Source organism: Chryseobacterium sp. FG46 (assembly GCF_057809135.1).
Map to the genome: position 1 here is coordinate 1 of NZ_JBMDJJ010000012.1, position 57,671 is coordinate 57,671.

The 57,671-nt window shown below is 32.6% G+C and carries 46 protein-coding genes and 15 tRNA genes; 50 read left to right on the top strand and 11 right to left on the bottom strand.

The window, feature by feature from the left end:
• The first annotated feature begins 287 nt into the window (after positions 1–287).
• The 7 genes from ACODR7_RS10590 to ACODR7_RS10620 all read left to right on the top strand — a co-directional run bounded on the left by ACODR7_RS10590 (position 288) and on the right by ACODR7_RS10620 (position 9,009).
• Positions 288–1,445 carry a tyrosine-type recombinase/integrase gene (locus ACODR7_RS10590; protein WP_488838989.1) on the top strand — a complete coding sequence of 386 codons (1,158 nt, stop codon included), beginning with the start codon at positions 288–290 and terminating at the stop codon, positions 1,443–1,445.
• 246 nt (positions 1,446–1,691) lie between these two features.
• Positions 1,692–2,627: a TM2 domain-containing protein gene (locus ACODR7_RS10595; RefSeq protein WP_488838990.1), complete on the top strand. Its 936-nt coding sequence runs from the start codon at positions 1,692–1,694 to the stop codon at positions 2,625–2,627.
• A 2-nt stretch (positions 2,628–2,629) separates the two neighbouring features.
• On the top strand, positions 2,630–3,244 hold the full coding sequence (locus ACODR7_RS10600) for a hypothetical protein (RefSeq protein ID WP_488838991.1): 615 nt from the start codon (positions 2,630–2,632) through the stop codon (positions 3,242–3,244).
• 514 nt (positions 3,245–3,758) lie between these two features.
• Positions 3,759–5,648: a hypothetical protein gene (locus tag ACODR7_RS10605; protein ID WP_488838992.1), complete on the top strand. Its 1,890-nt coding sequence runs from the start codon at positions 3,759–3,761 to the stop codon at positions 5,646–5,648.
• Entirely contained in the window at positions 5,638–7,464 is a 1,827-nt protein-coding gene (locus ACODR7_RS10610; RefSeq protein WP_488838993.1) for a phosphotransferase family protein, read from the top strand. Before ACODR7_RS10605 ends, ACODR7_RS10610 begins: the two co-directional genes overlap by 11 nt.
• Positions 7,465–7,662: 198 nt before the next feature.
• Positions 7,663–7,920 carry a helix-turn-helix domain-containing protein gene (locus tag ACODR7_RS10615; RefSeq protein ID WP_488838994.1) on the top strand — a complete coding sequence of 86 codons (258 nt, stop codon included), beginning with the start codon at positions 7,663–7,665 and terminating at the stop codon, positions 7,918–7,920.
• A gap of 3 nt (positions 7,921–7,923) precedes the next feature.
• A complete protein-coding gene (locus ACODR7_RS10620) occupies positions 7,924–9,009 on the top strand; it encodes a hypothetical protein (protein WP_488838995.1) in 1,086 nt (361 codons plus the stop codon).
• Positions 9,010–9,419: 410 nt separating this feature from the next.
• Here the strand turns inward: ACODR7_RS10620 and ACODR7_RS10625 are convergent, their stop codons facing one another.
• From ACODR7_RS10625 to ACODR7_RS10665, 9 genes are all read right to left on the bottom strand, one after another.
• Positions 9,420–10,940 (bottom strand): hypothetical protein, encoded by a 1,521-nt coding sequence (locus tag ACODR7_RS10625; protein ID WP_488838996.1) that lies wholly within the window; start codon positions 10,938–10,940, stop codon positions 9,420–9,422.
• Between the two features lie 102 nt (positions 10,941–11,042).
• The gene (locus tag ACODR7_RS10630) at positions 11,043–12,905 is read right to left on the bottom strand and encodes a DUF262 domain-containing protein (protein ID WP_488838997.1); all 1,863 of its coding nucleotides are present in this window, start codon (positions 12,903–12,905) and stop codon (positions 11,043–11,045) included.
• Between the two features lie 35 nt (positions 12,906–12,940).
• Positions 12,941–14,137 carry a hypothetical protein gene (locus ACODR7_RS10635; RefSeq protein ID WP_488838998.1) on the bottom strand — a complete coding sequence of 399 codons (1,197 nt, stop codon included), beginning with the start codon at positions 14,135–14,137 and terminating at the stop codon, positions 12,941–12,943.
• Positions 14,130–15,194 (bottom strand): nucleoid-associated protein, encoded by a 1,065-nt coding sequence (locus ACODR7_RS10640; protein ID WP_488838999.1) that lies wholly within the window; start codon positions 15,192–15,194, stop codon positions 14,130–14,132. The genes ACODR7_RS10635 and ACODR7_RS10640 overlap by 8 nt, the downstream gene beginning before the upstream one ends.
• A gap of 296 nt (positions 15,195–15,490) precedes the next feature.
• The gene (locus tag ACODR7_RS10645) at positions 15,491–16,342 is read right to left on the bottom strand and encodes a thiopeptide-type bacteriocin biosynthesis protein (protein WP_488839000.1); all 852 of its coding nucleotides are present in this window, start codon (positions 16,340–16,342) and stop codon (positions 15,491–15,493) included.
• Between the two features lie 5 nt (positions 16,343–16,347).
• Positions 16,348–18,543, bottom strand: coding sequence for a lantibiotic dehydratase family protein (locus ACODR7_RS10650; protein ID WP_488839001.1), 2,196 nt, complete (start codon positions 18,541–18,543; stop codon positions 16,348–16,350).
• Complete coding sequence (locus ACODR7_RS10655) at positions 18,543–20,768, bottom strand: CocE/NonD family hydrolase (RefSeq protein WP_488839002.1); 2,226 nt, start codon at positions 20,766–20,768, stop codon at positions 18,543–18,545. The genes ACODR7_RS10650 and ACODR7_RS10655 overlap by 1 nt, the downstream gene beginning before the upstream one ends.
• Before the next feature lie 57 nt (positions 20,769–20,825).
• Positions 20,826–20,996, bottom strand: coding sequence for a hypothetical protein (locus tag ACODR7_RS10660; protein ID WP_488839003.1), 171 nt, complete (start codon positions 20,994–20,996; stop codon positions 20,826–20,828).
• Between the two features lie 148 nt (positions 20,997–21,144).
• A complete protein-coding gene (locus ACODR7_RS10665; protein WP_488839004.1) occupies positions 21,145–22,875 on the bottom strand; it encodes a helix-turn-helix domain-containing protein in 1,731 nt (576 codons plus the stop codon).
• Positions 22,876–23,085: 210 nt separating this feature from the next.
• Between ACODR7_RS10665 and ACODR7_RS10670 the strand changes: the two genes are divergently transcribed.
• The 8 genes from ACODR7_RS10670 (at position 23,086) to ACODR7_RS10705 (ending at position 34,511) form a co-directional block, all read left to right on the top strand.
• On the top strand, positions 23,086–25,212 hold the full coding sequence (locus tag ACODR7_RS10670) for an outer membrane beta-barrel family protein (RefSeq protein WP_488839005.1): 2,127 nt from the start codon (positions 23,086–23,088) through the stop codon (positions 25,210–25,212).
• Between the two features lie 881 nt (positions 25,213–26,093).
• Positions 26,094–26,294, top strand: a complete 201-nt coding sequence (locus ACODR7_RS10675; protein ID WP_002983500.1) for a hypothetical protein — start codon at positions 26,094–26,096, stop codon at positions 26,292–26,294.
• 91 nt (positions 26,295–26,385) lie between these two features.
• Positions 26,386–26,586: a hypothetical protein gene (locus tag ACODR7_RS10680; RefSeq protein ID WP_002983498.1), complete on the top strand. Its 201-nt coding sequence runs from the start codon at positions 26,386–26,388 to the stop codon at positions 26,584–26,586.
• Positions 26,587–26,642: 56 nt separating this feature from the next.
• Positions 26,643–27,998: a radical SAM protein gene (locus ACODR7_RS10685; RefSeq protein WP_488839006.1), complete on the top strand. Its 1,356-nt coding sequence runs from the start codon at positions 26,643–26,645 to the stop codon at positions 27,996–27,998.
• A 10-nt stretch (positions 27,999–28,008) separates the two neighbouring features.
• The gene (locus ACODR7_RS10690; protein WP_488839007.1) at positions 28,009–28,926 is read left to right on the top strand and encodes a hypothetical protein; all 918 of its coding nucleotides are present in this window, start codon (positions 28,009–28,011) and stop codon (positions 28,924–28,926) included.
• Between the two features lie 9 nt (positions 28,927–28,935).
• On the top strand, positions 28,936–31,122 hold the full coding sequence (locus tag ACODR7_RS10695; protein WP_488839008.1) for a peptidase domain-containing ABC transporter: 2,187 nt from the start codon (positions 28,936–28,938) through the stop codon (positions 31,120–31,122).
• A 237-nt stretch (positions 31,123–31,359) separates the two neighbouring features.
• A complete protein-coding gene (locus ACODR7_RS10700; RefSeq protein WP_488839009.1) occupies positions 31,360–33,111 on the top strand; it encodes an alkaline phosphatase D family protein in 1,752 nt (583 codons plus the stop codon).
• 350 nt (positions 33,112–33,461) lie between these two features.
• The gene (locus tag ACODR7_RS10705; RefSeq protein ID WP_488839010.1) at positions 33,462–34,511 is read left to right on the top strand and encodes an MBL fold metallo-hydrolase; all 1,050 of its coding nucleotides are present in this window, start codon (positions 33,462–33,464) and stop codon (positions 34,509–34,511) included.
• 260 nt (positions 34,512–34,771) lie between these two features.
• Here the strand turns inward: ACODR7_RS10705 and ACODR7_RS10710 are convergent, their stop codons facing one another.
• Entirely contained in the window at positions 34,772–35,611 is an 840-nt protein-coding gene (locus tag ACODR7_RS10710; RefSeq protein ID WP_488839011.1) for a DUF4822 domain-containing protein, read from the bottom strand.
• A gap of 268 nt (positions 35,612–35,879) precedes the next feature.
• Here ACODR7_RS10710 and ACODR7_RS10715 point away from each other — a divergent pair, with 268 nt between their 5' ends.
• From ACODR7_RS10715 to ACODR7_RS10725, 3 genes are all read left to right on the top strand, one after another.
• Positions 35,880–36,593 (top strand): DUF434 domain-containing protein, encoded by a 714-nt coding sequence (locus ACODR7_RS10715; protein WP_488839012.1) that lies wholly within the window; start codon positions 35,880–35,882, stop codon positions 36,591–36,593.
• Between the two features lie 2 nt (positions 36,594–36,595).
• Positions 36,596–37,246, top strand: coding sequence for a hypothetical protein (locus ACODR7_RS10720; protein WP_488839013.1), 651 nt, complete (start codon positions 36,596–36,598; stop codon positions 37,244–37,246).
• Between the two features lie 248 nt (positions 37,247–37,494).
• Positions 37,495–38,280, top strand: a complete 786-nt coding sequence (locus tag ACODR7_RS10725) for a TatD family hydrolase (protein WP_488839014.1) — start codon at positions 37,495–37,497, stop codon at positions 38,278–38,280.
• A 59-nt stretch (positions 38,281–38,339) separates the two neighbouring features.
• Here ACODR7_RS10725 and deoD read toward each other — a convergent pair whose 3' ends face one another.
• Positions 38,340–39,050 (bottom strand): purine-nucleoside phosphorylase, encoded by a 711-nt coding sequence (deoD, locus tag ACODR7_RS10730; RefSeq protein ID WP_110368238.1) that lies wholly within the window; start codon positions 39,048–39,050, stop codon positions 38,340–38,342.
• A 264-nt stretch (positions 39,051–39,314) separates the two neighbouring features.
• Between deoD and ACODR7_RS10735 the strand changes: the two genes are divergently transcribed.
• The 32 genes from ACODR7_RS10735 (at position 39,315) to ACODR7_RS10890 (ending at position 57,284) form a co-directional block, all read left to right on the top strand.
• Positions 39,315–39,707 carry a VOC family protein gene (locus ACODR7_RS10735; RefSeq protein ID WP_488839015.1) on the top strand — a complete coding sequence of 131 codons (393 nt, stop codon included), beginning with the start codon at positions 39,315–39,317 and terminating at the stop codon, positions 39,705–39,707.
• Positions 39,708–39,985: 278 nt separating this feature from the next.
• Entirely contained in the window at positions 39,986–40,642 is a 657-nt protein-coding gene (locus ACODR7_RS10740; RefSeq protein ID WP_488839016.1) for a hypothetical protein, read from the top strand.
• Positions 40,629–41,210, top strand: coding sequence for a hypothetical protein (locus tag ACODR7_RS10745; RefSeq protein WP_488839017.1), 582 nt, complete (start codon positions 40,629–40,631; stop codon positions 41,208–41,210). The genes ACODR7_RS10740 and ACODR7_RS10745 overlap by 14 nt, the downstream gene beginning before the upstream one ends.
• A gap of 12 nt (positions 41,211–41,222) precedes the next feature.
• Positions 41,223–42,356, top strand: coding sequence for an AAA family ATPase (locus ACODR7_RS10750; protein ID WP_488839018.1), 1,134 nt, complete (start codon positions 41,223–41,225; stop codon positions 42,354–42,356).
• On the top strand, positions 42,329–43,072 hold the full coding sequence (locus ACODR7_RS10755) for a hypothetical protein (RefSeq protein ID WP_488839019.1): 744 nt from the start codon (positions 42,329–42,331) through the stop codon (positions 43,070–43,072). Before ACODR7_RS10750 ends, ACODR7_RS10755 begins: the two co-directional genes overlap by 28 nt.
• Positions 43,063–45,441 (top strand): hypothetical protein, encoded by a 2,379-nt coding sequence (locus tag ACODR7_RS10760; RefSeq protein ID WP_488839020.1) that lies wholly within the window; start codon positions 43,063–43,065, stop codon positions 45,439–45,441. Before ACODR7_RS10755 ends, ACODR7_RS10760 begins: the two co-directional genes overlap by 10 nt.
• Positions 45,431–47,128, top strand: coding sequence for an APC family permease (locus ACODR7_RS10765; RefSeq protein WP_488839021.1), 1,698 nt, complete (start codon positions 45,431–45,433; stop codon positions 47,126–47,128). Before ACODR7_RS10760 ends, ACODR7_RS10765 begins: the two co-directional genes overlap by 11 nt.
• Complete coding sequence (locus ACODR7_RS10770) at positions 47,121–48,143, top strand: soluble NSF attachment family protein (RefSeq protein ID WP_488839022.1); 1,023 nt, start codon at positions 47,121–47,123, stop codon at positions 48,141–48,143. The genes ACODR7_RS10765 and ACODR7_RS10770 overlap by 8 nt, the downstream gene beginning before the upstream one ends.
• Positions 48,144–48,549: 406 nt before the next feature.
• On the top strand, positions 48,550–48,678 hold the full coding sequence (locus ACODR7_RS10775) for a penicillin-binding protein (protein WP_488839023.1): 129 nt from the start codon (positions 48,550–48,552) through the stop codon (positions 48,676–48,678).
• A 575-nt stretch (positions 48,679–49,253) separates the two neighbouring features.
• Positions 49,254–49,321 (top strand) — tRNA-His (locus ACODR7_RS10780).
• A gap of 8 nt (positions 49,322–49,329) precedes the next feature.
• A tRNA-Arg gene (locus ACODR7_RS10785) sits at positions 49,330–49,403 on the top strand.
• 75 nt (positions 49,404–49,478) lie between these two features.
• A tRNA-Lys gene (locus ACODR7_RS10790) sits at positions 49,479–49,555 on the top strand.
• A gap of 6 nt (positions 49,556–49,561) precedes the next feature.
• Positions 49,562–49,635, top strand: a tRNA-Arg gene (locus tag ACODR7_RS10795).
• A 69-nt stretch (positions 49,636–49,704) separates the two neighbouring features.
• Positions 49,705–49,776: transfer RNA gene (locus ACODR7_RS10800), tRNA-Pro, on the top strand.
• Positions 49,777–49,782: 6 nt separating this feature from the next.
• Positions 49,783–49,857 (top strand) — tRNA-Glu (locus ACODR7_RS10805).
• A 2-nt stretch (positions 49,858–49,859) separates the two neighbouring features.
• Positions 49,860–49,933 (top strand) — tRNA-Ile (locus ACODR7_RS10810).
• 4 nt (positions 49,934–49,937) lie between these two features.
• Positions 49,938–50,009, top strand: a tRNA-Asn gene (locus ACODR7_RS10815).
• Between the two features lie 219 nt (positions 50,010–50,228).
• Positions 50,229–50,310, top strand: a tRNA-Cys gene (locus ACODR7_RS10820).
• Positions 50,311–50,507: 197 nt separating this feature from the next.
• Positions 50,508–50,647: transfer RNA gene (locus tag ACODR7_RS10825), tRNA-OTHER, on the top strand.
• A gap of 77 nt (positions 50,648–50,724) precedes the next feature.
• A tRNA-Glu gene (locus ACODR7_RS10830) sits at positions 50,725–50,796 on the top strand.
• A gap of 346 nt (positions 50,797–51,142) precedes the next feature.
• Positions 51,143–51,216: transfer RNA gene (locus ACODR7_RS10835), tRNA-Leu, on the top strand.
• A 77-nt stretch (positions 51,217–51,293) separates the two neighbouring features.
• Positions 51,294–51,369 (top strand) — tRNA-Leu (locus ACODR7_RS10840).
• Between the two features lie 85 nt (positions 51,370–51,454).
• Positions 51,455–51,525: transfer RNA gene (locus tag ACODR7_RS10845), tRNA-Gln, on the top strand.
• Positions 51,526–51,533: 8 nt separating this feature from the next.
• Positions 51,534–51,604 (top strand) — tRNA-Trp (locus ACODR7_RS10850).
• 101 nt (positions 51,605–51,705) lie between these two features.
• A complete protein-coding gene (locus ACODR7_RS10855; RefSeq protein ID WP_488839024.1) occupies positions 51,706–52,191 on the top strand; it encodes a ribonuclease H-like YkuK family protein in 486 nt (161 codons plus the stop codon).
• A 17-nt stretch (positions 52,192–52,208) separates the two neighbouring features.
• A complete protein-coding gene (locus ACODR7_RS10860) occupies positions 52,209–53,021 on the top strand; it encodes an ATP-grasp domain-containing protein (protein WP_488839025.1) in 813 nt (270 codons plus the stop codon).
• A 25-nt stretch (positions 53,022–53,046) separates the two neighbouring features.
• Complete coding sequence (locus ACODR7_RS10865; protein ID WP_488839026.1) at positions 53,047–53,823, top strand: ATP-grasp domain-containing protein; 777 nt, start codon at positions 53,047–53,049, stop codon at positions 53,821–53,823.
• A gap of 7 nt (positions 53,824–53,830) precedes the next feature.
• Entirely contained in the window at positions 53,831–54,202 is a 372-nt protein-coding gene (locus ACODR7_RS10870; protein ID WP_488839027.1) for a cyclic-phosphate processing receiver domain-containing protein, read from the top strand.
• 13 nt (positions 54,203–54,215) lie between these two features.
• Positions 54,216–55,232, top strand: a complete 1,017-nt coding sequence (locus ACODR7_RS10875; RefSeq protein ID WP_488839028.1) for an RNA ligase, Rnl2 family — start codon at positions 54,216–54,218, stop codon at positions 55,230–55,232.
• Between the two features lie 194 nt (positions 55,233–55,426).
• A complete protein-coding gene (locus tag ACODR7_RS10880) occupies positions 55,427–55,990 on the top strand; it encodes a metallophosphoesterase family protein (RefSeq protein ID WP_488839029.1) in 564 nt (187 codons plus the stop codon).
• An 87-nt stretch (positions 55,991–56,077) separates the two neighbouring features.
• Positions 56,078–56,620 carry a 3'-5' exonuclease gene (locus ACODR7_RS10885; RefSeq protein WP_488839030.1) on the top strand — a complete coding sequence of 181 codons (543 nt, stop codon included), beginning with the start codon at positions 56,078–56,080 and terminating at the stop codon, positions 56,618–56,620.
• Positions 56,621–56,732: 112 nt separating this feature from the next.
• Positions 56,733–57,284, top strand: coding sequence for a 3'-5' exonuclease (locus ACODR7_RS10890; protein WP_488839031.1), 552 nt, complete (start codon positions 56,733–56,735; stop codon positions 57,282–57,284).
• The last annotated feature ends 387 nt before the right edge of the window (positions 57,285–57,671 follow it).

Below are 57,671 nucleotides of genomic sequence, written 5' to 3' on the forward strand. Positions count from 1 at the left end.
GTTCAATTAAAAATTCTGGAAGTAATAATTTAAGAAGGTCGTGATCGCTTAGCATTAGGCAAAGATAAACCTATTAAATATTCCCCCCAACTTTTGAGACTGATCCATTCTGGTATAATATGACTTAGGGTGAATTTAGACTGTGAAATGAAAATAAAATATAAAATATTGATTATCAATAAATTAAATTTTATTATTTGAAATATTATACCTAAATTAGCTGATTTTTTCTTCTTCAAAATCTCTACTATAGTTATTGAAAATATAAACAAACAAATATTTTCGTTATGAATAACTATTCAATTAAAATTGTCAGAAGAACTGATAAACAAAATGCTAAAGGAGAAAACCCACTGATTTTACAAATCATCATTAATTCTCGTTCAAAGAAGATAGGCTTAAAAGAATCTATTGATCCTAAGTTCTGGGATGATAAAAACTCCAAAGCTATTGGTAAAGGATTTAAAAGTTTAAATGTTAAGTTGAATAAAATAAAATCAGACTTAGAAGCGCATTGTAGCTTAAAAGAAGCTGGAGGAGTATCTATTACGTTTGATTTAATTGATCGGTATTTCAAAGGAAAAAGTGACAATGATTTCTATCAACTTTTTGATGAAATTGTCAAAGCTAAAGGGCTTAAAGAAGCTACATCTTATAAATATTCGTTACTAAGAAAAAGACTTAAAAGTTATAAGTCGAATATTTATACTTCAGATATTGACTATAATTTTGTGAAAGGCTTTGACACATATTTGAAAAAATTGGATCTGAAAGAAGGAGGTGCTGTTTATAATATGCACAAGTGTCTGAAATCTATTATTCATCAAATTTACTTAATGGAGAAAATTAGTTTTTCTCCGTATAATAACTTTAAGTTTAAGGGGCCAAAAGTGAATGATGAGTTTTTACATGAGGAAGAGGTGGTACGTTTAAGAAATCTAGAATTGGATGAAGAACAAATTAAAAAGTATAAATTAACAAAAGATATGTTTCTATTCTCTTGTTATACTGGATTGAGATTTAGTGATTGTGATCAATTATTAGTTAAAAATGTTGATTTAAATAATTCGGTAATTTCAATCGTTCAAAAGAAAACGGATGATATTTTAAAAGTTCCTTTTAGCGCACAAGCTAAAAAGGTCTTATGTAAATATATAATCGGTAAAAAGAAAGATGAGAAGATTTTCCCCAGTATTACTAATCAGACTATTAATAATAAATTAAAGGATTTGGCTGGTTTAGCTAAGATTAATAAAAGAGTTCATTTTCATCTCGCCAGACATACGTTTGGGAGTAGCTTAGTGAATTCGTACAATATTCCTTTACCTTTAGTGAGTAAATTATTAGGTCATAAAAATATTTCCAATACTTTAATATATACTAATTCTAATTTTTCCATCCTTAGAGATGCTATGAAAAACTTTAGTTACGGTAAAAAATCGTAATTTCGTAGAAGATAAAAATATAATTAACATAAAAGCGTAAGCTATCGCATTGGTACAAGAAAACCGCTAAACTTCTTAGATAACCAAATTCGATAGGCTTACGCCCGTGTCATCTATTGGCGTGGGCGATAAGTCATATCTGGTTATCGGGTTCTTAGCGGTACCTCTTGTACGGATTGGCTTAAAGTTCCACGCTTTTTCTATGAATAAAACTACCGTTTTGGAACTGAATGGTTACTAATAATCATGGGAAACTTTTCTTATCTGATTCAGAAAAAATTTCGAGAGCTGAATTCAGAGCAACAACGAATCTTCATCAGCGAATTTGAAAGGCAAAAGAAATCTGTAGGAATATCTTACCTGCTTTGGTTTCTTTTAGGATGGCATTACGCCTACCTTAAAAAATGGGGTTGGCTGATACTGTATATTCTTACTGTGGGAGGATTTTTTATCTGGGCAATTATTGACCTCTTCAGGATTCCTAAAATCGTTGAACAATACAATAATGATCTTGCCTTAGAGATATTACGGGATATTTCGATCATGTTTCCTGATGAGGTTCGGGATTCAGGTGATAAAGACGTTAATAGAAAGGCTGTAAATGACCTTTACATAACTCAGAAAATGCAATCGGGAGAAGGTTATTCATTTTATATAATCGTTGGTATAATCATCCTGTTTAGCGTTTCTGCTTTCTTCTTAAAGCCTGATCGGGCTAAAATGCAGAATACGATTGTTGATGAAATTATGATTTCGCAACCTCAACTCATAAAAACGTTTAAAAATATTTTTATTGGAGAAGAGTTTAGTATAAAGGGTTCTGAAAATTTTATTGTGAATAGTATTTCAAAAAAAGGATATAAAAATATAGGTGTTTATGAGGAGGATTTTGTAATTCTACGGAAATTGGTATTCAGAGATGAAAATTCAAAAGAAAACCTCATCACGGCATACGGAATATTTGGATTAACAAAGGTTGTATTTGAAGATGAAAGTCTGAAATATGAGGAAATCTTTAAAGAAAGAAAGCAATCAGCCAGACTTAATGAATCCTATCAACCTGCATATAAAAATACACATAACAATTCCGATGTTAAGTATAATTCAGACGAAATTTACCGTAATGAATTCCACAATAGGAAAAATGAAAAATTGGAAGAAGACTCAATACAAATCAATTAACCATGAAAAAATTAATCATACTTATCAATCTGTGCATTTTCTCAGTTTTTTATTCCCAAAACTCTTATGAAAATGAACTTAAGCAGACTAAATTGTTTGTGAAAGGAGTTTTAAAAAATCAGACGTCAAAAGTTATAGAATACGTTAAACTGACCGACGGTAGACTAAAGCAAAGTAAAACTGATAACCCTGTTGAAGAATTTGAGCTTCAATGGGATATGTTCTATAAAATCATAAGAAAAAATAATAAAATAATCTATATCAGTAAATCTGATGATTTATGGGGACATATTGGAGATAGCAAAACATCTTATGATTATTACTTCAACGGAGAAGGAATTTTGATTGGAGCTGAGAAAAGCCTTGATTTCTTTTTGTTAGATACAACCTGTGCGAATCAGGTCAAGTATTATGTTTCCTATCTCAATGTAAAATCTGAAAAACTAGAAAAGGTCGAAACATACAAAGATGATAATGGTAATGTTATTGATTTTACTTCCAGAAAATGCAAAAATAGCAAGATGTATATTCAGAGTATTACCCATAGTTTAGATAAGATCACTTTTAGAAATTTGGAGGGGTTTATGAAAGCTGAGAAAATCAAATATTACAAATAAGAATTTTGTAAGGAAAATAAAGCAAGTCGAGAGCAAGTAAAAGCATGATATGTTTTACTAAATAGTCAAGTAAAATAGAAGTGATAATATTGCTCAAATACAAGAAGAAGCAAGTAATGGATACCTGAAAAGGCTCTATGAAGCCCGAAAGGGAAAAAGTCCTACTATTCAGTGAAAATACGTTTTTAATCTTGTTGGAGATTGAGTAATACAAGTGAGAAATTTTAAAAATGCTGAAATCCAATTTAAAATTATTTGTATAAAAATATCCTTATTCTATTTTCGGAAAATAAATTTATGTTGTCACATCAATAAAACAAAAAAGTATAGTGAGCAATTTACTGAATAATAAAGTAAATTATAAGATTTAATGTAAGAAGAAATAAGCCCTATAAAGTTTGTATAAATTTGAAACAAGAGAATAATATTGTTTTTTTATAAAAAATACGGGAAACCACATGGAAATATCATTTAGTTTTTTAACTTTTACAAAATAAATTTAAAAGACTAAAACATGAAAAGTATTAAATCTATTGAGATTAAAAATTCTCCTTTCTTTGAAGATTTAAAGATTCAATTTAATGAAAAAATGAATTGTATCATGGGGGGGAGAGGTACTGGTAAATCTACTATTCTATTTTTTTTAAAATCTGCATTATGTCCAGATATTCAAATAGGTAAAATTAATGACATATTAAAAAGTAATTTAGGGAACGGAGAAATTATTGTAGAAATGCAATCTAATGATGGTTCTCTCTACCGTATTGTGAAAATATTTAATGAAGAGCCTCAACCATATAAATTACCAAATCAAGATTTTATCTCTCTTTTAAGGATTTTTGAAGATATTGAGTGTGACTTTTATGAAACTAATCAGATAGAAGAAATAGGCAGATCCCCAATTGATAGATTAAAGCTTATTGATAAGAAAAATAAGGCACAATTATATATTATATTTAAAGAATTATATAAAGTACAATTTTCTTTAGATGAAAATGCACAAAATATCAAAAGCACTACTTTCAGAATAAATCAAATAAAAGACTCTTTATTGCAATATGGAAATATTGAAGAAGAGTTTCAAGAATTTAAGAGTAGCGAGCCTATAAACATAGAAGCATCTGAAAAGGATGAATTTGAAAATGCTGATATAAATGAGAAAAAAAGAACTGATGAAAAGCGTTTTTTCAATAAAACATCCTCACTTTATTTAGATTTACATCATCAATTAAAATCATTTCAGGACTATCTTAAAGATAATTTTGAGAGCGCAATTTTGAATAAGGAAAATTATTTAAATAAAGATAAATTACATGCTTACATTGAGCAACTTTCAAACAATAATAATTTAATAAATAGTAAATTAATTGAAATTGAAACTTTAATAGATGATAGTAGAAAATTTCTAAATTCACACCATGCAGAAATAATTAAGACTCATGAATCTCAACAAGCTGATTTTGTGAGTTTAAAACAAAAGTTTGAGAAAAATAGAGATTATTTTACAAAATATAATATTCTTACTAACAGGCTAAAAGAAAAAGAAACCTTACAGCAGGAAATTGTTGAAATAGAATTAAAAAGGAGTAAACAAATTCAGGAAAGAATTCTTCTTATTGATAAACTTAATAAATTCAAAAATGAAATTTTTTCTATAAGGCTATCTGCTGTTCAGGAAATTAACGAAATCTTGGGAGGAGATGTGAAAATAACCTTGAAATTCTCAGGTATAGTAACTGAATTTGAAAATAGACTTAGAGATGCATTAAAAGGGTCGGGATTAAAATATAATGATTTGATAAATAAAATTGTAACAACATTTAAACCTGATCAATTTGCTAAAACGATACAAGATAAAAATATCGAATCATTAAAATTAGTTTCTGGGATAGATGAACAAAGAGCTAATGCTATAATAAATAATCTATTTGATTCAGATTCTATTTATAAAATTGAAAGTACCTATTGTGATGACCTACCAGATTTTAAATTGAAAATTGAAGGAGATACTCAAAGAGATAGTTACAAGAATTCTGATGAGCTTTCAATGGGGCAAAGATGTACTACTGTTTTACCAATAATATTTGCTGTATCTCAAAATCCTCTAATAATTGACCAACCAGAGGATAACCTTGATAACAAATATATTAGCGAAAAGATTCATAATATAATAAAAGAGCAAAAAGATAATAGACAATTAATCTTTATAACACATAATCCTAATATTCCAGTTTTAGCGGATTCCGAGTATAACTTATTTTTAAATTATGAAAATAAAGAGTCTAAAAAATTAAAGGAAGGAACTGTAGATACAGTAAAAGATGATATTTTAAAAATTTTAGAAGGAGGAGAAAAAGCATTCAAGATAAGAAAAGAAAAATACAATATAGATTATGAGTTATAATGAAACTGAAAAATTAGCATTATTAAACTCATTAAAAGAAGAAGCTTTTTCTGATAAAGTAGATACTCAAAAAGCTGAACAAATCTCGCTTGAACTTAAAACGATTCCCGATTCAGAGAAGAGTAAATTTCTAGATTTTGTTAATGAGTTTTTAGAACTTGGATTTTCAAAAGGTTATGAAAGTGATATTAACCCGTCTGATTTTTTAATTTTAACCGAAACTGAAGAAATTGCTGAAGTTTTAGAAGAATTACATGAAGACAAAAAGGCTGTAAGCAGGGCTATTGTAAACTTTAAAGATTTATTTGATAAGGTAAAAATTGAGCTACAAGACTATTTTATTAACTATAAAGGGTATTTTATTACAGAATTAATCAATTCAAGAACTGAATTAGGGTATAAGTTAGTTTTCTTTTATGAATCAACTTATCATATTGCACCTTTAAAGGGAAGAGTTGGAAATCAATTAAAAGATTATGAATGTATCTTTAATGAATTTAATCCATCGGAAGAGTTAAAGTTGGATATGAATAGTAATTATTTATGTATTTTTCTATTAATGTCTAAAATGAATAATAAGGATGCTCTTGATAGCCTTAAAAGCAAGATACATAAATTTGTTAGTGAATTTGAGGAATTTTATTATTATTCAATTTCTGGAGAAAATTGTGAAAATACTAATAGAAAAGATGATTTTATTGATGAAATAGATATAGTATTATCTACTTATATGTCCAATGGGAAAATAAATTTTGAAGAAGAGAAGATTATAAAAAAATTATGCACAGATTTTAAATCACCATTGATTTTTTATAAAATTTTAAGTGGAGGATTTAGTGGTTCAAAAGTGCTGGAAATTAGGCCTAAAAAAACTAATAATTTTGAAAATGATAAAATCTATATTGTTAAGTATGGATATATAAGTGATGGTAAGATCAAGAAAGAAAAAGATAACTTTAGTGCTTTTATAAAAGGAAGGAAAGGTTTCTCAAGCTATACAGATGCTAGCTATGTTAAAACATTACATTATGAAGGAATATTATATAATTATGCAATTTCAGATAATAGTAAATCATCAGTGCCATTTAATGACATTGTAAAAAGTACTAAGGAACCATATAAGGATATAGAGAAAAAACGAAATATAATTACAAAACTATTTAGTCAAAATGAAGCTTTCGATAAATGGCGGGAAGATTATAATGAAATTAAGAATACAAAGGTAAAGGATTTGTATATTGATTACGTTAGTAAAAGTAAAATTAAAGAATCAATTAAAATAATACTTAATGATGACTCTAAAAGTAAGGAAATGCTAGATATATTTGATAAAATATCTAGTTATGAGCTAAAGTATAAAGAAACGGTGTGTCATGGTGACTTACATACAGATAATTTTTTTATTGACGATGAAGAGAATGTATATCTAATTGATTTTGGATTTACTAATAAAAGACATGCTGTTTTGGATTATACATCTTTGGAATCTTCGTTAAAATTTAAACATTTTCCTCGTTATTTGGAAAGGGAAGAAATTGAGGCAATTGAAGAAGAATTACTTTCACATAATACATTTGATTTTAGTTATAATTTTGCTAGCACAACGAGAAAAGAAATCATTGAGTTATTGCTTATGATTAATACAATAAGAAATAATGCAATTAAAGATTTGACCGATGGTAATAAAATGGAATATTATATTTCACTTTATTTATTATCTATTAGACAAATTAGATACCCTAATATGAATCAATTGTATGCTTGCCATTCTGCAAAAATACTAGGAAATTATATAACAAGAAATTTAGGGCTATAGTCACAAAAAGGAATAAAACCTAATTTAGGTATAATATGACAAAGCGATCATTTGGTCGCTTTTTTTAATATGGAATTTTTATTATTGAAAATCAGTACTTTCTGTTTTTGGTATCAAATGACTCTATGAAATAATCTATGCATTTAATGTTACTGCAGTTAATTAAATAAAAATTGTTTAACAAATAAAATTAAAGCAATGGATAAAAAATTAGTATTGTATGTATTCAAACAAAACCGAAAATTAAAGAAAGAAATTAAACAACTCAGAAATCTTATCAATGAAAAATGTAATTTTAAGGAATTATTGACGGTTAAAGAAGCCTGTGAGTATTTTGGGTTTAGTGAAAAAACGTTTTACCGATACAAAGATATGGGACTAAAGACCATTCAGAAAAAAACTAATGCGAAAATTTATGTAAAAAAAATCGATGTTGAAAAATTCTTAAATAAATAAAAAATGGTTGATAGAATAAAATTTGTTGTAGATAATGCAGGATTAAGCGAGGAAATTCTTAGTAAGAAATTCTTTAAAAATAAACCAAATAAAAACGGTGATATTGTTTATACTTATCGGAATAATTATATTCAAGATGATGATATTAATGAAGATGAATCGAATGATGATATGGGAACCTTGCCTAGTAAGTATAGCAAATATTTATATATTCAGTATGTTCAATATAAAATCTCGAAGAGATTACCAAATGTTGATTATAATGTTAAAAATAAATTAATTATTCATAGAAATATCAGAAAGGATTGGTATGGAATTGGAGTATTGGGCGATTTAGCTTCTAAATCGTTTGAGAGAATAATTAATAGATATGGCAAAGAATTTCAAATAGATAATAAATTATTATGGAAAGCTAGAATTACCCAAATTGAACTAGGTGTAACTCTTCGCTTACCAGTAAAAATGAAAGGTATATTAAGTTGTTTTCAAAGTTTTGAGGGACTGACCGAAAAAAATATATATAGTGAAAACGGAGTAAGTTTTATTGGAAGTAATTTTTCAGTTTCGTTCTATGATAAAATAGTAAAAATGGAAAATAATAATGAATTGTTCGTTAAATCCAAAAACAAGAAAAAATTAAAAGATAAGGTAACTAAGAAAAATTATTTCTTAAGATTTGAGTTAAAAGTTGATAAGGTAAGTGGGTTTTACAATAAAAATTTTGATGATAAGATTAACAATCTATTTAAAATAAAAGATAATTGGAATCATCTTTTGTATTCGATAGCACACTTATATGAAAAGGTGAAATTTATTGATGTTGTATCTCCAGAAGTTATGGATCTGATTAAAGGCGAAGAAAAAAAGCCGATGGATAATCTATTGAAATTTCAAGGAATTAAAAGTATTACACCAGATGTTTTTTTCGAGGAATTGTTGCCTCAGATGAAGAAGGAAAAGCAATCAAAGTTTAAAAAAGAATACAGAGACTTTTATAATGATTATGAGCGAAAATTCAGACATGGTTTCAAGGAAGAATTTCGAGCTAAATTAGACGAGAAAATTGACTCATTACTCAGGAACGCTTAGTATAAAGAGTAATATAATACCTAAATTAAGTATAAATATATATGAGGTAAAGGTATATGAAGCAGGGAAACTTTCTTGTTTAATTAAATGAAATAATATTAGGCTGTCGTGTAAAGCATAAGATAGAGAATTTGCAATAGCTCATTAAGTGGTTTACTTTTCAAGCTGTATTCAAATTAATAACCATGAGGAAGTTAATTAATAAGGCAAATTTCAATGTTCTTTTTTTAATAATATATTTTCCTACCATGGTACTTAAAAGAGGAGTTTGATCCCTTAAAAAACGTCTTTGAGAATGAGAATTAACGTCATAATCAGTTTTGATTATGACGTTTTTATTTTTACGAATTACCAAATACTTTTATGCTAAAGAATTGGAAGTATGGTAGTGATACAAGCTGTAAATGTTCTTATTTTTTACCATATTTTCGGAATGAAGCTATAAATTGATAGATAAAGAATCCTGTAATAATTTTATTAAAATAGTCTATAAAAAGACTTAGACCATTAAGTTGATTTTTGTTAACTAAAAAATCAGTCCTGTGTGTTATATCTAGAAATGAAAAGTAATAACCAATAAGATTCCAGTCTATTGAAGAACAAATAAAAATTTTATCAAGTGTCCAAAGATAGCAAATGTAAAAAATTATTGAAACTATAATAAGCCATATAAAGGGTCTGCCGATCGAAAGTCCATGATTATTAGAGAAGCTATTAACCCACAGTATAAACTTATCTTGTGCAGGAATGGATTCTACCTGTTTTAAGGCTTCATTAGAAACCATTTGAAGCTTTTGTGATTCATAAAAATTTCCTGAATTTTCTACTATCTTTTTTAGTTGTAAAAAAACTTCATATCTGTTTTTGTAATAATTATCATCCTTTTTTTCAGGATAATGTATATTTTCAATAGTTTTTATTTTTTCGAATTCTGCGAAGTTATTTGGAAAATCACAAGATATAAATGATGTGCTTTGCCCAAATTTATTTCTATATAATGAAATTTCAGTATATTTTGCTAATGAGAAGTTATCAAAAATAACATTATCTAAATTTGATTTGTGAAGTTCTAGTTTTGTATTAATATTATTAGAAATAGTGCGAGGTTTTATATCAAAGAAAATTGCACTTTTATCTGTTGAGAAATTATGTAAATAAAAATTGTTGATGCTTGAATTTTCTACTTGAACTTCTCCTTCAAAATTACCTTTAATAGTTAAACTATTAAGTATAGAATTATGTATTTTTGATATTCTATGTCCATTGGCAGCAGAACTGCTTAGACTTAGGTTAATATTAAGCTTTTTTTTATCTTCTTTTGTTAGATAATAATGAAGGCTTTTTTCACCAATAGTATGTTTGTTTGATAATTTTAATCCAGTTTTATCATCCTCATTGTTTTCATTAAATCGGAAAGTTAATTCTTTACAGTCATTAATGAAAAAAGAGTTTTTCTTTAGTAGTATTCGCTCAAAAGTTGTGTTTACTGATTTAAATAGACGAATCCATCTTCTTGCAAAAATATTCTCTTCTGTATAGCTGATGTCTAACTTGTTGATGTTTTGAAAAAAAATAGTGCTTTCAATAATACAATTGTTAATTCCAACAGAATTAATATTTGAATTATTTATATTTCCACTTATTATAGAGCTGCTAAAATGTAATGATATATTTGTTGATGTTATTTCTGTTATTTTTATATCTCCTATATAACAATTTAAAAAGCTTATACTAACATCTTTAAATTCAATATCTTCTTGATTTTCTATTTGTAATGTACTAAATCTGCAATTTGAATATGTTATAGCGAATTTACCATCTTGATAATCAACATGCTCAAATTTTGATGCTTCAAGAAGAATTGTAGTCTTGCCTATAAAATCTTCATTTTCAATAGCGTTATACGGTACAGGAGATAATATTGTTGTCATGTTAAAATAAGTTATTTATTAGTCCTTCAAATCTCAAATTGGGTTTAAATATGTTCATTATAACTTCAAAAAGTTAATACTTTCTGTAAATTAATATTTTGTTTATACCCATAATCGTTTTGTTAATTCATAAAGTAAAATATGTCGCTCTTCAATTTCTTTTTTCCCATAAGTCTCATACGATTTAAAATTTAAGTTATTTTCCTTGATAAATTTTGAAAAAGTTACTTTCTTATGATACATATCAGGAAGTAGTGTTCTTGCGTAGTAAGTACCTACAACATTGTAAGTTTTTAATTTTTCTGAATAAAGTTCATCTCCTGAAGATTGATTATCCTTTCCATTTAATAATAAAAGCCCTCCAAGTCTATTTCTTTGGAAATTGAATTCCTCTTCATCTTCAAATAACTTTAAGTTTTCTTCATGATTAGTAATGATGTGTTCTATATGATAAACATTTGCACCCTTAGATTGTGAAACTAGTTGATAATAACTTCCATACTCGTTTTCATTTGAAAAGTCACTTATATAATGATCGATTCTTGCAAAATAATATCTTAAAAACGTTTTTCCAAAATCATTGTAGCCTACATTTTTAAAAAACTCATATTTAAAAGCTTCATCTAAAGTTTCTCTATCATGCTTTTTCTTAACTGCTGTGAGTAGTTGATGATCGAAGTTTATCTTTGCTAAATCTATTGATACATTTCTAATCCCAATGGATAAAGTAATAACATTCGTATTAAACTCATTCGATTTATAGCTATTAGTTAAGTTTAGTAGACTAAAAAATTTATCAAAATATTTTGGAATTAATTTTAATTTTTCATTCCGCATTTTGTCATCAAATTCAATAGAAGATAATGTCAAAACAAATTGTCCATCCATATCATTTAGCTTGTTGAAGTAAATAAATTCAAAATCTTTATAATAGTCATGGTAATATTTTAACATTTCTACATAGACATCTGAAAAATAAGGTAGAATCTTTGCAACAAAATATCTTGCATTTTCTTCATTGTTTTTCAAACCAATTTTTAGATCATATTCATCCAGAAAAATAGTTTTGTGATATCTCGTTTTATCAAGTTTGCTATATTGTTCTGCATTATCTGAAAATTTACTTCGAAAATAAAATCCAAAAAATTCGTCGATTTCATTTTCTCCATTTTTTTCAATTTTCTCAATCTGAGATTCCCAAATTTCAATATATTTTTCTCGATCAGCAATATCGATCTGGCTTAAAATTTTACCTTTTAATATCTCATAAGGTTTTAGAGGAACTCCCCTGTCATTAATAACTTCAAAAACCATTGCCACATCTTTATCTTTGTCTATTTCAATTTCTATAAGATAAACTCTATGTCTGAAATAAGAAATGAAGGTTTGTAACTTATGTGGCGTTTCGAACTTTGTATCTAAACTATTTAATATTACTAAATAGTTCTTATATATATTTCTTTCAGAAATAATATTTTCATCATTTCTTCTTTTAAAATCAATGTTATTGTCTAAAATATCTTCAAGTGCATTTTTTCTATCTTTGAAGCCCATCCAAAATGTTTTACCAAACTCAGTAACTCCTACAATGGAGTTTTTCAAAGCGTCTATTATATGTTGTTCAAGATTATGCTTTATTGCTAAATGATATAATCCTATTGAAACTAATGTTAAAGTTGTTAGTCTTTGTTGACCATCAACAATATATTTTTTTCCTTTAATAAGATTTGTCATAAAAGTATTAAGATAGTACCACTCTAATTTATCAGTACTTTCCTGATTGATTTCTTGATGTGGGTTGTATTTTTCAAGGTCGAACCTGTAGAAAATATCTTTAAGCAAAGATGAAACGGGCTTATATTCAAGTTCATCATTCCACTTATATTCTCTTTGATAAAAATCAACATCATATTGAATATTATTAAAAATTTGGCTTATTTTTCTATCATATGGTTTAAGTCCCATTTTTATATATTTTTTATTTATATTTTTTCAGAATATTATCTTTTAAACAGAAAAGTAAGGTAAATGGCTAATGAGCATATAATATAAATAACCATAACAAGTATCGTTGTTAATTTATAGGTATTCAAAAATAAGACTATTGCAATGGCTATTATGGGTAATAGCCACAGGAAAAGTTGCATTAGAAGTATTCTATTACTTTGTTTTATTTTTTCCTTTTCAACCTTACTAAACGATTTTTCTAGTTCTATAATTTTATTCTGTTCAAAAGTTGATTTATATTGAAGAATATTGTCACTAATGAAGCCTATAGAAGATTTTTGGTTATTAATAAAGATTTGAATAAATACACAAAATATTATCAATCCTATTAGTAACAAATAATTTTTAAAAGAATTTATATTTTCATAGTCCAAAGTAGATAAAGTGAATACTAGGGCGGTTGGAATTGCAATTAGTTTTGTTTGCGAATCATTTATAACAGACTGTAATTTTTGATTAAATTCCAACGCTTTTGAATCAAGTTCGACTTTCAGCTTGTTATATGAAAAATTTCGTAAATAATAGTTATAACTAGATTCCGCTTTATCGTCGTAATCATAAAAATTTTGGATTAAAAATGAAAAACGGATATCTTCTTCTTTTGGAATTAGGTATTCAACTAAAAAGTTCAAATAAACATTTTTCTTATCTGCAAAAGCATTAGTTTGGAGAAGTGAAACAAACTGTTCTATTCTCTTTGCTACATCAACATTCAAAGATTTTAAATCTTCATAGGAATATTTTAATGGTAGAAATAAAGAAATTTCCTCTCTTAAAATAATTGCGTTCAAAACTTCTGCATCTTCATAAGTATGTTTTGAAAAATTGGATATTTCGGATATTAAATTAACAATTAGGGAATAATTTTGCTGAAAAGGTAAATCATCCGATAAATAAGAGCTTCTTTCAAAAATATAAATTTCATCACTAGGAATATTGTAATAATTTTTTCTTAAAAATGATTCTCTAGTTTCAAAAAAACCAATACTAGAAATTCTTGGGAGAGAAAATTCTAAAGTTATAGAATCTCCTACTGAATAATCATCAATATCAGAATTTTCAATTAATTCTGAATTGTATAGTGTATCTAAAAATGATTTATCGTCAATTACATTTTGGCAAAATAAAACATTATCCTCAATGCTTTTTGAGGATGAAGTATTAATTATATCAACTATTTGATTAAGCATTTTTGTTGCTCAATTCTTTAATTTTATCTCTTAATATAGGAGAAATATTTTTGATAGTTAATTTGTTCCCACTACTATCTAAGACAATTGTATTATCTAAAATTAGTTTGGTATCAAACTCAATTTTAAATTCTTTATCAGAATAAGTAATTGTCTTCAGGAACTTCATACGTGCTTTATCTCCGCTTATGATTTCACTAACTCTATAAGCTTCTTCAGTAGCAAAATCTTGAAAATGCTCAGGATTATCAGGATTTAGAATACTTGAAATTGTCGATAAAAGAATTTCTTTTTTATTATCTATACAATCGTGGCAATAAGTAAATACTTTATTTTTTTTATTAATTTTTGTATTTCTATCCCACTGTTCAATATCAGCGTATGCTTCAATGGCAGTAATTAACCGTTTTGTAGATTCTGTACTCGTATTTTTATTATCAACATCAATAAATGACATAAAATAATAACTGACTTCTTTCATTCCTTTAACGAAGGATAGATATGTCTTTCTCTCTGAAGGAAGATTATTTTCTATATTTACCCATTCTGTTAGATTGATTAAGCAAGCAACATCAACTTTACTTAAATCTAAGTTTTTAATATTATCTAATGTTAAGCTTTTTTCATCAATAACAAATCCTTCCTTGTTGTTAATCATTAAAATTAAAAGTAGATCATTGGATGTTATTATATTTCTATATTCGCATATAATCATATAACCGCCAGTTGCAGCTACGGTATTTTCTAATACAATTTTATAATGATTCATCACATTAATGGAAAAATCATAAAATTGGCAGTCATTATTAATGTAATCAATTAAACAATCTCTAAACTTGGGGTTTTCTTCCGCAAAAATCCCATAAATTGGACTAGATTTTTTATGATAAGACTTATCAAGATTTCCAAGAAATGTTTTTTCCTTTTCTCCAATTGTTAATAAGTTATCAGCAGCCTTAGGATTAACAAGTCTATTTCCAGCATCTTTTAATAGCTGATGGATTACTATGTTTTTGACTTCTAAATTTTCTCCAATTTTCTCGAATTTTTTTGCCATATTTAAATTGTTTACATTCGATTAGTTTTTCAAATATACAAACATTAGTAAATGTAGCATTTACGGTTTACCATAATTTATTTTTTAGTCTTCGAAAATAATTATAGAAACTCTAAATGTATTTTTACATGATTTAAAGAAAAATTTCCCCTATACTTTCCCCTTTGTAATCACAATCGCTATAAAACCCCATAAATAAAGAGAAAAATAAAAAATATTCGAGCCCAGGTGGGACCACAGAAAATCAACCGCTTACATCATGTGAGCGGTTTTTTTATTTTTTACAAAATTCATATTTATTTTTTCAGAGAATGGGCTCTGTTTGTTTTATAAAGACGGAATAAATGATCATAAACCACCATCTCAAATAATCTTTGATGGGAAATAAACAACCTGTTGATATGCATATGAAAAATGCTTTTGAAGAAATCTTTTGGTTTTATTTTTAATATATTGTCACTTTCCAATTTTGAAAGTTCTTCAGGCTTTAATACAATTTCACCGATATTACTTTTTATTAAATCTCTGATTTCTTCATATTCCTCAGAGGTAATAAATTCAAAGTAATGAGGATAAAACTCATTATACTTTTTCTTTAACTGATTGTTTAAGTTCTTATCTGCATTGAATTCTGACTTGAAAGCATTTTCAGAATGCCTTGCAAACTCTGTTTTCTCTTCAAGAGATAGGTTGAATGCTGATAAAATTTGATCTATATAAAATAAAGAAGTAATGATCTTTTCTTCATCACTGTATTCCAGGAAGTTTAAAATCAATTGGCTGCTTTTAAAAAAGAGGTGCTCCGCGTATTCTATCGTGTTTTCACCATAACGCTCAAGTTCTCTTGAGTAGCTATCCATAATGATAGAAGAGACTTCTCCTGATTCCAGATAGTCCTTAAATAAGGAATTGATCATTCCCAAGATAATGCTATGGTCAGTTATATTTTTAAGGTTTAATCTTATCCTCAGGTGGGATTGAGGATCGTTATATCGTATAAAAAACCATTGATTAATAAGATTTTGAATTTGTAATTGTTCAACTAATGGTTCTATAACTTCCTGTAAAATACTATCTGAAGTTTTGATCCCGGTGTAAACTTTGAAATAAAGCCATTCACTTCCCGGATGAAATTTTCTGGTTATCATGTTATTTATAGATCTTTATAAAGAGAGAAAACGAATTGATGAATATAATCTGACTGATCATTATAAAGGAACTCCTCAATAAAAATTAGTTTCTCATTTTTTACGGATGATAAAAACATTTGAATTAAGTCGTAATTTTTCAGATTGACCGCCAGTGTATTATCTCCTTTTACCCACTGTATCCATTGTGGAATTTGTTTTAATTTTCTCCACTCTTCAATATTTTGAAACAGAAGATCTCTTTTACCAGATTGAAGAATGGAATCAAAATAATGAATTTGTTCAGGATCAATTTTCCACTGTGCTTTAGACAGAATGATATTTTGATATTCAACTCTTGGCAGGAAGTCATAGATTTGGGATAAACCACCCCAGCTAAATGATAAATAAGGTTTTACATTCTGATTATTATAATCGCATAAAAAATGGTAGACAGGTAAAGAGTTATTTAAATAATTATGGGCATTCGTAAGATGAGGAATAATTTCTTTATTGTGCTTCTTTGACCTTAGAAATAATTGGCTATTCTTTATGGACAGGTACAAGTCTTCCACAAAAATTTGATTGTCTTTTTCTAATGCAGAGCTTGCCAGATAAGGAATTTCATATTCTCTTAGCGAAGGTCTTCTGATTACATTTCCAATTCTGGATTCTGGTAAGTGTACAATTTCTGCTAAAATTTTGTCCGGATTAAGTTCCTGTTCTTTTTCAGCAATGGTTTTCACCAAATCTTTTATAGATGATTTTTCTGAACAGAATCTGCCCAATAATTTTCCCGCATTTCCACCGGCAGATTTTAAAAATAATTTTTCCTGCTGATTTTCTGAAATGATTTCAGCCATAACGGACAATGTATCTGGCAGTTGATTCCATTGTTCCTCAAAACCATTAAAATCATCATCAGTTAAATGTATTATATGATCTTTATTCCAATAAGCTTTTTGTAATTTCTGGTTGAGAATAATTTGTACCGGATTAAGATTTACCTGAATTTCTTTTTTCTGATTAGAATACGGTAGGATTAAATCTTCAATATAAGGATGAACTCCTTTGGCCGGAATATCTTGTAAATAGCCAATTCCTATTTCCGGATCTAAAGCATAAGATAAAGGAACTTCTTCGTTGTCAAATCTTTCATGAAAAGCTTTTTTGAATTTTTCTAAAGCAGATTCTTTGTAAGGAACAGCAATTTTATTCAGAAAAGAGATTCCTTTCTTCAGTTCTTTTTTCCATTGATAGGATAAATTTGTTTCATCTTCAAAATAAAGATCTGTCTGAAAAAGATATTTCTTTTCATATTGTACATTCAGCTTTTTGATGAGTCCCTCGATTTCAGTATATGCTTCTGCCGTATTTCCAAAATGTAAATCAAGTTCACTGATCTTGTTTTTAATAGCCACTAAAATATCTTTTTCCTTATGTCTGCCAATTTTGTTTAGCATGTAAATTAATCGTTCCAGAAAATCCCCTCCCGAAACTGTAGGATTAATTTCACTTATTAAAACCTGATTTCCAATAAGCTCATCAATAAATTCCCGGGCTTCTTCAAAAGATATATCTTCATGAACGAGAAAGGTGGCAAGCTGGTCAATTGTTTTATCTGTTTCTGAAAATTGTAGTATAAGTTCTAACTCTTTGGAAAATGGGGCGGAAGAAATAATGTAATCTCTTTTTCCTCCGGTATTTTCATATTCTACAAAACGAATTTTATTCCCAACCTTATGAATACTGTTGTTAGGAAAAAAAGAGATGTTATTTTTAATGGACGGAATTAAAAGAATCTGCTCTGATAGGGCCACTAAAAAATGCATATCCAGCTTTGTATCCCTTACTTTTGTATGCTCTGAGAATATCGGAAATAGAGTTTCTTTTTCAAATTTTCCTATACTTACTCCTGAGAATAAACCAAATGGGGTACAGCGGGTACTTGAGCGGTTATAATATTTTAATAATGATTTTTTTGTTCTTTCGTTTAGGGTTTGATAGTCTATTAGACCATTGTCTTTAGATTTTTCTATCTCCTGATACAAAGAAAGAGAAGCTAAATAAATGGCTTCTCTGAAAATAGGATTATTATAATATTTTTCTAAATTTCCGTGGGTTTTATTTTCACCGGAAAAATTATTCTGAAAATCTCTGTATGAAAAAAGCGGTGATCTGACAACAAAACTGTCAAAAAACTGGAAAGGAAAACGTGGCATTAATTAAGGTAAATTGGGATTTCTATAAAGCTGTTGTTGTAAAATTTTATTTCCAGAGGAGCTCCGGCATCTTTAATGGTTTCTTCACTTACATCTTTTCCAGTTCCATAATTTATCTGCATAAGTGGATTTTTTATAGCTCCTAATACTAAAACCAGTTTACTTCCTTTTTCCATTTTTTTACTTACAAATTCATTGTTGGTAACAGTTATGCTTGTTTCTTTATTCTCACGCAGCAATTTTCTTTTTTCTGAACTTTTTGCATAGCTTGCTCTTCCATAATAGGTAGATAAAAGAAAATATTTGCCTTCTGTATTTTGCTCATACAGCTTCATGTATACATCAACATCTTTTTTATTGACAGATAATTTCAGATTACCCACAAAATTTCCTGTAAATTCCACAGGTTTTTCAAATGGATCTGATGAAAATACAACGGCGTTTGGACTGTAAATTTTACTATCCAGCACGTTATCTTTTTGCTTAAAAAGCTCATCTGCATTGGTACGGTCTTTTAAATCTACCGTAAGCGGTGTGAAGTCTTTATCTCTATCTTTTGCTAGAGAAAGCTGATGCTGGCTTGTGATATAGAATTTTAATTTATTTTTTTCAAAATCTTCAATGCTAGAAGTACTTTTCCATTCATTGGTGCCCATTACCTGATAATTAATTTTATCTTTTAAAAAAGCGGGTTTTAATTTACCCTTCAGAATATAATCAAACCATTCCATTGTCATATTTCCGAGATCAATATTGGCTGAAGGATCAATAGCATACCCTTTTAAATTACTTTTAATATAACCTTGAGCTCCGGAATGATCATACGGGCCAATAATGACATAATGATCGGTGTTTTTGTTATATTTAGAATGGTTTCTTAAATAATATAATGCTCCCAGCTGATCAGAATCATAGTATCCTGTAATAGTTAAAACCGGGATGTTGATGTTAGAATATTCCTTTTTGTAAGGAATCATTTTCTGCCAATAGCTGTCAAATGCCGGATGCTTTAACCAGCGCTGAAATATTATATTTTTTTTACCGGCAATAGAATCCAACTTGTTAAATGCCTCACCACCTTCATACCATTTTTTAAAAACAGAATTCCAATGATCTTCATCTTTGAAGCCTGCATCAAGCATTTTATTATTGGTAACATAGTTAATCCAACGAAGGGAATAAGAGGAAAAGATGTTATTATTCATAGGGAAATCTACTACGCCAATTCCTACAGAGGCCTGCGGAATAATAGTTTTTAGAGCCGGATGAATATTTTTAGCCGCTGCCCATTGGCTGAATCCCAGATAACTGCCTCCGATCATTCCTACTTTGCCATTGCTCCATGGCTGTTTTATAATCCAGTCAATAACCTTATTAATATCTTCCTGCTCATGTTCAAAAGGTTCTATGGCAGCGTTGCTCGTATATTTTCCTCTGGGATATATGTAAACAGAATGATAACCATAGCTTGCCTGTACTTTTTGATCATTGACATCTTCTGCATCAGGATAGATGGAATTGACCAGGATGGTAGATTCAGGATTGGTTATTTTTTTATTTAAAACAACTCTTATACTGATTTCATTATTAATTAATAAGCTGTCTTTCACCTCGAAGTTCCTGGAGTCGAGTTCTTTTAAATAATTTTTAGCGATATCAAATGTAGGTACTGTTATATATGAATTATAACTTCTGCACAGCAGTAAAGCCTTTTTCAGATCCACGCTGTCTTTGCTTTCAAAATCATTTTTAAGGGAAGCCAGAATCTCTTTTTTTGTTTTCTCGGCATCACCATTGAAATAGCGGGGAAGTATGATCTTTGTTTTTGCCGGCAGACTTTCATATTTTTTAAGGAATTCTTCTTTATATTTTTCCTGAAAATTTTTGTATGAATTTTTATTTTTTTGAGCATTTATGTAAATTTCATACTGTGTTCCCATAGCGTATGAAATAATGGGATTACTTTTTCTGTAAACACTGCGTACTGAATCCAGCTGGCTTAAAGCAATATCATAGTTTTGTGCTGCCATACTTACTCTGAAAAGATTATCATACTTTACCGCCTTGTCTTTTTCTTTATAATTCTTTTGTATTTCAGAATTTAAATAAGAAATCAAAGGCTGCAGTTTTTCAATATTGTATTCATTAAAATGCTTAATACTTATTTTCTGAGAAAAAGCAATATTGAATGTAAGGAAAAAAGATAGTGCTAACAGGTACTTCATAAAAATAAAAAATCAGTAATTTTTCTCAAAATTACTGATAAAATGTTGAAATTGTCATTAATTTTTTACTGTCACATCCAGAGTATCTAATGTTTTGTCTAACACAGTATCGTTATCTCCATTCAAAAGCTTTTGATCGCCCCCTTCAGAGCTAAGCCCTCCTTTTATCTTAGACATCTGAACTTTGTTTAAAGATAATCTTTTTTCTGTTTTTTTAATTTTTTTCACTACTAAAGTAATTTTAAGATTTCTACATGAATTGAGGTACAAAGGAAATTCTATTCCTGTAAATAAAGAATTTATATATACCGAAATTGATAAATTCCGATAGTGTTTAAGTGTAAGGTTTTGATTTTTAGTGTTTTGTAATTTTGTTTTAATTGAGTGCTTTTATATAATAAGAAGGAAGTGTTCCTGTTATTTTTTTGAAGGCATTGGTGAAAGATTCAGCATTGTTGTAGCCAATATCATCAGCAATAGCAGCAATGGTATGCTTTCTTATTTTTTCGTTAGATTTTAATTCTTCAACAATATAGTTAATCCTAAGCTCATTCAGATATTGGGAAAAGTTTTTGCCTTTTAATTCGTTCACCAGCTTAGAGAGATAATCTCTATTAGTATCAAATTCTTTTGAAAGAGAATCTAAAGTAATATTTTTATTGAGAAAACTATTAGCCTTTTCAAACTGTTCTATTTTATCAATGAGTATTTTAAATTTTGGATTGGAAGAAAGGTCACTTTTCGGAGCTTTTTCCTTTCTTTCAATAATAGTGGAGGAATTATCTGTAATAGGAGTTTCATTCTTTTTTTCTTCTTCCAGCACAGGGGTAGTCAAAGGTTTTTCTGATAATACTTTTGCCTGCTTTTCGTATTCTTTTATTTTTTTTCTGTTTTTCCTCATTACGAATATGAAAACTAAAGTAATCAGCAGCAAAGACGCTATCAGCCAGGCATTCTGGTGGTTCAGTTTTTCAATTACATTTACCTTTTCTTTCATAAGCAGAGGTGTGTCATACTTTTTCAGAATTTCTTTTGAAAGATTTTTGCGGTTTGCAGCTATTATACTGTCGCTATGTATTAGATTGTCAATGTATTTTAGTTGGGTTTTAAGATCGCCTTTCTTTTTATAAAAGTCTATCAGAATTTCATATCCATCTCTTTTTATAGGTTCAAAACTGTTGAAAGTAAAAGAAATGGAATCTGCCTTTTTAAAGAATTCTATAGCTTCGTTTTCACTGTAGGTTGCATGTTTTATTTTTCCAAGATAGTAATATAAAATTCCGAGATTGCTATAATCTTTGTTATTTATCAATCCTTTTTCTACTTCCAGAAGGATTTTATAAGACAGCGAATAATCTTTTACATAAAAGAGGCTAATCCCTTTTATCATAAGCAGATAGCTGTAATAAGAATAATTATTGTATTTCTTGCATTCTGCCAGCCCCAGATCTGCAAACTCAATACCTTTTTTATAGTCCTTACATTTAGTATAAATATTAGCTAAAGAAAAAATAGAAGCAATATAGTTTTTGGCATCTACATTGTTTGTTCTTATTTTATCTTTTTCATATTTATAGTATTTCAAAAAAAGAGGGAGGGCTTCCTGATATTCTTCTGTGGCTGTTTTTAGGATGGCAATGAGCTTGTTTATATAAAAAAACTGTTCTTTATTTTCAGCCCTGTTGTGATTAATAGCTATAGTATATTCATCTAAAGCTTCTTTGTATTTCCCTTCATTGTTGAATAAAATACCTTTTAATATATGAGATTTGGCTGGATAATCGTAGTTATTAACGTTTTTTGACGCAGAGATGAGTGAATCGGCAAATGGATGTCCGTTTTCATTCTTCAGATTTTTTACCCGGGCTATATTATAATATCCATCAAACAGGATGTCCTTATTATTTTCTTTCTTTCCTTTTAATAGAATATAATTGGCTAAAAGCTCAGCTTTATCATTGTCAACCTGAAATACTTTATTATAAGCATCATCAATATACTTATAACTCTTATTCTTTAACGAGTCTGGAATGTATAATCCTTTTATGCTTTGAGAAAAGAAAAAAACTGGAAAAACAGTTAAAATAATTAAATGAAACTTCTTCATATCTCTAAATACACTGCAAATTTATGAATTATCAGTGAATTTTTATTATGGATATATAAGTATTTGTACATCAGTTAAATAATTGCTTTAATGAATCGTGAATTTGTAAATTTTTGGAAAAGGATATACCGGTATTGATCAATTTTGGATTACTAATCTTGTAGACTTTAGGTATAATCATGATGTTTGCATCAGAAATATTGAAAGTAAATGAGGAAAATATTAATATGTGTAAGTGTTCTGCTTCCCTTGTTGGGTTTCTCTCAAGAAAAGAAAGATTCCATTAAAACAGTTATAGAAAAACAAATTGCAGAAATAAAAGTGAATGGTAAAAAACCTTTTTTTGAACAAAAGGATGACCGTTTTGTTTTTAATGTTGAAAACAGCGATTTAGTTGTAGGAAATCACATATCCGAAGTTCTTTCTCAAACACCATTGTTAAAAGTAGATGATAATAAAATAACTCTTTTGGGAACGAACGCCTCTGTTTACATCAATGACAGAAAATCAATTCTGAAAGGAAAAGATTTAATACAATATCTTAATGCTATGCCGGCTTCTAATCTGGTAAAGATAGAGCTGATTACCAATCCCTCCTCAAAATATGATCTGGAGGATGCAATGATTATTAATCTGAAGCTGAAGAAACTGGAAACAGATGGACTGAAAGGAAGTTTTACCATTACAGATAAACAAAACAGAAAAAACAGCCAGCAGGCGAATATTGCTTTAAATTATCATAAAAACAGATTTTCAAATAATACCATGTTGTTTTTTGAAAATAATAATGACCTGCAAAGAAACAGTATTGATAACTATAGCTCAAAATTCAGCAGAAATCAGATTATAGGAAATACGCTCATTAAAGAAACCAACTTTGGAGGAAATACAGGTTTTGATTATGAGCTTAATGAGAAAAGCAGCATAGGTGGTATTTTGGAATATTACCACAAAACACCGGAATCTTCTCTTGAAAACAGGAATATATATTATGATACTACTGGAGGAATTTTTGAAAACAGAACGGTAAATACACAAAATGATAAGCTGAATCTTTTCGGAGGAAATATTTATTACAGCTTTAATGATGATAAAAAATTCAGGCGATTGGATATCAACTTTGATTATTACACCCATCACAGAGACAATACGACAGAGTTTTTCAATTTGACCAACCCCTATTCCAACTTAATCTATAATGATTATCAGAAAGACAATTATACAGTAAGAGTAGATTACTCCAAAACTTTCGAAAAACTAAAGATTAGTCTTGAAGCGGGAGGAAAACTTAATTGGCTTTCTACGGATAATCCTTATACCTATTATAATGCAGACGGTACATTAAATACCCTATTTTCTAATAATTTCACGTATCATGAAAACATCAACGCGTTATATACTAATATTAAGAAAAAAATCTTTTCTGTGTTGGATGTCAACTTAGGGCTGCGTTATGAAAACACAAACATCAACGCAAAACAAAATACGGTTAGCGAGAACTTTTCCAGAAGTTACAACAATATTGTACCCAGCATCAACCTTTCTTATATGATCAATAAGAACAACAGAGTTTCTCTGGGATACAGAACCGCATTATGGAGACCTTATGTAGATGATTTGAACCCATTTATTTATAAAAATAATGAAACCTGGTGGGAAACCGGAAATCCTGACCTGAATGTGGCAAAGATGTATTTGTTTAATGCAAGCTACAGCATAAAAAGAACTTGGGTGTTTGTAAGTAATTTCGGAATTGTAAAAAATCCTATTCTTCCTTATACAGAGGTTGTAGATAATGTTTCTATTACAAGACCTAAAAACTTTGAAGGTAATGTAAAACGTTTTTATGTGGGATTGAACTATAATAAACCATTGTTTGAAAACAAATGGATGTTTAATCTTTCAACAGGAATGTATTATATCAATAATGCAGATATCTATGATGTTCATCCTAGTTCTTGGTATAATAACTCCTCTGTCACAATTAGCGGAAATAATCTTTGGAATAAAGGCTGGAACATAAGCTATAACTTTGGGTACACTTCTCCATATACATTAGTTAATAAGAAAAACGGTTATTTTATCAATAATCAGCTTGAGGTTTCAAAAAGCTATAAAGATTTTAAATTCAAGCTTTCTGTAAAAGACCTGTTGAATCTTTCAAACTCCCGTAATACACTATATAATAATGACGGATATATTGAAACCCTTTCACAATCTAATTTAAGATCCATATCACTCAGCATATCCAAAACATTTGGAAACAACAAAGTAAAAAAGGTGAATACCGGAGATATAGACAAGGGTAGAACTCAAAATGAAAACCCCCGACTGTAATCCTGCAATTTTTACTAAAAACTAATAACCCCTAAGGATAAAAACTATAACCATGAAAAACAAAAAACTTGAAGAGTTATCCAAAAAGATAACTCAGGGCAAGCTTAAAAAACTACAAAAACATGAAGTTCTCACTATTTACGCAGGGAAAGACTTTACTGTAGATGATTGCATTAGACATCCCGATTGTAATTCCTATTGCGGAATCTGCTCAACGAATACCCCCAATTGCTGGAGCTTTTCATAAAAACTTTATTATGAAAACCTGACTTTGGAATCAAAATTTTTCAGGAAAAACTATTAACCATGAAAACTTATTGTAGTAAAGAATAAAAAATTACATGAATTATCCAAAAAAATAACGGACAACAAGTTATTAGTAACTGATGCCAACTCAATAAGAACTATTACTGGAAGAAACATGTCTCTCAAATTATTACCCAATGAATGCGGCCGTGAGAATGAATGCTGGGGATAAGGAGGTACAGCTGGCGATTGTTCCAAGAACGAGTGTTGGTATTTTATGACAAAAGAAAATTAGTTCTTTAAAATCATAATCTATTAAGCTTGATTAATTTTTATAGAGTTAAGATTCGTAATAAACATAAAAAACTTACTTCTATGAAAAACAAAAAGCTTAAAACGATTTCTCAGAAAATCACAAATGTCAAAATGAAAAAACTGCAAAAAGAGGGCCTTGTATTTATTACCGGTGGCTTACTCGCTTACCATTGTAGCCAATGTACCTGTAGTTGGTGCAGGCCGGATCTGCACGTAGATCCTAATTGCTGGAGCTTTTCATAAAGAAATTTGTATTCTGTATAGTCCTGTGTGGAATTAAAACTGTTCAGGAGAATTATTAACCATGAAAATTTATTGTCATGAAAAACAAAAAATTGTTTGAATTGTCTAAAAAAATTACTGAAAACAAGCTACAGGGAATGAGCGAGAATTCAGTAAAGACAATCAAAGGAGGTAGACTTCCTTTGGAATTAGCAGCAGATTGTACAAGTCAGAACAGCTGCTGGGGATTCGGAGGTACAGCTACTTGCAGTGGTAACAGCTGCTGGAGTTATAACTAATAGAACTCTGATTCCACAAATTTATGTTCTGCAGGGTCTTGTGTGGAATTAAAACTTTACAAGAGAAAAAATTAACCTAAGATTTATTGTGATGAAAAACAAAAAATTGTTTGAACTGTCTAAAAAAATCACTGAAAACAAGCTACAGGGAATGAGCGAAAGTTCAGTAAAGACAATCAAAGGAGGTAAGTTACCTTTAGAACTAGCGGCAACCTGCACAAGTCAGAATGACTGCTGGGGATTCGGAGGTACACAAACTTGCAGTGGTAACGAATGTTGGAGTTACAACTAAAGTAAAAAGTAGAGTAGCATTCGTGCTACTCTATTTAATATTAAAATAAAATAATTATGAAATACAAATTATCAAGATATATCCATACTATAGAAAACGAGGAAATTTTAGATGATCATGTCATTCTTTTTTCTACCCGTTCTGGAACATCCATTGAAGTGAAAAAAGGGTTATATGAAAAAATATGTAATCTTGAAACCACTCAGATTCCCGAAGAAATTTTTATCAACCTGATAAAAAATGAATTTTATGTACCTGAGTTTGAAGATGAGTTAAGAGAAATTCTTTCAGACAACATCATGTCTGTTGATCATCAGGATCTGAAAACACTTTCTTATGTAATTCAGCCTTCAGGAAACTGTCAGCTCGGATGTCACTATTGCGGTCAGCTGCATACTAACAAAAGTATGTCAAAAGAAGTTTTAGATCTTACCTATGACAGAATCATTACGAAAATGGAAAGTTTGTCAAACGATCTGGAACATTTGAGTATTACATGGTATGGAGGAGAGCCGTTAACAGGTCTTTCGGCTATCTCTAATTTATCTACCCGTTTAATCAGCCTTTGTGAAGAGAAAAATTTAAAATATTCTTCAAGAATTATTACAAATGCTTTAAGCCTTAAATATTCTCTTTTTGAAAAACTGGTAAAAAATTACAGGGTTACAGAATATCAGATCACAATTGACGGAACTCAGGAATTCCATGATAAGAGAAGATATCTGAAAAATGGTTCTAACAGTTTTGATATTATCATTAAAAATATCAAAGAAATTGTTAATTCCGAATTATACCAAAAAGAAGCAAGTTTCAATATCAGATGTAATGTAGATAAAGAAAACAGCTACAATGTGATAGATTTTATTGATTATCTGGAAGCAGAAGGAATCCTTCAGCACGTAAGTTTCTACCTTGCTCCTATCCACGACTGGGGTGATAACAAAGCTACTATTAAAGGTGTGTCAAAAGAAGAATTTGCTGAGCTTGAAATAGAAGTTTATATGAAGCTTCTGCAATCAAAAGCAAAATTTAAAACACAGATTATTCCTGAAAGAGTTACTAAACCTTGTATGGTAGTAAGCCAGACCTCAGAAGTATTTGACGCTTTCGGAAATGTCTCCACATGTTGGGAAATTCCGTACACTCCAAAATATGATAACTCTGAGTTTTATGCCGGAAACATTGTGAAAGATAAAGAGGTAGACAGCAAAAATGTTGTCATGAGAAACTGGTTTAATGAAATACCGGACAACAACTCATGGTGCAAAAGCTGTAAATTCCTTCCTCTGTGTGGTGGAGCGTGCCCGAAAAACTGGTATGATAATATCCCGGCGTGTCCTTCCTTCAAATTTAATATTGACGACAGAATTCTTCTTCAGAGATATATTAATGAACAAGCTGTGCTTTCTTAATAGATGATGTATGGAAACAATAATTTTAGACAAAATAAAAACAGTAGAGTTCCGGGAATATGAGGTGAAAAAGCCCAGACATATTTTCGAAAATCTGATTGAGGAATTTAGAAAAGATATTCCGGAAGATATCCAGGCAGGATTGTTTTACTATATGAACCTGTCTGAAAAATCACTTTCTGCTTTTCGTACAGGGAATACCACTTTAGGAAACTACCTTTATTCAAAAATGCAAAGTATGAATAACTATTTCATAGAGCCTATTCATCAGGGAATGATAAGCTTAGACTATGCTTTGCTTGCATATAAAAATTACGTGGAAAATGATTTTGTACTGGCAGAGGAAAATATTGACAGGGCTATTGAAAGTGCTTTATTTCAGAGTAAAACGTTTCCTTATTTTGCCATAATTATTGGAGAACAGTCACTTAATAAAATCAGAATTTTTGCACGTACTCAAAATGAAGAGCGGTACAAGACAGAAGTCCTGAAGATATTAGCTTTTTTCATGTTTAACCAACATGAAAATGAGAGCTGCAAAAACCTGGCTGAAGACCTTCCCCTCATTGATAAGCAGGGGATGTTAAAACATATCATTAACAACTCTTATATTGCCATTCTTAAATCTTTACAGGATGAGAAAAAAACAAGACTGATATTTCAGCAGATCTTTAATGCCCTATTAAAGCAAAATGAATTTTCAGGCGATCAGGAAAATTTACTGATAACCATGCGCTGTATCGATAAAATTGAAGATGAAGATTTTTTAGATTATCTGAACGAGAATTTTTCTCATATCAAAAGTTCTCCGCAAAAATTAGTGAAAATTATAATAGAAAATTATTTAGATAAAATATCCAATAACCAGCAATTAGCTAATGACGAAGAATTTACTAAAAAGCTAAAAACACTAGGCATAACAATTTAACTTATTATTGTGTTCAACAAATTTCCCTTTTATTCCCAAATAGAACAGATGGATTGCGGTCCGGTTTGCCTTAAGATTATTCTAAAATATTACGGTAAAGATTGTGACCTGGTATATCTGAGAAACCTTACTGAAGTTACCCGCTCCGGGGTTACTCTGGCAGATATTAATGATGCCGGTAAAAAGCTGTTTTTTCATACAACTCCCTTTAAGATTCCTTTGTCTACACTGAACGAGGATGTTCATTTACCCTGCATTTTACATTGGGAGCAGGAACATTTTGTTGTACTCTATAAAATCAAAAATAATTTTTATTATATCTCAGATCCCAAATATGGCAGACTAAAGCTTAAAAAAGAGCAGTTTGTAAAACTTTGGATTTCGTCTACAGATAACGAAGGGATTGGGCTGCAATTAATCCCGACAGAAGAGTTTGTTGAGTTTAAACCTCCTTTTGAACAGCAGGATTTAAAAATTTTCAAAAGCTATATTCGTTCAGTTTTAGAAAAACAAAATTTCAAAATTGGACTGCTGATTTTTTTAATTACGATAAGTTCCGTTATTTCCTACATCTTTCCTCAGCTGATTCAGAAGATGTTTGATGAAGGAATGAAGTCGAAAGAAGGAAAAGTGATCATTGGAATTTTCGGATTTCAGATGCTTTTGTATGGAGGGCAGATACTCATCAATATCCTTCAGAATTTTGTGGGAGTACACTTTAGCTCACAGGTAAGTATTAAAATGCTGAATGACTTGCTGCAGAAAACAGTCAGGCTTCCGGTCTCTTTTTTCGAAAACAGATTATATACAGATCTATTACAGAAAATAGAAGAGCAGTCAAAAATAGAACAGTTATTAACCAGACAATTGTTGTCGAATATTTTATCAGTTTTTTTACTGATTGTACTAATAATAAGGCTTTTAATATATAATCAGTATATAGCATTGGGATTTCTGGGAATTGCCGTTTTTTCCACTGTATGGATTTACTTGTTTCATAATAAAAGAAGGATTATAGATTATTATGCCTTTAAATTAAATTCAGAAAGTAAAAATCATCTTGTTGAGATGATTACCGGGATGGTTTCCGTTAAAATTAGTAATGCTCATATTTCAAGAATATCAAAGTGGGAAGAGCTGCAGAAAAAAATATATAAGACCAAAGTAAAAAGTCTTATCCTGGATATTTATCAAACCAATGTTACCAGCATTATTAAACAGTTATTTATATTTTCAACTACCTTTTTTTGCGTGTATTGGGTATCACTTGGGAAAATGACGGTTGGCGAGATGCTGAGTATAGGATATATTATAGGTATTGCTTCCGCACCCATAGAAAACCTGGTCGCTTTTTTTCGCTCATTTCAGGATTCAAGTTTAGTGTATAAAAGAGTTCAGGAAATTTTACAGCAAACCGATGAAAACCTGAATTTAAAAGACGGAGATCAGGCTCTGCTGAGTAAGGATATCAGTTTAAACAATGTATGGTTTAAGTATCCGGGCGGGCATCAGCCTTATGTTTTAAAAAATATTAATTTTAAAATTCCTAACGGGAAAGTTCTTGCCATAGTTGGAGAAAGCGGAAGTGGGAAAACTACATTATCCAAACTTCTTCTGGGATTTTACCCCTCTTCAGAAGGAGATCTGAACATCGGACAAGAAGAGCTGTTTCAGATCAATCATGATTGGTGGAGAAGCAATTGTGGAGTTGTTCTTCAGGACTCATACATATTCAGCGGAACTATAAGAGAGAATATTGCCATGCAGGAAGATGCAGATGAAAAATTATTGATCAGTGCCTGTAAATTAGCCAATATATACGAAATGATTCAAAGTCTTCCTTTAGGTTTTGACACCAAAATAGGAGCCGCAGGAGATGATTTAAGCGGTGGACAGAAACAACGTATTCTCATTGCAAGAGCGGTATATAAAAATCCGGATTTTATTTTCTTTGATGAAGCTACTTCTGCGCTGGATGCAGAAAATGAAAAAATTATACATGATAATTTGCAGGAGTTTTTTAAAGGAAGAACTGTTGTTATCATTGCACACCGTTTATCCACAGTGAAAAGTGCAGACAATATTATTGTTTTGAAAAAAGGCGAAGTTGTAGAGCAGGGTAACCACCAGGAATTAGTATCCAAAAAAGGAGAATATTTTAATTTGGTCAGAAACCAGCTGGAATTAGGAGAATAAAAGAAAACTTAGAGACCTTAAATAATATATTTGATGAAAACAAAGTTTCTTCTATGGAACTTGTTGAAAAAAGGAAGCCGGAAAGGTTTCCTTTTGTGTATGCCCATTACAGCAATATGTGGCATAATTTAATTTCCTATGCATAACATTAAACATTCGTTTAAAAAATCATAAAATACATTTAAAATTCAGTTAACAACCTTCTTCCTCAGATACTGTTGCTTTGCAAAAAAAGTAATGATGGAAAACAACAACTCATTCAACAGAAGAAGATTTCTTAAAAATTCACTATTGGCAGCCGGAGGAATTTTTCTTGCTCCTCTCATTGAAAGCTGCAGCGACGATTTTACTGAAAATAGCAATGCTCCTGACGATCTTAAGAACGGAGGTTTTGAATCCGGAGTAGCAAGCTTTGACCCAAGCGCAACAGGAATTATTATCTGGACCCGATATTCAAAAGGAACTGATGCAGAGATTACATGGGAAATCAGTAAAAACAGCAATTTTTCAGAAGTAGTAAGAAGAGGTCAGGCGAATGCTGCATCCGTAAATGATTTTACTATAGCGGTAGATGTACAGAATATCTCTTCCAATACAAAATATTACTACAGATTCTATAACAGTACAACTAAGGAAGTCAGCGTAACAGGAGAAACCCTTACTTTACCTTCAAAATCAGATGCTGTAAGTGAAGTAAAAATGGCTGTCGTATCTTGTTCCAACTTTCCTGCAGGACTTTTCAATGTGTATGGTGCGATTGCAAAATCTGAAGCAGATGTTGTAGTACACCTTGGAGACTATATTTATGAATATGCTCCCGGGCAATACGGAACAAACCCTTACACCAATCAGTTGGGAAGAGCACATCAGCCGGCGAAAGAAATTCTTAACCTCAGCGATTACAGGGAACGATACAGGCAGTACAGAGGAGATAAGAATCTTCAGCTTCTTCATCAGAAAAAACCGTTCATCTGTGTTTGGGATGACCATGAATTTGCCAATGATACCTATAAAACAGGAGCAGAAAACCATCAGCCGAATGAAGGAGATTTTCAGGCAAGAAAAATGGCTGCATTTCAAGCATACAGCGAATATATTCCTCTTAAAACAGGGAAAGATATGAGAATTTACAGAAGTTTCAGCTTCGGGAATATCGTTTCCCTTTACATGATGGATACAAGGGTGATTGCAAGGGATAAACAAATGGAATATTCGGATTATCTTGATAATACAGGAAGTTTTAATCAGACACAGTTTAAAACAGATTTCTTAAGCACCAGCAGAAAACTGATCGGAAACGAGCAGATGTCATGGCTGAATACTCAGATCAATGGTGATACAGCCAAATGGAAAGTGCTTGGACAACAGATTTTAATGACTAAAATGATGGTTCCTGCAGAACTTCTGATGTTACTGAATCAGATTTTAGCAGAAATAAAACAGCATGGAAGCGCACAGCCGGCTACTATGCAGGCACTTCAGAATACCATCACACAGCTGATTATTCTTAAGACAAGATACCAGCAGCAGGATCCTACACTAACTCCGCAGGAAATTGCAAGAATCACAACTACGTTACCATACAACCTGGATGCGTGGGATGGATATTTCATGGAAAGAGAACAGCTTTACTCTATTCTTGCAGGAAAAAATGTAGTGGTACTGGCAGGAGATACCCACAATGCGTGGTTAGGAAAACTGACCGATGCACAGGGTAAATTCATCGGAACAGAGCTTGCCTGCAGTTCCGTTTCTTCTCCTGGTCTCGAAGGATATCTGGGAATCACTTCAGATCCTGCCAAAGCAATAGAACTGGCTCAGGCATTTTCATTGCTGATAGATGACCTGGATTATGCCAATCTTTATAAAAGAGGATATCTGCATGTGAAATTTACCACTGGAAATTCTACTGCAGAATGGAGGTTTGTAGACAACGTTATTTCAGATACCTACAATACCACCACAGAAAAGACCTATACAATATCATAGTTTCAATAAATCATATCTTATTTTCAATTTGGTAAAAAGAGTCATGGTGCTGCTGTGGCTCTTTTATATTATTCTTTTTTGTATCTTAAACAAATGTGAGAAAATACAAGAAAAGATTTGCAATAATGATACTCTTCTGTTTAGTATTAGAGAGCATTATGCTTGGGTTGGTTAAATGGCTTATTTAAGAATTTCTCATTGATTAATCGAGAATTTAAATTTCATATCCTTTTCAATTTATTTTTATATCTCAGAATCTTATGCTTATATTTATTTTATATTAAGGTTTGCCGGTCAATAAAATAGAGTGTATTTATCTAGAAACCATGGCTGGATTTAAAATTAAATGAATGAAAGGTTTAAAAAAACAGCTCGGACAGTTTCCCGATGAAAAAAGAAAAGAATATTTCAGTACACTGCCCAATTATCTCAACGGACGATTTCAGAATATATTAACAACACCAGCATTGTTAGAAGGAGAAAGTATGACTAAACTGCTCCTTCAAAGCTTGTGTAAAGTAGAAAATACATTACCCAAAACCGCTCTCCCGTTTGTAGAGACTGATCTTAAAAATCTTCAGCCTGATGAAAATGTCTTGGTATGGTTTGGGCACAGCTCCTATTTCATTCAGGCTGATGGAAAGAAATTCCTGATAGATCCTGTTTTCAGTGGTAATGCTTCCCCCATGCCTGGTTCCATAAAAGCTTTTCAGGGGGCAGATTATTACAAACCGGAACATATGCCGGATATAGATTTCCTGCTTATTTCCCATGATCATTGGGATCATTTGGATTATAAAACTGTTCAGGAATTAAAAGATAAGGTCGGTAAAGTTATTTGTGGTCTGGGAACCGGACAGCATTTCGAATACTGGGGCTGGAACTTTGATAAAATTATCGAAAAAAACTGGTGGGAAAGTATAGACATTGCAGAAGACTTCAGAGTCACACTCACTCCGGCAAGACACTTTTCCGGGAGATTGCTGAACCGTAATATCTCATTGTGGACATCCTTTGTTTTAAAAACTCCTACTAAAAATCTTTTTTTAGGCGGTGACAGTGGCTATGGAAATCATTTTACAGAAATTGGAAACCAATATGGACCGTTTGATCTAGCAGTTATGGAAAATGGACAGTATAATGAAAAGTGGCCTTATATTCATACATTACCGGATGAACTGATGACAGAAATAAAAGAACTGAAAGCCAAAAACTTTATCCCTGTACACAATTCCAAATTCAAGCTGGCACAACATGCATGGTATGAGCCTTTAGTGCTGGCATTAAAACATGCAGAAGAGAATAATATCCCGATAACCCTTCCGATGATCGGAGAAAAAGTAAATCTGGATCAGCTGGAAACTGCAGTCTGGGAAAAATGGTGGGAAGAGGTAATGTAAGAGACTTGCCATTTTTTGTTTATATGAGGCAGACTAAACTTTTACTTCTAAGCCTTATACCTTGATAAGGACGCCTGAATTTTATGAAATCTTTGATTTCATCTTATGTAAACTTCTCGGCACTGCCATTTTAAACTTACTTAGGTGGGCTAAAGTGTTTTAAATTAAAGGGTTTTGTAACGTGTTTGATTTTATAGGCTTTTAATATAAAAACCTGCCCATTATTGAGCAGGTTCTTCCTTATTATAAAAAAATAATCATTACAAAGGCTCCTTATGGTTTACCTTCGTATGAATAATATCGTAAAATACAGATGGGTTAGCAGCATCAGGCGTAATTCTGTACGTAAATGTTGTTTCGTTCAGAACCAGAATATCTACAACACGGGTAAAAGTGGGAGTGGTAAGTGTTCTCTTTTTACCATCCGGAGAGATAGACCATGTTCCTTCGGATCTTAACACATCATTTAAACCGAAAATTTTAAAAGTTCCGTTTGCTTTGAAGTAAGAATATCCTACATATCCGGCGACATTGGTATTATTTAGTGCAATATCACTTCCATTTTTATCCTTAGCACCTGTTGTTTCCCAAGGAGTAGAAGCAAGAGTTAGCTGTCCGTTAGCAGGTTCTGCATGAGATGTTTTTGTGTGGATAATATCATAGTAAACAGAGAGGTCACTGGAGTTAGGACGGATTCTGTACGTAAATTCATTTTTATTCAAAACAAGAATTTCTACATCACGGGTGAAAATAGTTGTCCCATCCGGGTTTAATGCAGCAATAGTTCTTGTCTTTCCCTGAGCATCTACAGACCAAGTTCCCATAGATCTCAATATATCAGTCAGATTATAAATCGCAAACTTTCCATCTGTTTTAAAATAAGCAAAACCTACATATCCGGCTACGCTGGCATCGTTGAGGTCTACATTATTTCCATTCTTATCTTTTGCTCCTGTAGTTTCCCATGGAGTAGAAGACAGTACCTGTGAGGGAGTCTGCTGCTCAATAATGATTTCATTGTCGTCATTTGAACATGAAACAAACGATGCCGATAGCAATACAGCCGCAGACAGATAACATAATTTTTTCAGTGTATTCATAAGAGTATTTTTAAGTCTTTGCAAACTTATTCCTAATAAATATCAATGCGTTGTACGAAATATCTCTTTTGTTGTAGAAAACATAACATATGCCAATTCAGAATGAGAAAAATGATATTATGGACAAAATTTGCATCAAAAGTACCCAATTCCCATCCTTTGGATGGGTGGCAAAAATTCAAAGAATTTTTGACGGGGTGGTTTTTAACATTACCTATTAAAATCAAATTCTTACCATAAAAATTCACCAAAAACTCTATTTTTGAGTATGAATAACAGAAACCGTGGAAAAAATACTGGCGATGATGCCCTGTTCGGCTCAGAGAAACAGATCGGCAAGCTGAAACTGGCAGTTGAAGACATGCATTATCTGCTGAGCAGAGAATACCCGGAAAAAGCAGCTTCCGATCTTGTGGGAAACAGGTACCGATTGAAAACCCGCCAGATACAGGCTCTTCGTGGTGCATCAGCCTCAGCTGCCCAGCTTCAGAACAGACAGTTAAAACAGTTAGAAGCCTCAGATTTAAAAGGGAAAACTATTTATCTCGACGGTTTTAATGTTTTGATCCTGTTGGAAAGCCTGCTTTCCAATGCTTATATTTTTGAAGGATTGGATGGCTGCATCCGTGATCTTTCAGGGGTGCATGGAACCTATAAAAGAGTTAATCAAACCTTAAGAGCAGTAGAATTGATAGCTTCTTTTTACCGGAAAAATCAGATTCATCAACTTGTATGGATATTTGATAAGCCGGTTTCCAACAGCGGAAGAATTAAGCAGATTGTTCTGGATTTTGCCAAAGAACAGCATCTCAACTGGGATGCAGATCTGGAATACAACCCCGATAAATTCCTGGCAGAAAGTTCCGCAACCGTTATTTCCTCAGATGCCTGGATTCTTGATCATTGTAAAGAATGGTTTAATCTGATCGGTTATCTGATCAAAGAAGAAAATATTCCCGTTAACCTGATCAGAACAAAATAAGTATGAATCTGTTTGAACCTTATATTCCCCTGTTTTCCGACACATGGAAAGACCAATACAAAGCCCTTTTAGCCAAAGAACATCTGGAAAATCTGGAGAAAAATATCTATAGGTTTAAAGAAAATACTTTAGACTGGGATTTTCCCTATTTTAATGAAGAAATAAAGATCAACAGACAGGAAAGCTTTGAAAAATTGATGAAGATTCTTGAGAATGATAATTCTGATGAGGGGAAAACAAAACTTCTGGAAGCAATTCCCTTCGAGCATTGGCTGAATGTTTTGGGACAAAGATTAACCTCAGCAAGCATCCGTGATGAAAATGCAATACCTCCTTTGAAAGCAGTGCTGATTAATGCCTGCAAAGAACCCTTCAACAATGAAATAACCATGGCACAGAGAGCCTGGGAAAAACATATTGGAAGAATGGATGATGATTTTTGGGGAGAAATCAAAGGAAATAACCAGCAGAAACAGGAAAAAGTAATGGCAAAAATCCACGATATCCTTGAACATAAAACCTGGTGGAATGTATTTTTTCATTATAAACATGAACTGGTTTTTGAAGTCCGAGAAAAAGAAGGGCATGGAATCCGATGGAGCCACGGAGGAACAAAATTGATCGGCTTTCTGGAAAAGTTTATCAATGAATAAAACATCTGCGCCACCTGTGAAATCTGCGTGACAAATAAAACATCAGTAAATAAGGCAGATCAAACATATTTTTTAAGCCTAAAGCTAATGTATTACATTTCTGTTTTTTCTGATACGTAAAAACATTGCGTATTAAGTATGTAGTTTTGCAAGCATAAGATAGAGGCTGTCAATTTTTCAGAACAGAATGCTGCCAGCTTCCATTTTTTATATTTGAAAATAACAAATAATAAAAAGTAAAAAACAAAATGAATACTTACATTGATATTGGCATTAATCTCACCAATAAGCAGTTCTATAATGAACACGAAGAAATTATCAACCGCGCTTTGGATCATGGTGTTGAACATATGATTCTCACTGGAACCAACGTAAGAGGAAGCAAAGAATCTGCGGAAATTGCAGAAGAATATCCTGAAATTTTATTTTCAACAGCCGGAATTCACCCTCATGATGCCCAATCTTTTAATGAACAAAGCATCGGCGAACTCAGTAAGCTATTGAAACAGGATCATGTGATTTCAGTAGGAGAGTGCGGACTGGATTTTGACCGTGATTTCTCTCCGAGACCCGTGCAGGAAAAATGTTATCAGGCCCAGCTGGAACTCGCGATAGAAGTCAATAAACCTCTTTTTCTTCATGAAAGATCCGCATTTAAAAGATTTAATGAAATCACAGATGACTATCTTTCAAAGTTACCTGAAGCCGTAGTACACTGCTTTACCGGAACATTGACCGAAGCAAAAACTTATCTGGATAAAGGATTTTATTTAGGGTTTACAGGAGCTATCAGTGATGAAAAAAGATTTAAACATCTCGAAGAAGTTATAAAATACGTCCCTCTTGACAGAATGATGATTGAAACAGATGCCCCATTTATGCTTCCGAAAAATATGCCCAGAATGCAGAACAGAAGAAACGAACCTTCATTTTTGCCTTATGTAGCACAAAGAATTGCCCATCTGAAGAAGATCAGTATTGCTGAGGTTGCAGACGAAACCACAGAAACCGCCAGGAATTTTTTCAGACTATAAAAAAGAGCTCTACTGATTAAGTAAAGCTCTTTTTTATAGCGAATTTGTTTTCTCGGTGCTTATAAACTCTTAATTGCAGATTCCAAAGCCAGTTCCATCATCGGATTCAAAGCTTTTTCTCTCTCATCAGCAGAAATCTTCTCATGCGTTGGGATAATATCCGTTACCGTAAGAATAGTCGCTGCATTTTTTCCTAAATGCTGAGCATTGGCAAATAAACCGAAAGCTTCCATTTCTACTGCCGGGCAGTTGTATTTTGTAGCAATTTCAGGAGTTGCAGGATCTTTTCTATAGAAAATATCACTACTGTGGATATTGATAGCTTTAGCATTTAAAGATAAATCTTTAGCGGTTTCATTAATAGTGTTAAAGATATTCCCCTGGTGAGAAAGGATTTCTTCTTCAATTCCCCATGCATATTTAGCGTACGTACTTTCGCTGGCAGCTTTATCAATATTTAAGATATCAAAAAGTTTAAGATCGGTATTGTAAGCTCCACAAGTCCCGATTCTGATAATCGTATCTACTTCATATTCTGTAAACAGCTCAAAAGAATAGATTCCAATACTTGGGAAACCCATTCCACTAGCTCCTACAGTGATTTCTTTACCCTTATAAAGTCCCGTATAATAAAAAATACCTCTGGTTTTGCTTACCAGTTTAGCATTTTCTAAATAATTTTCAGCAATATATTGTGCACGAAGCGGATCCCCCGGCTGCAATACTACTTTAGCAATTTCTCCTTTTTTTGCACTGATGTGAATACTCATAATGTTATTTTGAATGGGGCAAAGATAATAACTTTTAGTTTGTTTCTGTAATTCCGAAAAATGGAAACAATGAAACCATCTCTTATTAATAAATTATATAAGATGTTATCAATAAATGCTTTAAATAATATTTTAATTAAAAGTCCTTTGTATAATCCAAAACCTGACCTTGTAAATAGAGAACAATAAAAGAATAACGAAGAGCAGGTATCGTAGAAGGAGTGCAGCTAATTTTGCAGAAATACAACATTTAATATTTTAAAAATGAAAATTGAGCACATTGCCGTCTGGGTCAAGGATCTTGAAAAATCCAGAGCATTTTATGAGAAATATTTCGGAGCGGTTTCCAATGAAAAATACCATAATCCTGTTAAAAACTTTCAATCTTATTTTTTAAGTTTTGAAAACGGTTGCCGTCTTGAAATCATGACCAGACCGGATATCAAAGAAAGTGAAAACTCTTACGAATCCCAACAGTATGGAATCATTCATCTTGCATTCTCTGTGGATAGCAAACAAAAAGTAGATGAACTTACAGAAATATTAAGGAAAGATGGATATACAGTTGCCGGAGAACCTCGTACAACAGGAGACGGATATTACGAAAGCGTGATCCTTGATCCGGAAGATAATATCATTGAAATTGTATCACAGTAAATCATTGCGGGGAGCTTTAGCGACGAAGCAATCTTTATAGTAGTGAATAAGTAATTTCAAACCTTATAGGTTTTTAAAACCTATAAGGTTTAGATTTAAGATTTATTTTGCTGAAAATCTCACATTGAGCGAAGTCGAAATGTTCTAGCGCCTTAAAGCCGCATAATGCTTATAACCTTTGCTTCCTTCCGTTTTTCAACACTTTAATTCAATATTTAACAATATTCTTCTCCACAAAAATTTTATTCTCAACGAAATAATTTTATTTTTGTTAGATCATGGAAACCAAGTCACCGTTTTTAGACACGATCTTTTTGCTTCGTAAGGAAGAATGTATTACTCTTTTTTCTAGCTTACAGCAAATTTCCCCTCGGGAAGAGGCGGAAGCAGGAGACTATTTTGAAACAGAATTCGAAAAAGAACGGCTTGAGTTTTTGTCTGACCAACTGATCTGCAATAAAGAAGCTGCAGTATGGGCTGCAAAAGTTCTTTACCATAGCACACAGCTTTATCTCATCAGAGAAAATACAGAGAAAAATATTGAAAATCTTATTCCCGGATTCAAAGGAACACGGGATATTTCTTCTATCTTATCCGCAGACTTATCACTGAGATTTTTACCACAGGTAGTGGCTGCTCTAAACACGGTTGATCCTGAAGATCCTTTAATTGCTATGCTGGAAAATGTGCTGACACAGTTTCACTATTCCGGAATAGGGTATGATCTTGATCTGAAGAATGTGAACTGGAAGGAAGAACTGAAAGACTCTACCTACAGAAAACTCTATTTGGAAAGAATTGTAGAAAAAAGAGATTATAAACTGGCGGAAATTCCGTTTATCAATAAACTACTAACTGCCGAATTCGGAATGCACAAAGAAGCATTCTGGCGGGAACTAAAAACTATAACCGAAGATAACAATGAAAATGTATGAGAAAGTATTTGAATTTTTAACCGATCCTACAAAAGAAACATTCCTGAAATGCCGTGAACGGGTGATTAATGATCCGGAATATGATCCCTATTCCGAAGATATCGAAAACATACAGGATTTACTCAATAAAGGAAAATTTGAAGAGGTTATACGATATAATAATGTCAATATTCTGCTGAGTCCCAGAGCACATATTTATAAATATTTTGCTTACAAAGAATTGGGTGATGAAAAAGGAAGAAGTATTGAAATGACAATAGCACAGCTTATTTTTGAATGCCTTGAAAAAACAGGAAACGGAACAAAAGATTCTCCTTATATTATCACCAGGATTTCTGATGAAAGGGATTTAGTAAGACATCATCTCAATAAACAGGATGTTTCACAAAACCTGATCAAGGACGGAGATAAAATCATGGATGCACTCACACTGGAGGACGGAACGCAATTGTATTTCGATATCAAAGTGCCTTATCAGAGACTTGCTTTTTCATTCAGTAAAAGAAATGAACAGGCAGAAAATAAAGAAGAAGAGAAACCTCAGAAGAAAAAGTGGTGGAAATTTTAATTTTTTAAATCAATGAACCAGAATATCAATCAGCTTAACACAGTCCTTAACTACGTAAAAGATACTTTTGTAGGTAAAAATGATGTAGTAGATCTGTTGGGAATATGCCTGCTGGCAAGAGAAAATGCCTTTTTGTACGGACCTCCGGGAACAGCAAAATCAGCGATTGTCAGAACATTGGCCAAAACAGTGAAAGACGGCAGAAATTTCGAATATTTATTAACCCGTTTTACTGAACCGAACGAGATTTTTGGCCCTTTTGATATCAGAAAACTGAAAGAAGGTGAACTTTTGACCAATACGGAAGGAATGATGCCCGAAGCCTCCATGGTCTTTCTGGATGAGATCTTCAATGCCAATTCAGCTATCCTGAATTCCTTATTGATGGCTCTTAACGAGAAGATTTTTAAAAGAGGAAAAGAAACCAAACACTTACCTGCGCTCATGTTTGTAGGAGCAAGTAACGTTCTTCCGGAAGATGAAGCGCTGAACGCATTATTTGATCGTTTTTTAGTGAGAATTAATGTAGATTATGTAAACCCCGAGCTCCTACAACAGGTACTTTTAGCGGGAAGAAAACTGGAAAATGAAGAAGAAACTGAAATTCCGGAAATTCATGCTGATGAGATCAGACAATTACAAAACTTATGTAGAACAATAGATCTTAAACCGATTTATGAAGTCTACCTGAATACCATTATGAGCCTAAGAAATACTGGGATTGCTATTTCAGACCGTAGAGCGGTGAAGCTTCAGAACCTGATTGCGGCAAGCGCCCTGATCTGTGGAAGAAAAGAAGCCGTACTTTCTGATCTTTGGGTATTGAAACATATCTGGGATACAGAAGAACAGATTGAAATTCTGGAAGGGATCATCAACAGAACGATTGAGAAAGATGATCACCCGGATTCCCATCCACAGGCAATGCAGAACAAAACTCCTAATCCCGAAGAGGTCATGAAAGACGTCAAAATTCTTATGGAAAAATGGAATGGAGGAACATTGAGTTTTGAAGAACAAAATATAATAAAAGATAAACTGAGATATCTGCAGACCCGTTGCGACTGGATCAGAAATCCGGAACAGAAGCAGTATATCCAGCAGGAAATTGAAAGCTTATGGCAGAAGATTCTTCAAAGCGTTTAAAAGAATTCTGGGCGGAAATCCCCCGTGCTGATGAAGATTTTCTTGGCTCAATAAGAGACTGGAAAAATGTTCAGCTGGCAGTAGATGAAGAAACGATCTGGCTGAAAGGTTTTACTGATGAACAGGCCGCTGCTTCAGAAATACAACAGCTGCCGGATTGTATTCTGTATGAACTTCGTGATGGGCTTTTATTCAGAAAGGAAGCCTTGGTTCCAAGTAAAAAAATGCGAACAGCATTGCTTTGGATACCTATGGACAAAGCATTACAGCTTAGTCTGCCGCCTTCAAACCAGAATTATTTTGGGATTCACGAACAGGTTCATATAAAACTAAAAGAAAGTAATGACGAACAGCCGGTAATCGCCTTGCTCAGCAATATTGAAGATATTAAAGAAAGTATTGCCGTATTGCCCAAATTTAAACTTGAAAAAATAAAATGGACCTTGCTGGGAGATAAAACATTATTTGTAGGAGTTCCTCTACTCAGCTTTCCCGGAAAAACCTATTGGACCAAAGACAGACATTTACTGCCTGCCGGTCTGGATTTTGAATTTAAAAATGTAAGCACACTGTTGCAGCAGAAATATAATAAAGATCAGGAAGGATGGCTTTTATGGGACGAAAGCGGAAATTGTCTTTTAATGAAAGAGACCGATTTCCGGCCATTGTCCGTAAGTTCATTCCGTCTCACCGAAAAATCTAGAAAATGGAATTAAAGGCTTATTTCCAGTCCTACGAAAATTACTTTTGGGAATGGAAAACTGATGAAGATGTTCCTGGTGATTCCGGTTACCATGACAATAATCTCCTCTCGGTTCCCGGAGTGGGAGCCATTGCTTACAGACCTTATATAATGGAAATTCTGAACTATCTTCAGCCTGTAGGATGGCCTCCGTTCGGAGCATTGCTTATGGTTTTATATGCCATGCAGGATAGTTATACAGATTTTGCCAGCCCATTAAGACGTACAACAGAGTTTTATAGCGGAGAGGATTTTGAATTCAGTGTGGAAAAACAAATTGAATTTCTTGAAAAAATAAAATCACTTCCTAAAGCCTGTAAACAAAGACAGAACAGAATTGTACTGCTGCATACTCTTTTTGAAAACGGGCACAACAGATTATCTCCCAGTCTTTCCGATGGTTTCTTAAGATTCTACTATAAAAGACCTCAGGAACTTGCTGTAAGTGCAGAAAAACAACACGCAGGTCCAGCCGTTTTAAACAAAGATTTAAGTGCTTTAAACCTAAATGAAAAATTTCCTACTGTACAATCCATCATTGATGCCATGAAAGGCCTGAGTCATGAGCCTGAGCTGGATGATGAGGTCACAGAAGAAGAAACTACGGCAGATAACAGTAAAGATTTTATTAAAGAATTAATTGAAGAACCAAAGACCTTTCAGATAGGAAGCCTGATCAAAAGAATCTGGAGTGGACTGAAAATTCCGATGCGTCATCTTTCTCCCGGGGAGCAGCCTGTCGGAGGGATTTCTGATATAACCAACAAAGGCGATTTCCACAGGATGCTGCTCTCAGAATTTGCCAATGAAGAGGACGTTTTCATGAATCGTGTAGCCAATAACGAAGCGCTTTATATTCAGAGAGAAATTCCGCCTGAAGAAAATATTTTTGAAAGAATTATCCTGATTGATACTTCCCTCAGAAATTGGGGAACACCGAAAGTATTGGCTTATGCCTCTGCAATAGCTGTCATCAAACACCCCAAAGCTCATTCCCAATGTAAAGTTTTTGCTTTAGGACAGGCAGGTATTCCGATTGCCCTCAACAAAGTGGAAGAAGTGGTGGAGAATCTTAATCAGGTAAGTCCGGTTCTGGAGGTTTCAGAAGCTTTAGAGAAATTTTTTGACGGACATCATTCGGAAAAAGATATGGAAGTTTTCTTTATTACCCATCAGGATAATATGGCTGATGAAAAAATTCAGCGGGTGGTCCATCAGAATAGAGATCAACTGAAATTTTTAGTGACTACAGATTCAGATGGTGAAATAAATTTTTATAAACACCACAAAGGAGCAAGAAAACATATTCAGAAAATAAAGCTTCCATTGCAGGAGCTTTGGGCCAATCCGCCACAGCAAAAACAATCCACTCAGAACTTCAACGGAAAGAAAACTGATCTTCCACAAAACTATCCGATTTTATTCCCAACTCCTGTTAATAAGATTGCTAAGTTCTTATATGACGGAGAATTTTTCATTCTGAGTTCAAGAAAGCAATTGCTGAAAACTTATCTTTCCGATAACTATTACGACAGACATTCCTACGATTATTATAAAACCCATCATGGCTGTGAAGTATTATTTGATAAAATTTCTATAAAACCCAAAGGACAGTTTGCCCTCGCGAAAAACAGACAGCAGCATTTTATTTTGTGTCAGTATCAGCCTGAGCAGAAATTACTATCAAAGATTAACCTTAATACCGGAGAATATTCTGAACAGAATCTTACAGGAATGCATATTCCGGAATCTTACAGACTGATTTATTTTGGGCGCAACTTTTATCTGCATCATGCGGACAGTGCTACCCATTACAAAATCAATATTGACGGGAATATCTCTGTGGAACCTATTACCGGAAAAGAAAAAGAATTTGAAAAAAATAATATAAAAGCTGAAGCCGAAGTCGCCAAGCTGAAAGGAAGCGGATTGAGGATAATCAATAACTTCAATAAAATCGGAATTAATCAGCATGAAAATCTGGTCGTTTCCGGAAATGAGTTATACAGTGCTTCTGAAAACACGCTGAATTTTTCCAGAAATAAATATGATATCAGAATTTTTGCTGAGCAGAATAAAAATAAATTTACATTCCCTGACGGCAGTGAAATCATAACCGATTCAAGGGGAATGATGACTTTCAGAAGCAGTAATAAGAGTATCGAAGAATTCTTTATTCCGTCAACATTGGGTGGTTTTCTCTCATTATCTACCTATACGGAATTTGGCGGATCAGAATATTATCTTCCGGAACATGCCCTGCTGAAAGTAAGAACAATGGATGATATGTGTGACAGGTTTTTAAAACCGTTTATAGAACAGATTGTGGATTATGGAGCTTAGAATAAAACCTTTCCCCAAAAACAGCTATCCTAAAAAAGGACTTCTGATCAGAGGATCTTCACCTGTGGTGTGGCTTCAGGAAATGGAAACGCTTGGGATCAATTTAAGCCAGATCCAATCTTTTGCTATTCCGGCAGATCATCCCAATGTGCTGTATGGCTGTTTTCTTATTTTTAATGATCATACTCCGCAGGAAATAGGCAGGAATGCATATTTTCAAAAGGTGGATGACAGGCTTTTTATTCCTGAAAACACCACTTTTTATCCCAAAATAAATCCGGAAGACTGGGCACAGCTCGATTGCCGTTTTCTGATTATGCATCCCGAATTCGGATTGGTAAAACTGTCTGAAGAAATCGACTGGATTTCATTAATTCAACAGCCCGGTGCAATAAATGAAATCATCAGAAAACCACTGAACGGAGTTTCAATCCCTCAAAAAATAGAAAGCTATACCGTAGAAATAGAGGATGAAAAAGTAATGGAAGCATTACAGCCAAAGCAAACAGAAGAAGAATGGATGAACAGCCTGCCGTTCGACCTTAAGAAAGTAATGGCCGGGAATAAAAAAGAAATAGAGAAATATTTAAAATACATTGAAAAATACCCTGAAAGAGCTGTAGAATTAGGTGTTTCTCTGGATGTAATGGGTACCTCCAGAGGAGATGGTTTTGGTAAATTTACCTGGCTGGAAGGATTATTTGGCGGAGGCTCTGCAGGGAAAACCGAAAGTGCCGGAACAAGAAATTTCCGCAGAGTTTTCTGGGCACTTATTATTGCAGCTATCGTTTTAAAGATTGCATTACCTTCTGATAAAAACAGTTCAGAGCTGGAAGAAAACAGCAATTCATCAGGAACTATTGTAAGCAATGCGGTAAAGGCACCTTCCGATATGATAGCTTTTCAATCCGGAACTTCAGAAATTGATCTGAAGATAGATTCAATATATCACCAGCAGAGAAAAGGGTTATCCAAAGAACTTATTCATGCAGGAATCATAGAATCCAAAACGAAAGAAGATAAAGAAAATTATAAAAAAAGCGGAGGAAGAGATGTAAGCGAAATAGGAAGTGATATCGAAAAGCTTGTTCATAAAGAAAAACAGAGCAGAGATTCTCTTAAAATCATTTACACCAAAAAAATTACAAAACATTTAGAACAGAAAACAGAAAACCTGAAACGTAAAATTTCAGATTCTTTAAAGCAATACACCAAAGGAAAACCAGTAAATGATGATGTTGTAAAATATCTTCTGAAAAAGAGGAAGGCATTGATGGCCGATTCATTAGGAAAACTTTATGGTACATTGGATATCGTGGATCCTTCTTCTGCTTCAATTGACAAATCGAAAGTAAAAGGAGTGGGTACAGAAGGAACTCCTTTAGAAAAAAAAGCTCCTGTTTCAGATATTCTGTATATGGTGATCCTGATGATTGCGGGAGTAGGATTGTATTCTTTCCTGTTTAAAAACAAATCTTTGAATCTGGGTGGAGATAATGTACCTGCCTGGGTGAAATTTATTTTAATTGGTATCCTTGTAGCCATGCTTGTGTACTTATTTTATCCGCTGGTAAAAATGTTTGGATACAACTGGTTTGTATGGGTTCTGGTGATTTGTGTGTTGTTACTTCTTTACCGCCTGTTTAGAGAAGATAAAACTATTTTAAACTCCGATGATGATGAATAGACAGAAATTTATAGACAAATTTATGGCGGCATTCGTGCTGCTGGCCATGTTTAAGGTTGTCGGAATTGTAGCTCAGTTATTCCATGAAAGTTTCTGGAGTGTAGTAGGAACATTGGCGATTTTCTTAATTGTAGCCTTTATCATTCTTCTTGTGATCACTTCTTTAAAAGACAAAGAACAGAACAACAGGAATTCTGCCGGAAGAAAAGGCAGCGGAAGCAGCAGTTTCTATCTGGAAAATTCACTTTTCGACAGAATCCGGAGTAAATATGAAGAACTGGCCGAAAAATACATCGCCGAAAAAGATTATAAAAAAGCAGCAAGAGTCTATATGAACCTACTGCAGGATAATTACAGAGGTGCAAAAACACTGGAAAACGGAGGACTTTATAATGAAGCAGCTGTAGTATATCTTAAAAAACTCAATAATAAATTCGATGCTGCAGTCTGCTATGAAAAAGCAAAACAATACAAAAAAGCCATTGACCTTTACAAAGAAATGGAGCAGAAAGAAAAAGTAGGAGATCTTTATAAAGAAATCAACGATCTTAAAAATGCCCATTATTATTACCAGATCGTAGCAGACGATTATACAGGAAATAATCAGATGGTGAAAGCTTCCCTGATTTATCGTAAAAAGATGGAAAAGCCGGATGAGGCACAGAAAATATTGTTGAAAGGATGGGAAGAGGATAAGGATGCTTTCAACTGCTTGAATAACTATTTTGCCAATATATTTGATGTTAAAAAGCTGGAATCTGAAATTCTGAATTTATATGAAAAGACTCCAGCTTATAAAAAAATTACCTATCTGGAAGCGATGAAGCATGAATTCAGGAAAGATCCGAAATTACATGCGGTAACAAAGAATATAGCGTATGAAATCATTGCCGAGAAAGTAACTACCCGTTCTGAAATTGTAAACGAACTTAAATTTTTCAACCCTGATGATGCAGTGATTCTGAAAGACATCTCAAGATTCAAAACAGGAAGAAATAAAATGTTCAGGAATTAAATAAAACTTCAGCTTCATCAAAGCAGTTTTTAATTGATTCTCCTTAGCACCTTAAAAATAAAAAACTCCTGAAATTAAAACTCTGCGTTGAAGATAGCATGGTAATTCTGTTTTGCTGGAAAATTGCAATGACACTAAAAATGAATGTTAATGACGTTTTTAAGGCGTAAGAAAATAGAAGATGTGCAATACATTTTCTCGCAGATTATTCAGATTACGCAGATTTTTATCACTAAGAACTGCTTGATTTGCAAAATCTGCGAGAGTTTAAAAAATAAATTAAATCCTTGCGCCTTATAGCAATTTTATTGAGATCGTTTTGTGGCTTTGCGTCTTCGAAACCTTCCCGAAATTGTGAATATTATAAAATAATATCAAAAAAGATTTATCTTTGCCCCAGAAAATTATGACAATACAAAGAGCACATATCAATGCAGAACTATTCGAAAGTCCTTATAACAAAGGATTATTCGGACGTGATGAGGTGATATGGAATGAGGCGAAATGTGCTGACTTTGGAAATTATTTACTGTAAACCCGTAAAAAATTAATCAAAATACAACAGAAACGTCTCGGAAAACCGAGGCGTTTTTTGTTTTTTAGGTCAGAAATTATTTAGAATGAAAAAAAATAACCATCAACATGAAAATTTTTTAATCAACAATGAAACTTTAATACGATAAAATAGAGTGATAAGCAACCCGGTGAGAGACAGTCATTTAGGTAATTAAGATATCTGCAAAATATTGCGGACAGAAATTCTCTATTCTAAAATTAACATGTAATCAATTGATTATCAATAATTTAATTTGAAAATTTATTTGTGAATTCCAAAAAATCCTATTTACTTTGCAACCGAAAATTGAAAGCAACAGGTTTTCAGGATTCAATTAAAAATAATTTAGAAACAAACAAAAATAAAATGAAACAGTTACACAACATATTCAATCAATATTCAAGACTATTCGGACAGAAGCCGACAGGTGTTGCGTGTCTTCTTGAAAGTGGAATTGTGGATAAAAGGTGCTTATATACGTGGGTCAGCTAATGATCTCTTACGTTTAAATAGATGAAGCGCCTCCCGAAAAGAGGCGCTTTTTTTATGGTTTCTTTAGCTTATTTGGTAAAGCGCCGGTCTGTGGAACCGGAGAACAGGGTTCGATCCCCGGAGATACCCAAAGTAGAAAATCTCATGGCTCAATTGGATAGAGCGTCGGTTTACGACACCGAAGGTTGAAGGTTCGAGTCCTTCTGAGATTACAAAGAATGTGAATTGCGAAATTAAAAATTGACAAACAAAGCGAATTGATCATTCACGATTCACAAAGCTAAAACAATCTCATAGCTCAAATGGTTAGAGCACCGGTCTTTTAAACCGGGGGTTGAAAGTTCAAATCTTTCTGGGATTACCAAAATACGGTTCCGTAGCTCAACCGGATAGAGCATGGGTTTTCTAAACCCAGGGTTAGAGGTTCGAGTCCTCTCGGAATCACAAAAAAGGTTCATGGAAACTTTCCGATCCGGCTGTCTCCCGGAAAAGAAACAGAAGTGAACCCCGAAGCTGGAAAGATAACGGTGGTTGTTTACCCGTCTTGGACGCGGGAGGCCGCAAGTTCGAATCTTGCTTTCCAGACTATTTGTTCCATTAGCATAGAGGTAAGTGCATTCGGCTTTCTACCGAACGACAAGGGTTCGATTCCCTTATGGAATACCAATGATTTCGTAGCTCAAGTGGTTAGAGTGTCGGTCTGATACACCGAAGGTTGAAGGTTCGAGTCCTTCCGGAATTACAATGATTTTGTAGCTCAATGGCAGAGCACCGGTTTGTTAAACCGGAAGTTGAAAGTTCGAGTCTTTCCAAAATCGCAGGTAACTAATTGTTAATTGTTTCAGGAGAAAAAGTAAAAGTTTGTCGAGAGCAGAAGATCTTTACGCCAAACACGAAAAATAGAGACAGGCTTTTCTTCTCTCCGGATAAATTAGAAATTAAAAGATATCATTTATAAATTTTTAGGTAAAATAAAGTTGGTCAAGCGCAGAAGTTCTTATATCAAACAAATGAAGACAGACTTTATTTTTTAATCTGATGGTTCGCCGAAGTAGAAGAGTCGGGACGGTCTGCAAAACCGTTGTGTAAACTGAGTGGGTTTGAATCCCATAGCCATCTCAAAGTAAAAACTATAGGAAATATAAGAATCTTTTATCAATGATCTTTTATCATCTATAGCAAAGAATATCCTTTATTAATAAAAGAAAAAGGCTGTCGAGCGCAGAAGATCTTTACTCAAACATTCAATATAAAGACAGACCTTTTCTTTTTTGAAAGTAAAAAATTGAGGAATTATTTATTACTCATAAAAATCCGGAAGTACGCCGAAGTTGGAGAGTCGGGGCAGACTGACATGAGGAACGAATTGAACGATTCCTTAAAAAAAAATGAAAGTAATAGAGTTAAAATCTGTTGCTTCATTGCTGAGTAGGTTCGAATCCTACTACTTCCACCAACCGCTGATAATGTAATGGCAGCATGCAGGAAATGTACTCTTGTTGTTCAGGTTCGATTCCTGGTCAGTGGCTTAATGCTCTATTCGTCTAACGGTGAGGACGCCTGCCTTTCGAGCAGAAAACAAGGGTTCGATTCCCTTATAGAGTACTGGATGTGAATAGCTGGTCAATATTGAATTGATAATAATACCATGAAAGTTCAGATTTTTTTAAAAAATTGGCCAGTTACCATTCACACAAAAATGAAGAAAAGAGAAAAAAGGACTGTCAAGAGCAGAAGATCTTTAGTCAATAAAAACAGACAGCCTTTTACTTTTTTTAAACAAAATACAATTAGGAAACGAGAAAGGTTTGTCAGGCGCAGAAGATCTTTACAAACACTAACAGACAGAGCTTTCTCAAACCTAGCATTATATGAGTAATAAGCAATGAGCAATAAGTAATACCATAGATTTTCATTGCTAATTACCGATTACTCATTACTAATAAGATACGCCTCTCTATTCCAATTGGCAGAGAAAACGGCTTTAAACCCCGTAAAGTCCCAGTTCGAATCTGGGGAGAGGTACAGAATATAAGTAATAAGTAAAGAGCAATGAGTAATAATGAAAATAGAAAATATTACTCATTACTTATAAAAAACCTGCGGGAATGGTGGAATGGCAGACACTCTTGATTTAGGATCAAGCTTTTGGGGGTTCGAATCCCTCTTCCCGTACCAAAAATATAAGTAATAAATAATGAGCAATGAGTAATAATGAAAATAGAAATATTACTCATTACCAATTACTTATTACTCATGAAATTGATTCATAGTGTAATGGCAGCACACAGGATTTTGATTCCTGGAGTTTAGGTTCGAGTCCTAATGAATCAACTACATTTACTCTGATAGTGTAATGGCAGCATCTCAGTCTCCAAAACTGATGGTATCGGTTCGAGTCCGGTTTGGAGTGCAAAAAAATAGAAATTAGAAACTAGAAGTTAGAAAATAGAACTGCTAGTGATCATTTATCAATTATCAACAATCATTTATGAATTAAAATAGGTAGAAAAAATGGAAACGCAACAACAAACATGGCAGAATATGAATGGAAAAATTTTCCAACACTCTATCACACAGCTGGTAGAAGAAGCCATCATTCGCGAACATGCCAACGGACATCGTCTGAAAGTATGTGTGGGATCAGACTCTCATGTATACGGAGATGCCATCAGCTATGCTACGGCAGTAGTATTTATTCGTGAGGGAAAAGGAGCGTTTACCTTTATCAGAAAAGAAAGAGAAATACAGAGTATCAGTATCAAGGAGCGAATGCTGAATGAAGTCAACAAATCCGTTGAAATTGCATACGCGATCTGCTCTGTGTTGGATGCTTATGGTGTGGAAATGGAGGTACACGCAGACATTAATACCGACCCGGATTTTAAATCCAACGTAGCATTAAAAGATGCTATGGGATATATTCTGGGAATGGGATATGTGTTTAAAGCAAAACCTTTTGCTTTCGCAAGTTCCAATTGTGCTGATATGATGGTGTAATCTTTTTAATCAAAAAAATGAAAACAGTTTTAATTATTAATGGAGAAAAATACTGGAAGGAATACTTTGCTGGATTTGATGTAGTTCAAAAGAAAGTTCAGACATCGGAATTTATAATAAAAGATTCTTCATTGTATGTGGCAGATGTAGATGGGGTTTGCAAGCCGGATGTTATTTTCTGGCGTTTGGGAGCCATCAATCCTGAACCTAAATACAGAAATATTTTAGAGTTGATTGATCATTCAGGAGTACCTTGCATTAATTCAGCTTCCACATTATTGATGGGATATGAAAGACTGACAATGCTTAATACCCTTAAAAAGCTAGGATTACCGGTTATTAACTTTAATGTGGCAACCAGTACTCAGCATCTGAAAAATCTGGAAATGAAATTTCCTTTTGTGGTAAAAGTTGGAAATCATCATGGCGGATATGGTAAAAGTTTAGTTTCAACAGAAGAACAATGGGAAGAACTGAAAGATTTGCTGTTTATTCATCAGGACTATGTGACTCCTGAAAAGTTTATTGATTATAAGTGTGATATTCGATATCTGGCCATAAATGATAAGGTTTGGGCAATGAAAAGAAAAGGAAAATATTGGAAAGCCAACTCCTTAACCCAGGAATATCAAATCATAAAACCGGAAGATGAATGGATTGAAAAAGTAAAACTATTACAGAAATATATAAAGGCAGACATTGTCGCAATTGATGTATTGGAAACAGAAAATGGAGAAAAAATGATTTTAGAATATAATGATATTCCAGGTCTTTCAGGGTTTCCTGAAGATGCAAAACTGGAGTTGTCACTGACTGTGAAAAGTAAATAAAAAGAACCTTAAAAAATTAAAAACCATGTATTTTTTAGTTCAGGCTAATGTGTATTTAGATCCGGATCACTATAAAATTTTTGATGCACTGGAAGAATTGAATATTGATTATGATGTAATTAATATTCCGCCAACTGCAAAGAAAATAGATTTCGAAACAGATAGAAAAGATGTTTTTGTATACGGTTCGGTGACCATTGCAAGATTGTCAAAACAAAATACAGACTGGTTTCCCGGTTCTTTTTACGGAGGAAATCATCAGTATGAAATATATTCAAAATATTATGGTGAAAACCTGCTTAATGATAATGTTTCTGTTCATCCAATTTCCGGACAGCTGAACTGGAAAAAAGATGAAATAAAATTCATTAAACCATACAATGAAGCAAAAATTTTTACAGGAAAAGTTTTCACGGAAACAGAATGGAAAGATTTTGTATTTGAAGCATTGAAATCTAAAAATAATAGAATTAATAAAGATTCATTGATACAGCTTTCTGAAGCAAAACTAACGATAAAAGAAGCAAGGCTTTGGATTGTTGGAAGGCAGATTATTGATGGAGGATATTATAAGTTTAATGATAATGCTCCTTTTGAAGAAAAAGTTTCAGAAGACGGATTGAGTTTCGCTAATGAAATGATCAGACTTTTTAATCTTGAAGAAGCTTTTGTAATGGATATTTGTTTAACGGATGAAGGTTGGAAAATTGTTGAAATAAATTGTATCAACAGTTCCGGATTTTATCCAAATACGAATGTGAAAAGCGTGATTAAAGCATTGAACATTTATTTTTCAAATTAAAAAAATCATGGAAAAAACAAAAAGATTACTATTTCTGGATGATATAAGATATCCTATTGAGGCATATCATTATACGAAACAGGATATTTTCCTCAGAAGCGACTGGCATATCGTTCGGAATTACGAGCAGTTTGTCAACAGGATTTTGGAAAAAGGACTTCCGGAAATGATTTCTTTTGACCATGACCTTGCAGACGAGCACTATTTAAAACATGATTCCCGGGGATTTGTTGAAAAAACAGGATACGACTGTGCCAAATGGCTGATAGAATATTGTATGGACAATTATCTGGACCTTCCCAAATTCTATTGCCACTCCATGAATCCGGTAGGAAAGGAAAATATCTTAAGCCTTTTAAAAAATTTTAAGAACGATTAAAAACTAAAACAAAATGATTTTCAAAACATATAATATTATAGAAAACGCTTACCAGGCCCGCGTGATCGAGCAGATCAGGATGCAGGGTTTTGGAGATGAGGTTTTCATCGTACAGGAAAAAGTTCACGGAGCTAATTTCTCTTTCTTTACCGACGGAAAGGAAATTAAAATCGCAAAGAGAACTGCTTTCATCGAAAAAGATGAAAAATTTTTCAATGCCCATCAGGTTTTGGAACGCTACAGAAAAAATGTAACAGAAGTATTTCAAAAAGTGAAAACCATCCATCCGGATGTTGAAACTGTAGTGATCTACGGTGAATTGTTCGGTGGCGGTTACAAACATAAAGATGTAGAACCCGTAAAAGATGCTGTAAAAGTACAGAAAGGTATTGAATATGCACCTTACAATGAATTTTACGCTTTCGATATTAAACTGAATGGAATTACCTATTTGGATACAGAAGTGGTTAATCAGATTTTTGAAGAGACAGGATTTTTCTATGCTAAAATTTTGTTTCATGGAACGCTGGAAGAAGCTTTGAAATTCCCTAATGTTTTCAATTCAAAAATTCCGGCCTGGCTGGGATTACCCGAGTTGGAAGACAATAGGTGTGAAGGAACCATTGTAAAAACTTTGAAAACCAGATACTTTGGAAATGGTGCCAGAATCATTCTGAAAAATAAGAATGAAAAATGGATCGAAAAATCCAAAATGGTTAGAAAGGAAGCTAAAACTGTTTACAAACAGGTTCATTTCAGCGAAAAAGTTCAGGAGATCTGGGAGGAAATCCAAAAATATGCTACAGCCAACAGATTGAATAATGTGGTAAGCAAAATTGGCGAATTCGAACCTAAAATGATAGGTAAAGTGATTGGTCTTTTTTCACAGGATATTTTGGAAGATTTCCAAAAAGACTTCCCAGCAGCTTTCGCCAGCATTGAAAAAGATGAGCAGAAAAGGATCAACAAAAAGTTGAATGCTTCAGTCATTGATTTTATAAAAGAAGAGTTGATGACTCTTAAAGTATAGTTTCGGTAATTTTTTACCGAAACTTTTTTATGTATAATAAGTAACCATCAAAGTCAGAAGAACGAAAACACTTCATTGTATTAAAGAGAAACAGGACTCATGAAAGTGTGACAATTCCCATCCTTTGGAGGGGTGGCGAAAATTCAAAGAATTTTTGGCGGGGTGGTTTTAAAAAGAAAAAAACAATTAGAAAAATGAAACCCAATATATTTTTTACAGCAGACCATCATTTTGGTCACGAGAATATTATAAAATTTTCAGAACGGCCTTTTGAATCTCTGGATCATATGAATGAAGAACTCATTAAAAGATGGAATGAGAAAATTGAACCTGGCGACACAGTCTACCATCTAGGAGATATGAGTTTAGGAAAACCGGATTTTACAAAAGAGATTTTAGATCGCTTAAATGGTAATATCCATCTGATCAAAGGCAATCATGAAGGAGCAGCATTAACTTATCCCAAACGTTTTGCGTCCATCAGAGATTACCACGAACTGAAAATTGATGATCCGGACCAAAACAACGGTAACCAGAAAATCATTCTTTTCCATTACGCCATGCGTACCTGGAATGGCTCACACCGCGGAGTCTGGCAATTATACGGCCATTCGCACGGAACACTGCCGGATGATGAAATGGCATTCAGTTTTGACGTTGGAGTAGACTGCCATAATTTTTATCCGGTTTCCTACGAGGAAGTCAAAGAAATAATGAAGAGAAAAAAATGGACGCCTCCATTTGCTCCCAGGAATTAACAATTAACAATGAAAATGAAGCTTGAGGATATGAGAAGTATAAACCTAACTAACTTCTAACCTCTAGCTTCTAATTTCTAAAAAATCATGAAAACAACCAATGAGATCATCATCATCGATCTGGAGGCCACATGCTGGGAAAACGACAGAATTCCCATCGGGCAAAAGGTCGATATTATAGAAATAGGAATTTGCAAATTAAACTTAACATCTAAAGCAATTTCCCAAAAACAAAGCATTTACATCATTCCGGAACGGTCAGAAATCAACAGATTCTGTACACAATTGACCGGAATTACCCCGCAACTGATAGAACAAAAAGGAATCTATTTCGAAGAGGCCTGTGAAATGATCAGAGATCAATACCATACTGCAACACTTACATGGGCAGGATATGGAAACTTCGATGAAGAGCAGATCACAGAACAGTGTGACTGGCTCGGAATAACCAGTCCTTTTTCGGAAAACTATATGAATGTGATGTACGAATTCAAAAGACATTTCAATCTCCACAAACAGATAGGTCTTAAAAGGGCTTTGAGTTATTTAAATATGGATTTTGAAGGCACTCATCACAGCGGAGCAGATGATGCTTACAATACAGCCAGAATTTTAAGTAAAATTCTGTAAATCGTAATTAGGTTGGAAGATAGAAGCTGGAGATTGGAAGTAAATTCAACATTGTAAAACTTTCCTCTTTGTGCATGCATCTTCCATTCTTTAACAATTAAATTTTAAACAAGTGAAAACAACAGAAAATATATTAATAGTAGACCTCGAAGCAACGTGTTGGGAAAACCGGCCGCCAAGAGGTCAGGAAAGTGAGATCATTGAAATCGGGGTATGCATTATGAATGCAAAAACCGGTAAGATCTCTAAAAATGAGGGGATTTTAATAAAACCACAATATTCAAAAGTAAGTCCGTTCTGTACGGAACTTACCACTCTTACCCAAAATATGCTGGATCATGAAGGCATCATGCTGGATGATGCTTTCGATATCCTGAGAGCAGAATATGATTCCGAAGAATTGACATGGGCAAGTTATGGTAACTATGACCTGAACATGCTTCAGAACCAGGCAAGAAGATTCTATACAGATTATCCAATGAGTGATGATCACATCAATGTGAAGACCTTATTTGGTGAAATTCATCCTACCATCAGGAAAAGTGTCGGAATGAACAGAGCTTTAGGTGAATTGGGTATGACTTTAGAAGGTACGCATCACAGAGGAGTAGATGACGCAAAAAACATTGCAAAGATTCTGCATTGGTGTTTGCAGAATTACTAGATAATCTGAAATAAACAGATAAAAAAGAAGAGTTGTCTCAAATGTCAAATAATTTGGCTTGAGACAGCTTTTTTGTTGTAAAATGGGGGCTTGTTGGAGATCAATTATAAAAGTTATATTGCCCATTCCTTTCCTGCAATGGCAGAAACTCTGAATCTTCTGCTGCAATGTAAGGGGTTGCAGTTCTTTTGTTATTATTTTAAAAAAAATTAACGTATCGGCAGGGTAGGATAATTTTGTTGTAAAGCTTTATCAGTACTCAAAATAAGACACCAAATGTTGTGTAAATATCATTATATGGAGCTTTTAGCTGTTTTTTTAATTTTATATCTTTAAACAGGGAGTTATTTTTATCGTGCTAAAGCCTTTGTCAGGTATTGTTTTATT

Bases quoted from the DNA above. Each gene is read 5' to 3' on its own strand.
- ACODR7_RS10720 (WP_488839013.1), top strand. From the start codon at position 36,596: ATGAATCTGTTTGAACCTTATATTCCCCTGTTTTCCGACACATGGAAA.
- ACODR7_RS10650 (WP_488839001.1), bottom strand. From the start codon at position 18,543: ATGCCACGTTTTCCTTTCCAGTTTTTTGACAGTTTTGTTGTCAGATCA.
- ACODR7_RS10625 (WP_488838996.1), bottom strand. From the start codon at position 10,940: ATGACAACAATATTATCTCCTGTACCGTATAACGCTATTGAAAATGAA.
- ACODR7_RS10735 (WP_488839015.1), top strand. From the start codon at position 39,315: ATGAAAATTGAGCACATTGCCGTCTGGGTCAAGGATCTTGAAAAATCC.
- ACODR7_RS10880 (WP_488839029.1), top strand. From the start codon at position 55,427: ATGAAACCCAATATATTTTTTACAGCAGACCATCATTTTGGTCACGAG.
- ACODR7_RS10875 (WP_488839028.1), top strand. From the start codon at position 54,216: ATGATTTTCAAAACATATAATATTATAGAAAACGCTTACCAGGCCCGC.
- ACODR7_RS10710 (WP_488839011.1), bottom strand. From the start codon at position 35,611: ATGAATACACTGAAAAAATTATGTTATCTGTCTGCGGCTGTATTGCTA.
- ACODR7_RS10860 (WP_488839025.1), top strand. From the start codon at position 52,209: ATGAAAACAGTTTTAATTATTAATGGAGAAAAATACTGGAAGGAATAC.
- deoD (WP_110368238.1), bottom strand. From the start codon at position 39,050: ATGAGTATTCACATCAGTGCAAAAAAAGGAGAAATTGCTAAAGTAGTA.
- ACODR7_RS10645 (WP_488839000.1), bottom strand. From the start codon at position 16,342: ATGATAACCAGAAAATTTCATCCGGGAAGTGAATGGCTTTATTTCAAA.
- ACODR7_RS10885 (WP_488839030.1), top strand. From the start codon at position 56,078: ATGAAAACAACCAATGAGATCATCATCATCGATCTGGAGGCCACATGC.
- ACODR7_RS10665 (WP_488839004.1), bottom strand. From the start codon at position 22,875: ATGAAGAAGTTTCATTTAATTATTTTAACTGTTTTTCCAGTTTTTTTC.
- ACODR7_RS10755 (WP_488839019.1), top strand. From the start codon at position 42,329: ATGGCAGAAGATTCTTCAAAGCGTTTAAAAGAATTCTGGGCGGAAATC.
- ACODR7_RS10620 (WP_488838995.1), top strand. From the start codon at position 7,924: ATGGTTGATAGAATAAAATTTGTTGTAGATAATGCAGGATTAAGCGAG.
- ACODR7_RS10870 (WP_488839027.1), top strand. From the start codon at position 53,831: ATGGAAAAAACAAAAAGATTACTATTTCTGGATGATATAAGATATCCT.
- ACODR7_RS10690 (WP_488839007.1), top strand. From the start codon at position 28,009: ATGGAAACAATAATTTTAGACAAAATAAAAACAGTAGAGTTCCGGGAA.
- ACODR7_RS10595 (WP_488838990.1), top strand. From the start codon at position 1,692: ATGGGAAACTTTTCTTATCTGATTCAGAAAAAATTTCGAGAGCTGAAT.
- ACODR7_RS10855 (WP_488839024.1), top strand. From the start codon at position 51,706: ATGGAAACGCAACAACAAACATGGCAGAATATGAATGGAAAAATTTTC.
- ACODR7_RS10765 (WP_488839021.1), top strand. From the start codon at position 45,431: ATGGAGCTTAGAATAAAACCTTTCCCCAAAAACAGCTATCCTAAAAAA.
- ACODR7_RS10775 (WP_488839023.1), top strand. From the start codon at position 48,550: ATGACAATACAAAGAGCACATATCAATGCAGAACTATTCGAAAGTCCT.
- ACODR7_RS10865 (WP_488839026.1), top strand. From the start codon at position 53,047: ATGTATTTTTTAGTTCAGGCTAATGTGTATTTAGATCCGGATCACTAT.
- ACODR7_RS10705 (WP_488839010.1), top strand. From the start codon at position 33,462: ATGAAAGGTTTAAAAAAACAGCTCGGACAGTTTCCCGATGAAAAAAGA.
- ACODR7_RS10750 (WP_488839018.1), top strand. From the start codon at position 41,223: ATGAACCAGAATATCAATCAGCTTAACACAGTCCTTAACTACGTAAAA.
- ACODR7_RS10615 (WP_488838994.1), top strand. From the start codon at position 7,663: ATGGATAAAAAATTAGTATTGTATGTATTCAAACAAAACCGAAAATTA.
- ACODR7_RS10760 (WP_488839020.1), top strand. From the start codon at position 43,063: ATGGAATTAAAGGCTTATTTCCAGTCCTACGAAAATTACTTTTGGGAA.
- ACODR7_RS10675 (WP_002983500.1), top strand. From the start codon at position 26,094: ATGAAAAACAAAAAATTGTTTGAATTGTCTAAAAAAATTACTGAAAAC.
- ACODR7_RS10700 (WP_488839009.1), top strand. From the start codon at position 31,360: ATGATGGAAAACAACAACTCATTCAACAGAAGAAGATTTCTTAAAAAT.
- ACODR7_RS10745 (WP_488839017.1), top strand. From the start codon at position 40,629: ATGAAAATGTATGAGAAAGTATTTGAATTTTTAACCGATCCTACAAAA.
- ACODR7_RS10600 (WP_488838991.1), top strand. From the start codon at position 2,630: ATGAAAAAATTAATCATACTTATCAATCTGTGCATTTTCTCAGTTTTT.
- ACODR7_RS10610 (WP_488838993.1), top strand. From the start codon at position 5,638: ATGAGTTATAATGAAACTGAAAAATTAGCATTATTAAACTCATTAAAA.
- ACODR7_RS10680 (WP_002983498.1), top strand. From the start codon at position 26,386: ATGAAAAACAAAAAATTGTTTGAACTGTCTAAAAAAATCACTGAAAAC.
- ACODR7_RS10725 (WP_488839014.1), top strand. From the start codon at position 37,495: ATGAATACTTACATTGATATTGGCATTAATCTCACCAATAAGCAGTTC.
- ACODR7_RS10740 (WP_488839016.1), top strand. From the start codon at position 39,986: ATGGAAACCAAGTCACCGTTTTTAGACACGATCTTTTTGCTTCGTAAG.
- ACODR7_RS10770 (WP_488839022.1), top strand. From the start codon at position 47,121: ATGAATAGACAGAAATTTATAGACAAATTTATGGCGGCATTCGTGCTG.
- ACODR7_RS10630 (WP_488838997.1), bottom strand. From the start codon at position 12,905: ATGGGACTTAAACCATATGATAGAAAAATAAGCCAAATTTTTAATAAT.
- ACODR7_RS10715 (WP_488839012.1), top strand. From the start codon at position 35,880: ATGAATAACAGAAACCGTGGAAAAAATACTGGCGATGATGCCCTGTTC.
- ACODR7_RS10670 (WP_488839005.1), top strand. From the start codon at position 23,086: ATGAGGAAAATATTAATATGTGTAAGTGTTCTGCTTCCCTTGTTGGGT.
- ACODR7_RS10590 (WP_488838989.1), top strand. From the start codon at position 288: ATGAATAACTATTCAATTAAAATTGTCAGAAGAACTGATAAACAAAAT.
- ACODR7_RS10605 (WP_488838992.1), top strand. From the start codon at position 3,759: ATGAAAAGTATTAAATCTATTGAGATTAAAAATTCTCCTTTCTTTGAA.
- ACODR7_RS10685 (WP_488839006.1), top strand. From the start codon at position 26,643: ATGAAATACAAATTATCAAGATATATCCATACTATAGAAAACGAGGAA.
- ACODR7_RS10640 (WP_488838999.1), bottom strand. From the start codon at position 15,194: ATGGCAAAAAAATTCGAGAAAATTGGAGAAAATTTAGAAGTCAAAAAC.
- ACODR7_RS10635 (WP_488838998.1), bottom strand. From the start codon at position 14,137: ATGCTTAATCAAATAGTTGATATAATTAATACTTCATCCTCAAAAAGC.
- ACODR7_RS10655 (WP_488839002.1), bottom strand. From the start codon at position 20,768: ATGAAGTACCTGTTAGCACTATCTTTTTTCCTTACATTCAATATTGCT.